Source organism: Pseudogemmobacter sonorensis, from assembly GCF_042762395.1.
Classification (GTDB): domain Bacteria; phylum Pseudomonadota; class Alphaproteobacteria; order Rhodobacterales; family Rhodobacteraceae; genus Pseudogemmobacter; species Pseudogemmobacter sonorensis.
The window spans coordinates 1-55,405 of record NZ_JBEFZE010000013.1; the positions used below are offsets into that span (position 1 = coordinate 1).

Here is a 55,405-nt window from a genome sequence, read left to right on the forward strand (position 1 = left end):
GCGTGAGGCTGGGCAGGACCGGCGTCCTGCCGGTCGCGGGCGCCGCGACCACCGGGGCGGCGGCGAGGGGATCGGGCCCGGGGGAGCCGACCCGGAAACCGGGGGATCCGAGGGGGGCCGCGCCATCGCCGCTATTGCCGGGCGGTGCCTCGGCGGCCAGCGGGCGGGTTGCCTGCGGGCGCGAGGGGGCGTCGTGCCGAACCGTCTCGCGCTGACCGGCCTCCCGCCGGGCGGTGGCGAGCGCGGCGAGCACCGCGCTGGAGGGTTCGGGCGGGAGGTCATCGTCGTCGGCGGCAAGGACCGGCGGCAGCGGCCGCCCGGAAATCTCGCGGATCGGGGCAGAGAGCGGGGTGTCGCCGGGAAGGTCATCGGGGATATGGGCGAAGGGGGCCTCTTCGACCTCATCCTCGGCGGCGGTGCCGTGCCAGGGCGCGGTTCCGGGCCGGTCGGACGGGGCTGCGGCCATCGTTTCGGGCGCGCGGACGGCGGCCTCGCGTGCGTGCGGGATGTCCATGGGGCGCGCTTGGGCGGGGGCCGGCGGCTCGGCCGCCGGAAGCGGGCCGGTTGCCGGAAGCGGGCCGGGCGGCACGAATTCCGCCGCCGCGTCCGGGCGGGGTGCGGAGAAGGTCGGGGTGGGCGATGGCGCCGCCCCGGGAGACCCACCCGGAGACCCGCTGGAGGTCCCGGCGTCGGCGGAGAGGATCGGCGCGCGGTCGGCGCCGACTCGTGCTTCGACCGGCACCCGGACCGCCTCGATCCCGGAAACCGCAAGGGCGGGGCCGGATCCATGCGGCGCGGAGGGCGGGACGACCTGCGCTGTCCGGTCCGAGGCGCCCTTGTCGGTGCCGCTTGCTCGCGGGCCAAGCGGATCGGGTTCGGCGAAGCGCAATTCGCTTTGCCGAGGGGGCGGAACCGGAGCGGAGACAGTGGCCGGGGGATCGGTCCGGGGAGCGGGCGCCGGGTCGGGTTCCGCCTCGGCCGCAGGCGGGGCATCAGGCGCGGGCGGGGCGGCCGCGCCGGACGCCATGCCATCGGCCGCGATGCCTTCGGGTTCCGCATCATCAGCCGCCGTATCTTCCGGCGGCGGGGCGACAGCGACTGAGACTGCAACCGTATCGGCGGGCGCGGCTTCGGGGGACTGCGAAACGGCGGAATCTCTCGCCTCGCCAGGCGCGGCATCCGCGTGCGCGTCCTGCAAGGCATCAGGGCCGACGGTCGCTTCTTCCGGCCCCGGCGGGGGGGCTGCGGCCGATGGGGCGGCCGGATGCGACGGATCGGCCGGGGCGGGCGCGCGCTGGGAGGAAGCCGCAGCGGGCGCGGGGGCCTTTGCCTTGCGGTTGCCGCGCGGCTTCGTGCCCCTGCCGCCCTCGCCAAGGATCGAGATCGGCTTGGCGTCGCGCTCGATCCCGGTGCCCTCGGCCTCAAGCGCCGCCCCGGCGCTCGTGGTGCCGAACCAGGGCTCGGCGGCGAAGCCTTCTTCGCCCGCGGGCGGGATGGCGACGAAGCCGATCGGGTTGAAACGATGCGCGGTCGCGAATCCCTCGGCCTCGTCCAGCGTCTCGCGCGCGACGGCGGCGACCGAAACCGCGATGCCGTCGCCATGCCAGTCGAAGGCGATTTCATTGGCGGAATAGGGGGTTGCCCCCTCAAGCGCCACGGCCAGCGCCGCGCGCCGTGCCGCTTCGGGGCCGGTGGGCACCTCAAGCGTGGTGTAAAGCACCTGTTCGTTCGGGATCACCAGCTTGGTGGCGAAGCCGCCCGGCTCAAGCTCCAGCGCGGTCTTGCGCAGGTAATCCAGTGCGCCGTCGAAATCGGGCGCGTCGAACGGCGTTTCGCCGACCTTGAGCCAGCCTTTCGCCGTCCGGTGCAGAAGCGCGACGCTGGTGTCGGTGAAGTTCAGGGCGAAGTTCGGTTTCATACCACGGATCTAGCATAGGAAACTGTGGCGCGGAAACGCGCCTGGAAGGGTCAAGCCTTTCCTATAGCGGCTTTTTGCCGAAGAAAAGAAAAACACCCGTGAACGGGCCAAGGATTGTTTGTCCATCGGCGTCATAATGACGGCAGAAAGAGGAAACCGCCGCGCCGGGCATCTTCCGGCGGTCGGGATCCCGACCCTGTGCAAAGCGTTTTCGAAGGGGCAGGGTGCCGCCCTGTCCGCATCTTCAAGGAGTGAAGTCCATGTCCCCCTCCATCCCGACCCCCTCCATCCCGACCCCCGCCATTCCGACCCGGGTCTCCAGGCCCTCCGCCCGCAAGGGGCTGTCCTTCGCGGCGCTGGTCGCGGCGGCCATCGCGCTTTCGGCGCCGCTCGCGGCCCCGGCGCGCGCCCAGGCCGCGCCCGACGCGGTTTCGGCCCCGGCCGCGGCCCCGGCGGTGATCTCGGTCACCGGCCAGGCGAGCGTGGCCCGCGCGCCCGACATGGCCACGGTCTCGATCGGCGTGACCACCCAGGCGCGCAGCGCCGCCGAGGCGCTTTCGGACAATTCCGCCGCCATGGCGGGGGTGATCGCCCGGCTGCGCGCGGCCGGGGTGGCGGATGCCGAGATCCAGACCTCGGGCCTTTCGGTCTCGCCCAACTGGACGGGCTATGACAGCTCTTCCTCGGGGCCGAGCATCTCGGGCTATACCGCCTCGAACATGGTGACGGTGCGCATTACCGCGCTGGACGGGCTGGGGTCGGTGCTCGACGCGGCCGTCGCGGACGGCGCCAACACCCTGGGCGGCGTCAACTTCGGCCTGGTCGATCCCGCCCCCGCGCTGGACGAGGCGCGCAAGCTGGCCGTGGCCGATGCCCGCGCCAAGGCCGAGCTTTTCGCCCAGGCCGCCGGTGTCGCGCTTGGCCCCATCGTCTCGATCACCGAGGGCGGCGGCGGCCATGGCGGCCCGGTCCCGGTGTTCAAGGCCCAGGACAGCGCCATGGCCGTGCCGGTCGAGGGCGGCGAGGTCGGCTTCGACGCCTCGGTCACCATCGTCTGGCAGCTCGTTCCGTAAGGCTTTCGCAAAAGCATCGCGCTTCCGGCCCGATTTGGCCGCAATCCGGCGTCAGACCCTTCGGGAAGAATGCTCTCGGAGGGTCTTTCGCCATGGTGCGTGGTCCGGTCAGCATGGTGATCGTCGGGATCGTCACGCTGTTCATGTTCGGTCTGGTGGCGCTTGGCCCCCGGGCGTTTTCGGCGATCCTGCCCGAATCGGTGCTGGTCTATATCGAGACCATGGGCGATGCGCAGATGATGGCCGACCGCGGCTATGTGCCGGGCGGCGGCGAGGGCCGCGACCCGATGGAATTCCTGCGCGACACCAACGAGGGCTGGCTGGTGCGCGGCCCCATCGCGGCGCTGGAGGGCGGCGGCGCCGCCTTCGTCACCCAGGTTCTGGCGGGCCATTCCTCGTCGGTGCGGGGGCAGGCGCCGGGGGCGATCGAACTGCTGACCCCGGTCGCGGGCTGCGATTTCACCCCGCCCTCGGAGGGCGCGCATGTCGCGCATCTGGGCATCCGCAGCGCGCGCAACCGCGATCTGGCGATCTCGACCTATGACGATGCGGCGCTGGCGCGGGCGGTGGCGCAATATGCCAAGGCTTACCGCGAGCGCGGCAAGGCGTTCAACCGGCCCTCGGCCTCGGGTGCCGCCTATCAGGCCTTCGACGTCGCCGTGACCGAGACCGCCCGCCCGGTCTATCTGGTGATCGACGCCTTCTACCACGATTCATGGCTGGTGAACGTCCATCTCGCCCCCGGCGCCCGGGTGGAGCGGGTCATCCTGCTGGGCGGCGCGCAGATGGGGGTGGCGAACCTGCCCGCCGAAGTGCCGGTCGAGGTGATGCTCAGGGCCGGGCTTGAGGCCTGCGGCGTGAAGCCCTTCTATCCGCTGAACCCCGGCCATGCCTATTATGCCGCCATCGTGGCCAACCGGCTGGATGCCGAGCGGATCGCCCAGACCGAGGCCGGATTCCTGGCCGATGCCGCCGTCTGGGAGGGCGCGTTCCGCCGCTGGTTCGGCATCGCAGCGGCCGAGAGCCTTGCGGGAAGCTGGCGCGACCTGGCCGTGGCGGTGGCGGGCCCGGTTCCCGCCACGCCCGAGGGCCGCGCGGTCTGGCGGCCGGTCGCGGGCGCGCCCGCGCGGTTGACCTCGGGCCAGTATCTTGAGACGCCCGAACTCGCGGCCGAGGGGCGCGGCTTCGCCGCCCGGGTCGAGGCGGTGACGCGGGCCTTCGCCTGGGGCGATCTGGAAAATCTGAACTACCAGAGGGGGTTCTGAGATGCTCGGGCTCCGTATCGTGCTGGTTCTCGGCCTTGCGCTGATCACCTTCGCCCTAGGGGCGGCGGGCTGGCATTACTGGCAGGAGACGCGTGGCCCCGCCCCGGCCGAGGCGGCGCAGGGCGCCCATCCGACCGGCCCGCTGGCCGGTATGGTCTTCGGCCCGCCCCCCGCTTCGGACCCCGATCTTGGCACCGCCCCGGCGCAGGACTGGCTGATCTCGCCCGGGGGCGGGCTGGCACCGCGCGATCTGGTCGCGGCGGTGCTGGACCAGGACCGTTTCGTGACGCCCCGGACGGTCTCGATCACCACACGCCAGCCGCTGGCGCGGATGCTTTCGGCGGGCGAGGCGTTGCCGGGCGCGGCCTATCTGGACGCTTTCGCCGCGATCCGCGCGCCGGTGCTGGCGCTGGATCTGTGCGGCCCGCTGCTGGAGGGGCCCGCCTCGGGCTGCCGCCTGACCGGGGCGGAGGCCCTGGCCGAAAGCCTGGATGCCGCCGATGGCAGCGCCGCCTTCCGTTTCCGGGCCGAATTCACCGAAGAGGTCGCCGGGCGACCGCTGCCGGCGCTGGACGCCCATGTCGTCGAGATCGAAACCTTCGTGGCCGAGGTCGAGGCCGTGGGCGGCTCGCAGCCCTGGGCGCCGCCGGACGTCACCGCGAGATCGCTGGCGCGCACGGCGGCGATGCTGTGCCGCGAGGAAGAGAAGAAGGGCCATGGCTGCCGTCTCGTCAGCCTCGCGATGGACTGGCAGGCGCCGAAACAGGGGCGGATGACCATCCGCTATGCCCGGCTGGTGCCGCTGCCCCCCGGCATGTATCCCGCCCCGCCGCTGGACTAGACGGGGGGGACCGGGGGGTCAGGCCCGCTCGTCCTTCGGGCTGCCCATGACCACATGGGTCACCACGGTATGCACCTGCGGCAGCACGCCCAGGATATCGGTGTGCCAATGCTTGTAGCTCGCCAGATCCGCTGTCTCGACCCGCAGCAGATATTCCACGTTGCCGGTGATGTTGTGGCATTCGCGGACCTGCGGCGCATGGGCCATGGCGCGCTCGAACGCCTCTTGCGCGGCTTTGGTATGGCTGTTCAGCCCGACGGTGACATAGGCGGTGAAGCCGATTCCCAGCCGGGCGGGATCGAGAACCGCGCGATAGCCGCGGATCAGGCCGGACCGCTCCATCTCCTGCACCCGGCGCAGGCAGGCCGAGGGCGAAAGCCCCACCTTCTCGGCCAGAGCGAGATTGGTCAGTCGGCCATCCCTGGCCAGCTCTCGCAATATCCGGTGGTTTGTGGCGTCGATATCGGTCATTTGTTGTGACAATTGCCATGATTTGGCGAAAATCGCAATCCTTTCGCGCAGATGTCGCAGGATAGTTGCGTCCTTTCCGATGTGGAGGCCGCCATGAGTCCCGACCTGTTCCTCGCCCTCTGGGGCTTTGCCTTCGTGACCTCGATCACGCCGGGGCCGAACAACATGATGCTGCTGGCCTCGGGGGTGAATTTCGGCGCCCGCCGCACGCTGCCGCATATGCTGGGGATTTCGATCGGCCATGGGCTGATGGTGTTTCTGGTCGGGCTGGGGGTCGCGGGGCTGTTCCGGGCCTGGCCGCCCGCGCTGACGGTGCTGAAGCTGGTTTCGGTGGCCTATATGCTGTGGCTGGCCTGGAAGATCGCGGGCGCCGCCGCGCCTGCGGGCAAGGCAGGGCCTGGGGAAGGTGCGGGGCCTGGGGAGGGGACGAGCACCGGCGCGCGGCCCCTGACCTTCCTTCAGGCCGCCGCCTTCCAATGGGTGAACCCCAAGGGCTGGGCCATGGCGCTTGGCGCGGTGGGGGCCTATGTGACCGAACCCTCGCCGCGGGCCTATCTTCTTGTGGCGACGGTGTTTTCGCTTGTGAACCTGCCCTCGGTTCTGGTCTGGGCGCTGATGGGGCAGGGGCTGCGGCGCTGGCTGGACGATCCGCCGCGGCGTCGGCTGTTCAACTGGAGCATGGCGGTGCTTCTGGTGCTGTCGCTGTGGCCGGTGGTGACGATGACGGTTCCCGGGACGGTTCCGGCAGGATGATGCCGGGCCGGATACGGGGGGGCCGGATGCGGAGGGCCAGATCCGGGGGGCATCACGTCGGCTTTCGTTGCAAACCGTCCCGGCTGCGACTATGGGAGGGGGCGCTGCCCTCCTGCCGCATTGATCCGGAACCACCAGACCAGAGCGACCCGAGCCATGCTTTCCGAAGAACCCGCCTACAGCCTGCGCCTCGCCACCACGCCCGGCGACCTTTTCGGCGCGCAGCGCCTGCGCTACCGCGTCTTCGTCGAGGAACTCGGCGCGACCGGCCCCCTGGTCGATCATGACCTCAGGATCGAGCGCGACTCGTTCGACCCGCTCTTCGATCATCTGGTGCTGGTCGACAACCGAATCCCGGCCGAGAGCGGCGACCATGTCGTCGGCGCCTATCGCCTGCTGCCCTCGGACCGGGTGGGGCCGCAGGACCGTTTCTATTCCGAGGACGAATACGACCTCGCCCCCCTGCGCGCCACCGGGCGCAAGCTGCTGGAACTGGGGCGCACCTGCGTCCACCCGGACCATCGCGGCGGGGCTGCGATGTTTCTGCTGTGGAACGGGCTGGCCGATTATGTGCTGGAGCGCGGGATCGAGGTGATGTTCGGCCCGGCCTCGTTCCACGGCACCGATACGGCGGCGCTGGCGATGCCGCTTTCCTGGCTGCATCACCACCACCTCTCGCCCGAGGCGGTGCGCGTCCGCGCCCGTCCGCCCGGGCGGGCCGAGATGGATCTGATCGCGCCCGACCGGCTGGACCGCGCGGCGGCCATGGCGGCGATGCCCGCGCTGATCAAGGCCTATCTGCGCCTTGGCGGCACGGTGGGGGATGGCGCCTTCATCGACCGGCCCTTCAACACCACCGATGTCTGCCTGGTGATGGACACCGGCAGGATGAGCGCGCGCCACCGCGATTTCTACACCCGCAAGAAGGCACCTGCTTGACCGACTGGACCGCTTCGCGCCCCGAACCTTTCCGCCCCGGGCTTCTCGGCTGGCTGCGCGCGGGTCTGCGCGGGCTGGCGCTGGTCGTGCTGGTCTATGGCGCCTTCCTGTGCCTGCTGGCGGTGCGGCTGGTCGAATGGCCGCTGTTTCGCCGCGACCGGCCCTGGAGCCCGAAGATCACCCGCCTGACCTGCCGGGCGGCGCTGGCGGTGATCGGCCTTGGCTATGCGCTGCGGGGGCGGCCAATGGTGGAAAAGGGCGCGCTGGTCGCAAACCATTCGTCCTGGCTGGACATCCTGGCCCTGAATGCCGGGCAGGAGGTCTATTTCGTCTCGAAATCCGAGGTGGCGCGCTGGCCCGGGATCGGGCTTCTGGCGCGGGCGACCGGCACGGTCTTCATCGCTCGCAAGGGGGTCGAGGCGAAGCGCCAGCAAGGCGTGTTCGAGGACCGGCTGCGGGCCGGTCACCGGCTTTGCTTCTTTCCCGAGGGCACCTCGACCGATTCGATACGGGTCCTGCCGTTCAAGTCGACGCTGTTCCAGGCCTTCTTCACCCATGGGCTGGACCGGGTGCTGCACCTTCAGCCGGTGACGGTGGTCTATCACGCCCCCGCGGGCGAGGATCCGCGCTTTTACGGCTGGTGGGCGAACATGACCTTCTTTTCGCATCTTCTGCGGATGCTGGCGGCGCCGCGCCATGGCCGGGTCGAGGTGATCTGCCATCCGCCGGTGCCGGTCGACGCCTTCGAAAGCCGCAAGGCGCTGGCGCATTACTGCGAGCAGGTGGTGCGCACCGCCCATGTGAACGCGGTCATGTGAAGGGCGCGGATCGGGGGGCCGCGCCCGGCCGCAAGCGCGCGTCTAGCCGAGGGGGGCGATCAGCGCCTTGAGCGCGGCGACCGGATCGGCGGCGCCCCAGATCTCTTCGCCGATGGCGAAGAAATCGCTGACCGGGCCGAAGCGTTCGACCAGTTCCGCGCTGAGCCCGCCTTCGGCGACGACCGGGATCTCGATCATCTCGGACCACCATTCGAAGAGTTCACGCTCGGCCAGGCTGCCGTCGCCCAGGCCGGTCGCGCCCACCGGGCCGAAGGCGATGTAATCGGCGCCCGCCTCGCCCGCCGCAAGCCCCTCGTGGCGGGTGATGCCGCAATGGGCGCCGACGATGGCGTCGGGGCCGAGCTCCTTGCGGGCCTTGCGCACCGAGCGCGCGCCATCGGTCAGATGCACGCCGTCGAGCCCGTGCCGCCCGGCCAGCAGCAGGTGGTCGTCGATCACCAGCGCCACGTCGCGGGCATGGGCGATCTCGCGGCACAGATCTGCCGCGCGCCCCAGCGTGTCGACATCCTTCGTGGCCAGGGACAGCCGCAGACAGGCGACCGGCACCGCGTCCAGCACGCGCGCGAGCAGATCCGGGAAGGTCTCGGGCGCGGGCGCGGGGGGGGTGACGAGGTTGATCTGCGGGCGGTCTTCAGCGGCCATGGCGTTCTCCGGGCGGGGGGATTGGGGGCCTTTAACAGGCTTTTGGGGCGAGGGACAGGGTGTGCGGTGGTGGGGAAGGGAGGGGGGTGCAGGAGGGGGCGCTGCCCCCTCGGCCCGTGCCGGGCCTCACCCCCGGGATATTTTTGCAAAGAAGAAAGGGGGGGAGGAACGCGGGAGGGGAGTGTCGCGTCGGTGCTTGCCGGGGGCGGGCGGGCGGCGTATCAGGCCCGGACCCCTCGAACAGCCCGAGCCCTTGCGATGATCCCGCCCGCCTGTCTTCCGCCCGTCTTCATTCTTGTCCGTCCGCAGATGGGCGAGAACATCGGCGGCGCGGCGCGGGCGATGCTGAATTTCGGCCTCGACCGGATGCGGATTGTCGATCCGCGCGACGGCTGGCCCAATCCGAAGGCCAATGCCATGGCCTCGGGGGCGGGGCGGGTGCTGGACCATGCCGGGGTGTTTTCCGATCTGGCGCGGGCGGTTGCGGATTGCGATTTCGTCTTCGCCACCACCGCGCGCCCGCGCGAGATGGTGAAGGAGGTCGTCACCCCCGAGCGCGCCATGGCGATGGCGCGGGCCATGGCCGGGGCGGGCAAGCGCATCGGCATTCTTTTCGGGCCCGAGCGGGCCGGGCTGGAGAATGCCGATCTGGTCCATGCCAATGCCATCGTCACCGTGCCGGTCAACCCGGAGTTCTTCTCGCTCAACCTGGCGCAATGCGTGCTGCTGCTGGCCTATGAATGGGGGCGGCAGGGGGCGGAGGTGCCGCAATCTGTCATGGGGCTGGCGCGGACCGATTTCGCCAGCCGCGAGGAGGTGGAGCGGCTGGGCGATCATTTCGAGGACCGGCTGGAGCGCGCCGGTTTCTTCTTTCCGGCGGGCAAGGCCGAGGGGATGCGGCTCAATCTGCGCAACATGTGGGGGCGGCTGGGGCTGACCCGGGCCGAGGTGCAGACCCTGCACGGGATGTTGCGCCAGATCGCCTGGAAGTTGCGTGGCACGGAGGAGGCTGGCACGGAGGGGGAGAGCGCGGATCGGGAGGGCGGCACCGGCGTTTGATCCTGTGCAGCAGGTCTGGCGGGGAAGTTTCCAGCCGGGGATTCGGGCCTTGAGTCTGGCCTATGCTGCCTGGATCGGAGCCCGGCGGGGCGAGAATGGTCCGGCGGTAAAGCTGACATTGGGCTGGGAGGATGGCGAGGGGGCGTCCGTTTCCTCTTTGGCTTGTTGGGGGCGGGCTTCCGGCGGGTGGCCTGGCCGCCATCGCAAGACCGATCCCGGGATGCCTTGCCCGCCGGGGCACATTTCCGTGTGCGGCCGAAACAGCGCGCGCCGGAGGGGCCGCGGGTGCTTTGCCTTGCCGGGGGCTTGGGCTAGATTGTCCGCGAGGCAGGAACAATGGGCGGGCGAGATGATCTCCAGACGGGCTTTCGGATTGACGGCGGCGGCGGCGCTGGTTTCGGGCTGCGTGGGCGGCGGGCGGGCGGGCGGCGCCATCGGCGCCTCGGGCGAGGCGGCTGCGCCCCGTCCGGTGGCCAATGCGGGCTGGGACAACTGGGTCGCCGCCTATCGGACGCGGGCGGGCGGGCGGGGGATCCAGGCCTCGACCCTGACCATGGCGTTTCGCGACGCGGGCTATCTGCCCGACGTGATCGAGCGCGACCGCAACCAGGCCGAATTCCGCCGCTCGCTGGAGGATTACCTCGGCATCGCCGCCTCGGATGAGCGGATCCGGCTCGGGCGGCAGGAATATGGCGCCCGCCGCGCGCTGCTGGCGCAGATCGAGGACCGCTACGGCGTCGAGGGCCATGTCGTCACCGCCTTCTGGGGGCTGGAAAGCTTCTACGGCACGCGGCGCGGCAATATCCCGGTGATCTCGGCGCTGTCCACGCTGGCCTATGACGGGCGGCGTGGCGCCTTTTTCGAAAGCCAGCTCGACGCCGCGCTGCGCATCCTTCAGGCGGGCGATGTGACGCCCGGGCGCATGGTCGGAAGCTGGGCGGGCGCGATGGGCCACACCCAGTTCATCCCGACCTCGTATCTGGAATATGCGGTGGATTTCACCGGCGACGGGCGGCGCGACATCTGGAGCGAGGACCCCGCCGACGCCCTTGCCTCGACCGCGAACTATATCCGCCGGGCGGGCTGGCAGCGCGGCCTGCCCTGGGGGATGGAGGTGAGCCTGCCGCAGGGGTTCGACGCCGGGCTGCTGGGGCGTGGGCGCGGGCGTTCGGCCGCGGAATGGGGCGGGCTGGGCGTGCGGGCGGCGGGGGGCGGCGGGCTTCAGGCCGGATCGATCATCCGGCCCGGTGCGGCTGGCACCCCGGCCTTCCTGCTGACGCAGAATTTCAACGTCATCCTGCGCTACAACAATGCCGAAAGCTATGCGATCGGCGTGGGGCATCTGTCGGACCGGATCCGGGGCGAGGGCGGCCTGCGCGCCTCCTTCGGGCCGGATGCCACCGGGCTCGACAAGGCCGGGCGGCAGGAATTGCAGCGCCGCCTGACCGCCCGGGGTTTCGACACCGGCGGCGCCGATGGCGTGCTGGGCCCGAAGAGCAAGGCCGCGATCGAGGCGTTCCAGGCCAGCCGGGGCCTTGCGGTGAGCGGAGAGGCCTCGCCCGAACTGCTGGCGCTGCTGCGCTGAGGGGCGGGCGGCCTCAGGTGCGCAGGCGGGGCCGGTCGGTCTGGCGGGCGAAGGCTTCGAGCACCGGGGCCGCGCCATGCTCCTGCGCCAGGCGCAGGAGCGCGAAGCGGATCGCCGCCGTCTCGCGGTAGTAGCGCAGGAAGGCCGCATTCAACGCCGCGCCCGAGGCCGCGCCCAGCACCGGCACCGCCTGGGCGGCCAGCTTCTGGCCAAGTGCGGCCGAAAGCCGGGGCGCCACGGTCGCGATCAGCCGCTGCACCGCCGGGCCGGTCAGGGTCAGCCGGGCCGAGAAGAAGCTGGTGTCGATGCCGTCATCCGCCGCCGCCGGGCTGCCCGCGCTGAAGCAACGCAGGCATTCGGCGCGGATCCAGGGATCGTCGGGGTCGAAACCCGCGGCCTCGGCCTCGCGCCGGATGGCATGCAGCAGGATCGTGACGGTGAAGGGCAGTTCGGCCAGCGCCGTCGCGATCCCGCCCGCGCCGCCCGCCGCCCCCGCCGCCATCGCCGCCGCAAGCGTGCCCTTGCGATCCTGCGCGGGCAGATGCCGGGCCCCCCGGCGCGCGGCGCCATAGGCCGCCGACAGGGCCTGTTCGGTGGCGCTTTCGATCCGTCGGCGCAGGGCGTCGGGCAGGACCGCGATCTGCGCCTCCAGCTTGCCGCCGAAGCGGTTCAGGGTCGAGATCACCGGCCCGTTCACCCGCTTCCACCGCCGCGCCAGCGCGGCGATCTCGGCCTCGGGGAGAGGGATGTCGATTGCGGTTCGGGGCGCAGGGGGCATTCGCGGGCCTCGGGGGTCGGTGTGGGGCGTCGGTGGGGGGGCGTCGGTGGGCATCGTTTTCGATATGGGGACGGCGAGGGGCCGCACAAGATCGGCGGCGAAAGATGCTTTCCGGGGCCGGTCGGGGATCGGGCTTGGCTTGTTGGTGCGCAGGGGCGTCGGGACAGGGGGCGAAAGATCGCCGGGGGCCGGGGGGGCGGGCAGGGAGCCGCGCCCCGGCGCCCGCCGTCTGCAGGATAGTGTTAACACGGCCTAGCTCATATCTTGCAGGACGGTCCCCGCGCTGGTCCCCGCCAAGGGGCGAAAGTTCTAGACTATCCCCTCGTCGGTCGGCCATGATCACGCTTGATAGACTCCCCGATACCGAGGCCGCATGACCACCTCCGCGAACAATAATCGCCCATTTCGCAATGCGCTGCGCTGGTGCTGGCGCGCATTCAGAAGGCTTCCATTGGTCATGCAGCTCTGCTTTGCGGCAGCATCAATGGGTGCAATCATCGTCGGTGTGTTCGTTGGAAATATGGGCTTAGCACTCATGGGCACGGCTTTCGGCATAAGCGGCATGGCGGTTGGGGCTGTGATCGGTGCGCTGTCTGTGCTGCTGCCATGGATGGCGAAGCACACGATTGCGGCCAAACGATCTGGGCGCTGACACTCGTCGTGCTGGTCACGCATCGCGCCCCTCCTTGACCAAGCGCACAGGTTGGCCCTAGCTGTTTGATCCCGCGGTTTGATGGTTTGATCCTTTCCTTGGAATGGAAGGATGCCCTATGGGACAGGTTTGTCATGGCAGCGCCACGACCACGCACGTCGTCAGAGCCGCAATACAGCGATCGCAAGTCGAAGACCTGCCCGCCATTGATGGGGTGGATGGCTCCCGCTCCCTGCATCGCAATGTGCCACATTGGGTGCTGTCAACTGAACCCACGAAGGGAGCCATCCATGCGGGGCGGGGCCTCGCGCCTTCCGGCCTGGCGCTTCGATCTGGGTTTCCGCTTCGGCGGGGCGGCTGACCGAGTCGCTCCGAGAAAGCCGGAAAACGATCTGGAAGCGCCCTGAGATCCGCGGGTTTCGTGCCGGATTGCCCCGATGGGGTTGCGCCGCGATCCAGGCTCAAGGCATTTCACCCCGGGGCTGGTCGACCTGACCCGTCCCGGGCTCGGGTCCCGCTCTGGTCGGCGCGGGTGACCTTGCCCGCAACCCCGGCCCAGGCGCCGGATTTCAGCTCGAATCCCAGCACGCGCTCGGGGTTGGTGGGGGGCGGCATCTCGACGTGATCGAGCTTGCGGAACCCGAAGCGGCGGTAATAGGGCGCGTCGCCGACTAGCAGCACGCGCTCCCAGCCGAGGCGGCGCGCCTCGGTCATGCTTTCGTTGATCAGAAAGCCGCCCAGCCCCTCGCCCTGCCGGGTCGGGTGGACCGCCACCGGGCCCAGCAGCAGGACGGGCCGCCCCGCCACCCGCACCGGCCAGTAGCGGATCGCCCCGGCGAGGATGCCGTCGGCGTCGCGCAGCACAAGGCAGAGGGGCGCGACCGTCGCCACCCCCTCGCGCAGCCGGTAGGAGGAAAGCGCCGTCCGCCCGGGCGCGAAGCACAGGTCGTAAAGCGCCTCGACCTCCCACCAGTCGTTTTCGGTTTCTTCCTCAAGGTGATACACCCGGTCCGCCCCCTCCACGCTCGCGCTTTCTTCGACGGCCGCCTCGCCCCCTGAAAGGGGCGCGGCCGAATCTGCGCAGATCCCCGTCCGGCCGCCTGCGCCCGGTAACATGCGATCATGACAGGGGCAAACAGGCGCGGGCGGGAGAGGCGCGGGAATTTCCTGTGGCGGGAAGGCGCGGGCGGGTGTCGGCCCCGGCATGTCGGGTGGGCGGTCGATGCGCCTGTCTCCTGTGGTCGGTCAGGGAGATCGGCCCGTGAAGGGGCGGGAGGGGACGGGAACCCCCGATATGAGCCTCCGGCCGGTCAGGAGTGGTCGGCCTGTCGGGGCCTGAACATGGGCTGCAATTCTTTCCGGGGGGCTTCCGACTTGATCCCATCGAGGGCCCGATGGTTGCCCGAATATCGGCTGCGCGCGCCCTCTGGCCTGCCAGCGATGTCGGATCGTCAAGAGCCGCATCCGTCACACGCGCCGAATGTGGCGCCTTCGGCCTGTCGGAAATGTCGATCCGTCAATGGCCGCTGGCAATGGCCGATGCCGCTGGCAATGGCAGCCAGTCCACCTTCGGCCTGCCAGAAAGGTTGACCCATCAATGGCCTCATCCTGCCGACGGATTGCCAAGAAAGTGTTTCCAGCCCGCATTGCAGTGGAAATTCTGGCCGCGATTGGTGCGATCCGGCCCGAAACCTGCGGGTTTCCCGCGTTTCGGCGCGAAGCTGCGCCAAGACCTCTTCGGTCGCCTGTGGCGGGCTTCGGCCTGCCGGGCGCCCTTTCCGTGTCTCTGGGCAGGTCCGGGGCCGTTACCCGCGCGCCCGGATCACAGCGCGCGCCAGCCGATGTCCTTGCGGCAGAACCCCTCGGGCCAGTCGATCGCATCGACCATGGCATAGGCGGCATCGCGGGCCTCGCGTAGCGAGGCGCCGCGCGCGGTCACGTTCAGCACCCGCCCGCCGGTCGCGACGATCCGGCCCTCTTGCGCCCCGGTCCCGGCGTGGAAGGTGCAATGGCGGCTGTCGGCGGGCAGGGCCTCAAGCCCGCGGATCTCGCTGCCCTTGTCATAGGCGCCGGGATAGCCCCGGGCCGCCATGACCACGGTCAAGGCGTGATCATCGGCCCAGTTGACCCGCGCGCGGTCCAGCCGCCCGTCGGCGCAGGCCAGCAGCAGGTCGAGCGCCTGCGCCCCCAGCCGCATCATCAGCACCTGGGCCTCGGGGTCGCCGAAGCGGCAGTTGTATTCGACCAGCCGCGCCCGCCCGTCCTCGATCATCAGCCCGGCATAGAGCACGCCGCTATAGGGCGTGCCGCGCCGGGCCATCTCGGCGATGGTCGGCAGGATGATCTCTTGCATGGCCCGGGCCTGAAGCGCATCGGTCAGCACCGGCGCGGGCGAATAGGCGCCCATGCCGCCGGTGTTCGGCCCGGTATCGCCGTCGCCCACCCTTTTGTGGTCCTGGGCGGTGCCGATGGGAAGGGCATGCGCCCCGTCCGACAGCACGAAGAAGCTGGCCTCTTCGCCCGCCATGAATTCCTCGATCACCACCTCGGCCCCGGCGGTGCCGAATTCGCCGCCGAACATGTCGTCGATGGCGGCCAGGGCCTCGGTCTCGGTCATGGCGACGATCACGCCCTTCCCGGCTGCCAGGCCATCGGCCTTGACGACGATGGGCGCGCCCATGCGGCGGATGTAGTCGCGGGCGGGTTCGGCCTCGGTGAAGCGGGCCCAGGCGGCGGTCGGCGCGCCGCAGGCGTCGCAGATCTCCTTGGTGAAGGTCTTCGAGGCCTCAAGCCGCGCCGCTTCGGCCGAGGGGCCGAAGGTCAGGATCCCGGCCGCGCGCGTGGCATCGGCGATCCCGGCGGCCAGCGGCGCCTCGGGCCCGACGATGACGAAATCGACGGCATTCTCCTCGCAAAAGGCGGTGACGGCGCCTGCGTCGAAGATGTCGAGGCTGGCGCATTCGGCGATGGCCGCGATCCCGGCATTGCCGGGGGCGACGATCAGCCGGTCGGTCTTGGGGTTCTGTTTCACGGCCCAGGCCAGGGCATGTTCGCGCCCGCCGCCACCGAGGATAAGGATGTTCATCTGCCGTCTCCGCGCCCTGCCATCTCTGGCGCCTCATACGCGCAAGGCGGTGGAGAGGGCAAGCGCCGCCGCAGGCTAGCGCAGCGAGGGGATCGGCCCCTCGGCCCGGCCATGGATGAACTGGGCGACATAGGAGTCGTCGGTGCGGTCCATCTCGGCCACGCTGCCGATCCAGCGCAGCTTGCCACCATGCAGCATCGCCACCCGGTCGGCGATGGCGCGGACCGAGGACATGTCATGGGTGATCGTCATGGCGGTCGCGCCCATCTCCTGCACGATCTCGCGGATCAGGTCGTTGATCACCCCCGACATGATCGGGTCGAGGCCGGTCGTCGGCTCGTCGAAGAAGATCACCTGCGGGTCGGCGGCGATGGCGCGGGCAAGGCCCACGCGCTTTTGCATGCCGCCCGAAAGCTCGGCCGGGAAGCGGTCTGCCACCTCGGGGCCAAGTCCCACGCGACGCAGCTTCTGGACCGCGATCTCGCGCGCCTCGGCCTTGGGGCGGCGCATCGGGCCGCGCAGCAGGCGGAAGGCGACGTTTTCCCACACCCGCATGCTGTCGAACAGCGCCGCGCCCTGGAACAGCATGCCGAAGTGCGCGAGGAACGCCGCGCGATCCTCTTGCGCCGCATCGCGGCCATCCAGCAGGATGCGCCCGCTGTCGGGCGCCACCAGCCCGAGGATGCATTTCAGCAGCACCGATTTCCCGGTGCCCGAGCCGCCGATGACGACAAGGCTTTCGCCGCGCGCGATCTCAAGATCCACGCCGTTCAGCACCTTGTTGGCCCCGAAGGCCTTGTGGACGGATTCCAGCCTGATCATGCGGAAAAGAACATCCCGGTCAGCAGATAGTTGGCGGCGAAGATCAGCACGCTGGAAGAGACCACGGCGGATTTGGTCGCCGCCCCCACGCCCTGGGCGCCGCGCCCCGAGTTCATGCCGTGGTAGCAGCCCATCAGCGCGACGATGAAGCCGAAGGCCGCGCCCTTCACCAGCCCCGAGCCGATGTCCCAGGGTTCCAGAAAATCGACGGTATTGCCCAGATAGGTCGCCGAGTTGAAGCCAAGCTGGGTCACGCCGACCAGCCAGCCGCCCATGATGCCGATGGAATCCCCGACACCGACCAGAACCGGCACGGTCAGCGTGGCGGCCAACAGGCGCGGCACGGTCAGATATTTCATCGGATCGGTCGAAAGCGTGGTCAGCGCGTCGATCTGCTCGGTGACCTTCATCGTGCCGATCTCTGCCGCGATGGACGAGGCCACCCGCGCCGCCACCATCAGCCCGCCCAGAACCGGCCCCAGCTCGCGCGACATGCCAAGCGCCACGATCTGCGGCACGATGGCCTCGGCCCCGAAACGGTTGCCGCCGGCATAGATCTGAAGCGCCAGCGCGCCGCCGGTGAAGACGGCGGTCAGCCCGACGACGGGCAGCGAGAACCAGCCGATCTGCATCACCGCCTGGCCGAATTCGCGCCAATAGAACGGCGGGCGCAACATGTGCCCAAGGGCCCGGAGCGCGAAAAGCGTCACCCGCCCGACGCTTGCCAGAAAGCCGAGGACCGAGCGGCCGATGGCGCCGGGCAGGCGCAGGGCCCTGCGCCCGGCTGCGGCCGAGCCACTCATCCGCGCCGCTCCTGGTAGCGGCGGGTGTAGCGGCGGCCCAGCGAGGTGAGGATCTCGTATCCGATGGTGCCCGCGGCATCGCCCAGGTCGTCCACCGTCTGGTGCGGCCCCAGAATGTCGAGCGTCTTCGGCACCTCGGCCAGATGGGTCACGTCGACGGTGATCAGGTCCATCGAGACCCGGCCGATCAGCGGACAGGGGATATTGCCGTCCCACAGCACCGCATTGTTGGAAATCGCCCGCGACAGCCCGTCGGCATAGCCCGCAGCCACGGTGGCGACCACGGCGGGGGCCTCGGCCTCCCATCCGCAGGAATAGCCGACCGACTCGCCCGGGGCGACCTCGCGGCTCTGGATCACCGGCAGCGAGAGGGTGACGACCCGCTCGGCCATGTCATGGGGGCGCCCGCCGTAAAGGCCGATCCCGGGGCGGGTCAGGTCGAAATGGTATTTCGGCCCCAGAAGGATGCCGCCGGTGGCGGCGAAACTGCGCGGCAGGCCGGTGCCGTCGGTCATCTCGTGGAAATTGTCGAGCTGGATCTGGTTCATGGCATGGTCGGGCTCGTCCGCGCAGGCCAGATGGCTCATCAACATGGCGGGCCCGGCCTCGATCAGGATGGGCGCGACGGCCTGCCACTCCAGCGGCTCCACCCCCAGCCGGTTCATGCCGGTGTCGAGCTGGACGCCGAAATCATGGCCCGGCAGCGCCTCGAGGTGGCGGGTGATCTGCTCAAGGCTGTTGAGCATGGGCGTCAGTTCCAGATCGTGGATCATCTCGGTGTCCCCGGCCATATGGCCCGAGAGGATGTTGATCTGCGGCCCCGGTCCAAGCGCCTGACGCACCGCCGCACCCTCTTCGGCGACGGCGACGAAGAAGCGCCGCGCCCCGGCCTGGGCCAGCGTGCGCGCCACCCGGCCCGCGCCAAGCCCATAGGCATCGGCCTTGACCACGGCGGCGGTCTGGACATTGGCGGCAGAGAGACGGTCCAGCGCGCGCCAGTTGGCGGCGATGGCGTCAAGGTCGATGGAAAGGGTTGCTGTAGCCATGATGCGCCTTTCTTGGCGCTTGCCGCGCCGGGGTCAAGGGGAAAGGGCCGCGCGCGGCGGCGCCTCCCCAGCCCCGGCGCCTTCGCTGTCGCATCCGGGGAAGCGCTCCGCGCGGGGGATATTTGGGCCAAGATGAAGCTGGATAGGGTTTCCAGAAGGCCCGTTCCCCAAGGTCGTGCTGAGGATCTCCCGGCGGCGATCCCAATTCCGACGCCGGGCCTCGCCAACGAAAACATCCCGCAGCAGACCAGCCGGATCAAACGCCGCCGGCCCCCTGAACCTTCGCCCCATTCTTCTTTGCAGAAATATCCCGGGGGTGAGGCGCGGCACGCGCCGAGGGGGCCGCGCCCCCTCCTTTCCCGCCTCGTTTCAAGCCCGGGCCTCAATGACCGTCGCCGTCCCCCTGCCAGGGCCGGGCCAGATTGCCGAACCGGGTGAACCGGCCCTCGAAGGACAGCGCCACCGTGCCGATCGGCCCGTGACGCTGCTTGCCGATGATCACCTCGGCCACGCCATGGCATTTCTCCATGACCTCCTGCCAGGCGGCCATCTTCTCCAATTCGTGATCGGCGGGCTTTTCGCGTTCCTTGTAGTATTCCTCGCGGAACACGAACATCACCACGTCGGCATCCTGCTCGATCGAGCCGGATTCCCGCAGGTCCGACAGTTGCGGGCGCTTGTCCTCGCGGCTTTCCACCTGGCGCGACAACTGCGACAGCGCGATCACCGGGATGTTCAGCTCCTTGGCGATCGCCTTCAGCCCCTGGGTGATCTCGGAGACCTCCTGCACCCGGTTCGCCTCGGAACTCTTGGACGAGCCCTTCAGAAGCTGCAGGTAGTCGATCATCAGGACATCCAGCCCGTGGGTCCGCTTGAGCCGCCGCGCCCGTGCCGCGACCTGGCTGATCGGCAGGGCGGGGGTGTCGTCGATGTAAAGCGGGCAGCTTTCCAGATCCTTCGCCGCCTCGACGAAGCGGCGGAACTCGCTTTCATGCATGTCGCCGCGCCGGATCTGTTCGGACGGCACCTCCGACGCCTCGGACAGGATCCGCGCCGCCAGTTGCTCGGCCGACATTTCAAGGCTGAAGAACCCGACCACCCCGCCCTCGACCGCGCCCTCCGACCCGTCCGGCCTGCGCCCGCGCCGATAGGCCTTGGCCACGTTGAAGGCGATATTGGTCGCAAGCGAGGTCTTGCCCATCGAGGGCCGCCCGGCAAGGATCAATAGGTCGCTCTCGTGCAACCCCCCCAGCTTCTTGTCGAGATCGACCAGCCCGGTCGAGATCCCCGCCAGCCCGCCGCCGCGCTGATAGGCGGCATTGGCGACATTCACCGCATCGGTGACAGCCTTGAGGAAGGACTGGAAGCCGCGCTCGGCCACGCCCTGTTCGCCCAGCTTGTAAAGCCGCTGCTCGGCCTCGGTGATCTGCTCGCGCGGCTCGGACTGGACGTCGACCTTCTGCGCCCGGTCGGCGATGTCGCGCCCGAGCCCGATCAATTCGCGCCGCACCGCGAGGTCGTAGATCATCTGCGCATAGTCCCGCGCCGCGAAGGACGAGATCGCCGCCCCCGCCAGCCGCACCAGATAGGCCGGGCCGCCAAGCTCGCGCAGCCCCTCGTCCGTCTCCATGAAGGCCTTGAGCGTGACGGGCGATGCGAGGGTGTTCTTCTGGATCCGCGCCGCCGCGATCTCGAAGATGCGGGCATGGACCGGATCGAAGAAATGCTCGGCCCGCACGAGGCTGGCGATGCGGTCGTAGATGTCGTTGTTGACCAGGATCGCGCCCAGAAGCTGCTGCTCGGCCTCGATATTGTGGGGCAGGACCTCGGCCGGGGCATCTGCCGCCGGAAGGTCGGAGCGGATTTTCGCGACTTCGTTCATGCCTGTCTCCCCTGAAGGGGTTGCCTTAGCCTGTCCCGGCGCCCGGGCGCAATCGGGACAGTCCTGTTGGAAAGCCTGTGGAGAACCCGGGCGTCTTTCGCCCGGAAAGGGGCCGCGACGCCGCGCCCATACAAGATATGGTGGCTTTCGGCCCGGATCATAGCCTGTTTCGACGATTCGCGTCAGACTTTTCCCCAGACCCTCCACAGGCCCGCCCCAAGGAAATGACGGCGCGGCCGGGTGGCCGGGACAATGGTGCGGCTTCGCCTGGAACCGATCCCGAGGACACCGCCCGACCGTCGCACAAGCGCCGCCCGCCCGGCCAGGCGCGTGCTGGCGCCGCCGCAGGCGCCGCGCCCCGCCCGGCGCGAGCCTCAGCCGCGCCGCGCCTCCTGCCAGGCGCGGGGATCCTTCAGGAAGTCCTCGACCCCGGCAAGCGTCTCGGCATCGAAACTGCCCTGCGCCCGGGCCTCGGCAAGCATGTCCCACCAGGTGCACAGATAGCTGAGCGCGACGCCATGTTCGGCCAGCCGCGCCTCGGTCTCCCGGAAGATCCCGTAGTAGAAGATGACGGCGGTGCGGTCGCAGCGGGCGCCGGTCTCGCGGATGGCATCGACGAAACTCAGTTTGGACCCGCCGTCGGTGGTCAGATCCTCGACCAGCAGCACCCGGTCGCCCTCCTTCATCGCGCCTTCGATCCGGGCGTTGCGGCCGTAACCCTTGGGCTTCTTGCGCACATAGCTCATCGGCAGCGCCAGCCGCTCGGCGACCAGCGCGGCAAAGGGAATGCCCGCCGTCTCGCCCCCCGCGATATTGTCATATGCCTCGAAACCGCCGTCGCGCAGGATCGTGACCGCCAGGAAATCCATCAGCATCGAGCGGATGCGCGGATAGGAGATCAGCTTGCGGCAGTCGATATAGGTTGGCGAGGGCAGGCCCGAGGCCAGAGTGAAGGGCTCGCGCGCATTGAAATGCACGGCGCCGATCTCAAGAAAGGCGCGGGCGGTCAGGCGGGCGATTTCCTCTTTCGGCGGAAAAGCGGCGGGGATCATTCAGCACTCCATTGCAGCTTCATCTTGGCACAAATATCCCCGCCGGAGGCTTCCCCGGCTGGCCGCGGACGCTCCGCGGGGGATATTTTTGCCAAGATGAAATCAGCTTTCCACATGCCAATGGACGGGAAAGCCGGGGTTGAAGACGGTGACCGGGCCGGCCTCGGTCAGGATCTTTTCGGGAAAGGCATGCGGCGCGGCAGATTTGACCAGGCGCAGCCGGGTTTCGTTGGCGGGCAGGCGGTAGAAGGCGGGGCCGTTGAGGCTGGCGAAGGCTTCGAGCCGGTCGAGCGCGCCCTCCTCCTCGAAGACATGGGCCAGAAGCGGCATGGTGTTGGTCGCGGTGAAGCAGCCCGCGCAGCCGCAGGCATGTTCCTTCAGCGCATCGACATGGGGCGCGCTGTCGGTGCCGAGGAAGAAATGGCCATCGCCCGAAGTGGCGGCGCGGCGCAGGGCGAGGCGATGCGCCTCGCGTTTGGCGACGGGCAGGCAGTAGTAATGCGGCTTGATCCCGCCCACCAGAAGGTGGTTGCGGTTGATGATCAGGTGATGGGTGGTGATGGTTGCGCCAAGGGTATCGCCCCCTTCCAGCGCATAGGCCGCGCCTTCTTCGGTGGTGATATGTTCCATCACCACGCGCAGTTCCGGCAGGCGGGCGCGCAGCGGCGAAAGCACGGTGTCGATGAAGACCGCCTCGCGGTCGAAGATGTCGACCTCGGGATCGGTCACCTCGCCATGGGTGCAGAGCGGCAGGCCGATTGCGGCCATCCGCTCCAGCACCGGCATCACCTTGTCCAGATCGCGGACGCCGCCGTGGGAATTGGTCGTGGCGCCCGCCGGATAGAGCTTGACCGCCTTGACGAGGCCCGAGGCCGCGGCGGCGGCCACGTCGGCGGGATCGGTGCCCTCGGTCAGATAGAGCGTCATCAGCGGCTCGAAGGTCGCGCCTTCGGGCAGGGCCCTGAGGATGCGGTCGCGATAGGCGGCGGCATCGGCGCCGGTGACCACCGGCGGCACCAGGTTGGGCATGACGATCGCCCGGGCGAAATCGCGCGCGCTTTCGGGCAATATGCCTTGCAGCATGGCGCCGTCGCGCAGGTGGAGATGCCAGTCGTCGGGGCGGCGGATCGTGATCTCTTGCATGGGGTCTGGCTAGCGCAAAGCTTCGCTCAAGGCCAGAGCCATTGCGGCCCCTCCGCACCCCGTCCGCCCGGCGGCGTTCAGCCGTTCCCGGGCCCGTCCGTCTCCGTCGGCGTCTCGGGCGCGGTCAGCGCCTGAAGCCTGCGGGCGAAGCGCGGCGCCCGCACCCGCGCCACGACCGAGCGGCAGATGCCGATCTCCAGCCGTTTGCGGCCAAGTGCGGCGACCTCGTTCAGAAGCGCCTTGAGATAGGTCGCATTGTTGCGCCGAACGCGGCGCCAGTGCCGCGCGAAGAGGGCCGGGTCGAGATCATCCTCCACCGCCGCCTTCAGCAGGATGTCGCCCAGCCCGGTCGATGCCAGCAGCCCGTCCAGCCTTTCGCGGGTGCGGCGCATCGGCAGCATGGTCACCCAGGGCCTGCGGAACAGCGCGGCATGGGCGGCGTCCATGTCGCTCATCGGGTCATGGACCAGCCAGAGCTTCGAGGCGCCCTCGGTCATGTCGGGCGCATAGCCGTAGCGCGAGGTGAAATCGAGCCTGCGCGCCTTGAGGTGGCGGCGGTCCCAGCCGGTGATCGCGGGCTCCAGAGTCGCGCGCGGCGAGACCAGCAGCGCCGCCGCCCCCGGCGCGGCCACCATATAGGCCGCCGCCGCATAGCCCGCCGGACCGCTGCCGTGGAACAGCACCCGGTCGAAATCGTCGAAGAAGGCGTCGTCGACCAGCCGGTCGAAGAAGCCCCAGACCTCGGGCGCGCGCCAGAAGGTCTCGCCCTCGGCGATGAGGGTCAGGAGCGACCAGCCGTTCGCCCTGGCGATTTCCCAGGTGGCGGGCATGTTGCCGTCGCGGGCGCGGATCTCCTCGGCGCGCTCGAAGGTGACCAGCAGCACCGGGCCGGTTTCGGCGAAGAAGGCGCGGTGGTCGGCGCCGAGCCTTTCGAGATAGCCGTCCTCTTCGGCGACACCGTCCATGGCCAGAAGCCAGCCGGGGATTCCGACTGGCGTTTCGCCGGACAGATCGGTGCCGATCCGTGACATTCTCTTCCCGCTCCTCTGGCGTGACGCGACAGGCCGCGCCCGAAAGCTGCCCTGCCCGGATTTCGGAATGGTCCGCAACCGGAGGGCACTCCTGGGGAGCTTATCGCCCGGATCGGGGGATTCGGACAAGCGCGGCGCGGTGGAACAGATTGTTTCCGCCGGGCGGGGCAGGGGGGCGGGAGGGGGCTTAGCCCGGGGTCGCCGCGTCGGTCCCCGGGCCCTGCGCGGCCGGAAGGCGGGCGGCGATATGGGCATCGATCGCGGCGATCTCATCGGGCGTCAGGCGCAGCCCCAGCTTCGTGCGCCGCCAGACCGCATCCTCGGCGCAATGGACATATTCCCGCGAAATCAGCCAGTTCAGCTCGGCCTCGGTCAGGGTCGCGCCGAAATCGCGGCCCAGATCCGCCGCCGCGCGGGCCTCGCCCAGGATCAGCGCCGCCTCGGTGCCGTAGCTCCGCACCAGGCGCCTGGCCCAGGCCGTGTCGAGGAAGGGGTGGCGCGCGCGCAGATCCGCGACCAGCGCCGGGACGCCGTCCACCGGGAAATCCCCGCCCGGAAGCGGCACGCCCGCGGTCCAGGCGCCGCGAGTGTCGGGGGGAATGTCGGGAAAGAAGGGCAAAAGCCGTGCCATCGCCGCCTCGGCCAGCCGCCGATAAGTGGTGATCTTGCCGCCGAAGACGTTCAGAAGCGGGGCCTCTTGCCCGCCGCCATCCCTGCCGCCATCCCTGCCGCCGTCCAGGGAGAGCACGTATTCGCGCGTCGCCGCCGTGGCGGAACCGGCGCCGTCGTCGTAAAGCGGGCGGACGCCGGAATAGCTCCAGACCACGTCCTCGGGGGTGACCGGGCGGGCGAAATAGCGGCTGGCGAAGGCGCAGAGATAGTCGCGCTCGGCCGGGCTGCAGCGGGCGGCGGCGGGGTCGCCGCCGTGGTCCTGGTCGGTGGTGCCGATCAGGGTGAAATCCTCTTCATAGGGGATGGCGAAGATGATCCGCCCGTCGCTGCCCTGGAAGAAATAGCAGCGGTCGTGATCGTAAAGCCTGCGCGTCACGATATGGCTGCCGCGCACCAGCCGCACCCCCTCGCGCGAGGGCACATGGATCACCTCGCCGATCACCTCGGCCACCCAGGGGCCCGCCGCATTGACCAGCGCCCGGGCGAAATGGGTCTGCAGGCCCTGCGGGCCTTCGGTCTCGATCCGCCACAGTCCGCCCTCGCGCCGGGCCGAGGTGACCGGGCTGCGCGGCAGCAGCCTTGCGCCGCGCGCCTCGGCATCGCGGGCGTTCAGCACCACGAGCCGCGAATCCTGCACCCAGCAATCGGAATATTCATAGGCCTTGCGGAATTCCGCGCGCAGCGGCGCGCCCGCGGGATCCCGGCCAAGGTCGATCCGGCGGGTGCCCGGCAGGATCCGGCGCCCGCCCAGATGGTCGTAAAGGAACAGCCCCAGCCGGATCAGCCAGTCCGGGCGCCGCCCCTTCAGCCAGGGCATGACCACCCCCAGCAGCCGCGAGGTCGGCGTCGCGCCCTCGAACCGCATCGCGGGCGAAAGCGGCAGCACGAAGCGCATCGGCCAGGCGATATGCGGCATCGCCCGCAGCAGCGTCTCGCGTTCGGCCAGCGCCTCGCGCACCAGGCGGAACTCGAAATATTCCAGATAGCGCAGCCCGCCGTGGAACAGCTTGGTCGAGGCCGAGGAGGTCCCCTGCGCGAAATCGCCCCGTTCGGCCAAAGTGACCGAAAGCCCGCGTCCGGCGGCGTCGCGGGCGATGCCGCAGCCGTTGATGCCGCCGCCGATGATGAAGAGATCGCAGGCGGCGGGTGAGGTGCTTTGCATATGCAGGGCCTTGGGTGGAAGGGACCAAGGGGGAACGGGACCTGAGCGGGCGAATCCCCCGCGCCATTTGATGCATCCGCGCCCGGCGCTGGCAAGGGGCCGGGCGCGCTCTTGCCCCCGCGGGCCTCGCCGCGCTAGCCTCGGTGCCGTGCAAGACGCGAGGTCCCCGCCCGATCCGGGGCCCCGCCCAGGGAGGCCGCCTTGAAACCTGTCGTGATCCTCGGGATCTTCGTCGCCGACACCGGCTTTCGTGCCGCGCGCCTGCCGCGCCCGGGCGAGACCCTCCTGGCAGAGGGCTTCACCCTCGGCCCCGGCGGCAAGGGCTCGAACCAGGCGGTGGCGGCGGCAAGCGCCGCGCGCGGCACCGGCCGGGGGGTGCATTTCATCACTCGCCTCGGCCGCGACCCCTTCGCCGATCTCGCCCATGCCACCTGGGCCGAGGCCGGGGTCACCCCCGAGACCTTCGCCGATCCGCAGGATCGCACCGGCGCGGCCTTCATCTTCGTCGATGCCGCGACCGGCGAGAATGCGATCATCGTCGCCCCCGGCGCCGCCGCGCGGATCGGCACGGCCGAACCCGAGGCGAAGGCGGATCTGATTCGCGGCGCGGCGGTCTTCGTCACCCAACTCGAACAGCCGCTCTGCGCCGCAAGGCGCGGGCTCGAAATCGCCCGGGCGGCGGGCGTGACAACGATCCTCAACCCCGCCCCGGCCTGCGCGCTGGACGAGGGCCTCCTGCGGCTGTGCGATTTCGTGACGCCCAACGAAACCGAGGCCGAGGCGCTGACCGGCCTCGCCGTCACCTCGGTCGAATCGGCGGGCCGTGCGGCGGGCGCGCTGATCGCGCGCGGCGCCGGGGCGGCGGTGGTGACGCTGGGCGCGCAGGGCGCGCTCTACCGCGACGGGACACGCATGATCCATCAGCCCGCCTTCGATGCAGGACGGGTGGTCGAGACCACCGGCGCGGGGGATGCGTTCAACGGCGCCTTCGCCCTCGCGCTGGCCGAAGGACAGGATCCGGCCCAGGCCCTGCGCTTCGCCACCGCTACCGCCGCGATCGCGGTGACCCGCGCGGGCGCTGCCGCCGCCATGCCCGCGCGGGGCGAAACCCTCGCCCTTCTCGAACGTCTCGGCTGACCCCCGAACCGCCCCACCGCCAGGCCCCCCCTTTCTTCTTTGCAAAAATATCCCGGGGGTGAGGCGCCAAAGGCGCCGAGGGGGCAGCGCCCCCTTCACCCGGCCCGCCCGGATCGCATCCCAGCCCCGACCACAGGCTTTTCGCGAATCTGTCACATGCGGGTTACAAAATCGAAGCATAGCAACCGCAGAACAGAGAGGCCCGGATTCGGGCGCTTTCGCAACCCGAACGGACACAGGTCATGACGGTCCTCCTATTGCTGACGCTGCTTCTGGTCCTCGCGGCCGCCGGTTTCGTCCTCGGTCGCCAGCGCGCGCTGGCCATGGCTGGGGGCGACCCGAAGAAACTCCATTCCCTGCCGCGCTTCTACGGCTGGCATGCCGCGCTCATGGCGCTGGTGCCGGGCTTCGTGGCGCTCATCGCGCTTCTCGTGATCCAGCCCGTGCTGATCGAGCGCAACCTCGCCGCGCATCTGCCCCAGGCGCTGCAGGACGATCCCGCCGCGCGCCAGCTCGCGCTGGCCGATGTGCGCCGCGTGGCCGCGGGGCTTGAAACCGCCGTCTCGCGCGGTGCCCTGACCGAGACCGAGGTGGCCGCGCTCGACGCCACCGCCACCGACGTGCGCGCCACGCTCGGCCAGGTGGGCGTCGCGCTCGGCTCGGCGGTCTCGCCCGAGGTGCTCGAGGCCGCGCGCGACCACCGCGCGCTGACCGCCAAGGCATCGGTCTGGCGCGCCGTCCTCGTGATCACCCTCGCGGCGCTCGGCCTCGGCCTGGCGCTGAAACAGACCGCGCCCGACCTCTGGGCCCGCAACAGGGTCGAGCGGGTGGTGCTGGCGGTGCTGATGCTGGCCTCGCTGGTCGCGATCCTGACCACGCTCGGCATCATCTGGTCGATGCTTTCCGAAAGCGTCAACTTCTTCAGCCAGTATCCGATGGCGGATTTCTTCTTCGGCCTGACCTGGAATCCGAAATTCGGCGGCGGGTCCGAACTGGGCTTCATCCCGCTCTTCTGGGGCACGATCTACATCACGGTGATCGCGCTTCTGGTGGCGGTGCCCTTCGGCCTCTTCGCCGCGATCTATCTGGCGGAATATGCCGATGCCAAGGTCCGCGCCTGGGTCAAGCCGATGATCGAGGTCATCGCGGGCATCCCGACCGTGGTCTACGGGCTTTTCGCCCTGATCACCGTCGGCCCCTTCCTGCGCGACGTATTCGCCCAGCCCCTGGGCCTGGGCTCCTCGGGCTCGTCGGTGATGACGGCGGGGATCGTGATCGGGATCCTGAACATCCCCTTCATCTCGTCGCTGTCGGACGACATCATCAACTCGGTCCCGCAATCCCTGCGTGACGGCTCGTTCGGGATCGGCGCCACCCGGTCGGAAACCATCCGCCAGGTCGTGCTGCCCGCGGCGCTTCCCGGGATCACCGGCGCGGTGCTGATGGCGGCCTCGCGTGCCATCGGCGAGACGATGATCGTGGTCATGGGAGCGGGTGCGGCCGCGAAGCTCAGCCTCAACCCCTTCGAGGCGATGACCACGATGACGGTGAAGATCGTCGGGCAATTGACCGGCGACACCGATTTCAACAGCCCCGAGACGCTGGTGGCCTTCGCCCTCGGCATGACGCTTTTCGTCATCACCCTTTGCCTGAACGTGCTCGCGGTCTGGATCGTGCGCAAATACCGGGAGCAATACGAATGACCGATCTTACCGCAACCCCGGGCCTCGGGCCGTCCAAAGGCCCCGGTCGGCGCGAAAGCCTGCTGGTGCCCAATGCCCGGATGCAGAAGCGCAACCGTTTCGAGACGATCTTCCGCAGCCTGGGCATCTTCGCCATCGGCGCCAGCCTGCTGATCCTCGCCCTGATGCTGTTCACGATCTTCCGCGACGGGGTCAGCTCGTTCCGCCAGGCCAAGATCACCTTCCCGGTGGCGCTCGAGGCCTCGGTCCTCGACCCGACCGGCGCGGGCACTCGCGAAGAGATCGCACGGCAGACCACCGTGGCCTATGGCCGCCTGATCGGCGAAAGCTTCGAGCGCGCGCTGACCGACGCCGGGATCCGCATCGACGATATCCCGCAAAAGGACATCGTCGGCATGATCTCCAAGGCCGCGCCCGGCCAGCTTCGCGCCCGGGTCCTGGGGGATACCGCGCTCGTCGGCCAGACCATCGAGTTTCACGCCATGGTCGGCGGGCGGATCGACGGCTACCTGAAGGGCCGCGTCACCCGCCAGACCGCCGAGCGCGACAGCAACGTCACGCTGGCGCAGCTCGACCTGACCGACCGTCTGGTCGAGGCCGGGCTGCTGCGGCTGGAATGGAACCCCGATTTCCTGACCAACCCGGATGCCTCGGACCAGCGCCCCGAGGCGGCGGGCCTTGGCGTCGCCATCCTGGGCTCGGCCTATATGATGATGCTGGTTCTGGTGATGTGTGTGCCGGTCGGCGTCGCCGCCTCGATCTATCTTGAGGAATTCGCGCCGAAAAATCGCATCACCGACGTGATCGAGGTCAATATCGCCAACCTCGCCGCCGTGCCCTCGATCGTCTACGGTATCCTCGGCCTCGCGGTCTTCATCAACTTCATGGCCTTCCCGCAATCCTCGCCGATGGTGGGGGCGCTGGTGCTCAGCCTGATGACCCTGCCGACGATCATCATCGCCACCCGCTCGTCGATCCGGGCGGTGCCGCCCTCGATCCGCGATGCCGCGCTCGGCGTGGGCGCCTCCAAGATGCAGACCGTGTTCCACCACGTCTTGCCGCTTGCGATGCCGGGGATCCTGACCGGCACCATCCTGGGCCTTGCCAGCGCGCTTGGCGAAACCGCGCCGCTGCTACTGATCGGGATGGTCGCCTTCGTGTCGAACTATCCCGCCTCGCCGGTCGATGGCGGCTTCCTCGATCCCGCCTCGGCGCTGCCGGTCCAGGTCTATTCCTGGGCCTCGCGCTCCGACCCGGCCTTTATCGAACGGTCCAACGGGGCGATCATCGTCCTTCTGGTCTTCCTTCTTGTCATGAACCTGACGGCCATCTTCCTGCGCCGCCGGTTCGAGCGTCGCTGGTAAGCGCGGCGCGAGCGGAGATACCAACATGAACGACATGCGTGTAGTGGAGAGAGACGTGGACACGAACTCAGCCAAGATCTCGGCCCGGGACGTTCAGGTCCATTACGGCGAAAGCCATGCCATCAAGGATGTCTCGATCGAGATCCTCGACCGGGCCGTCACCGCCTTCATCGGCCCCTCGGGTTGCGGGAAATCGACCTTCCTGCGCTGCCTGAACCGGATGAACGACACCATTCCGGTCTGCAAGGTGACCGGAAAGATCGAGCTCGACGGCGAGGACATCTACGACCGCCGCGTCGATCCGGTGCAGTTGCGCGCCAAGGTCGGCATGGTGTTCCAAAAGCCGAACCCCTTCCCGAAGACGATCTACGACAACGTGGCCTACGGCCCGCGCATCCACGGCCTGACCCGCAACAAGGCCGAACTCGACGAGGTGGTCGAATCCAGCCTGCGCAAGGCCGCGCTGTGGAACGAGGTCAAGGACCGCCTGCAAGCCCCCGGCACCGGCCTTTCCGGCGGCCAGCAGCAGCGCCTTTGCATCGCCCGCGCCGTCGCGACCTCGCCCGAGGTGCTCCTGATGGACGAGCCCTGCTCGGCGCTCGACCCGATCGCGACCGCCCAGGTCGAGGAACTGATCGACGAATTGCGCACCAACTTCTCGGTGGTGATCGTCACCCACTCGATGCAGCAGGCCGCCCGTGTCAGCCAGAAGACCGCCTTCTTCCACCTCGGCAATCTGGTGGAATACGGCGATACCTCGCAGATCTTCACCAATCCGCAGGATCCGCGCACAGAATCCTATATCACCGGCCGGATCGGCTGAGGGGGACGTCATGAAGGAAGCTCATATCCATTCCGCCTTCGACAACGATCTCGAAGCGGTGCAGGCCCAGGTGATGAAGATGGGCGGGCTGGTCGAGAAGGCGCTTCTCGACGCCGCCGAGGCGCTCGACCGCCGCGACGAGGTGCTGGCCCAGTCGGTGCGCGAAGGCGACCGCGCGGTGGACGGGCTGGACGATCTGATCCAGACCGAATGCGCCCGCATCATCGCCCTGCGCGGCCCGACCGCCAGCGACCTGCGCACCGTCCTGACGGTGATGCGCATCGCCACCTTGCTGGAACGCTCGGGCGATTACGCCAAGAACCTCGCCAAGCGTTCGAACGTGCTGATGCAGATGCCCGCGATCAGCGGTGCCTCGGGCGCGGTCCAGCGCATGGCGAAACTGGTGGTGCAGCAGCTTTCCGACGCGCTGGACGCCTATATCGCCCGCGACGCCGCCAAGGCCTGGGAGGTGCGCGCCCGCGACCAGGAAGTGGACCAGATGTATTCGGGCATGTTCCGTCAGTTCCTGACCTACATGCTGGAAGATCCCCGCACCATCACCGCCTGCATGCACCTGCATTTCATCGCCAAGAACATCGAGCGGGTGGGCGACCATGCCACCGGCATCGCCGAGCAGGTGATCTATCTGGTCGAGGGCCAGCTTCCCGCCGAGGATCGGCCCAAGCACGACGCCGTCTCGGCTTCGGTCGAATAAACAGGGGGATCGGACGAATGGCACAGGACGGAAGACCCTGCGTGCTTCTGGTCGAGGACGAGCCCGCGCAGCGCGAGGTGCTCTCCTACAATCTCGACGCCGAGGGCTTCCGCGTCGTCGCCGCCGACAACGGCGAGGATGCGATGGTCCTCGTCGACGAGGAGGCGCCCGATATCATCATCCTTGACTGGATGATGCCCAGGCTCTCGGGGATCGAGGTCTGCCGCCGCCTCAAGATGCGGGCCGAGACGCGAAGCATCCCGATCATCATGCTCTCGGCCCGGGCCGAAGAGGTGGACCGGATCCGCGGCCTTGAAACCGGGGCCGACGATTATGTCATCAAACCCTATTCCGTGCTGGAGCTGATGGCGCGGGCGAGGGCGCAGTTGCGCCGCGTCCGGCCCTCGACCGCGGGGGTGGTGCTGGAATTCGACGACATCCGGCTCGATCCCGAAACCCATCGCGTCTTCCGCGCCGACAAGGTGCTGAAACTCGGGCCGACCGAATTCCGGCTGCTGACCACGCTGATGGAAAAACCCGGCCGGGTCTGGTCGCGCGAGCAGTTGCTCGACCGGGTCTGGGGGCGCGACATCTATGTCGACACCCGCACGGTGGACGTCCATGTCGGACGGCTGCGCAAATCGCTGATGAGCCACGGCGGCGGCGATCCGGTGCGCACGGTGCGCGGCGCGGGCTACGCGCTCGGCTAAGGCCGCCGCGCCCGCGCCCGTCGCTCCGCCCCCGGCCCTCGCGGCCCCGCAAGGGCAACCGGAACCCAAGCCCCGAAGGCGCGGCGGCCCACACCCGCCCCAACACGCGAGGCCGAGCCGATCGCCGCGATTCCGCCAGCCTCCCCCGGAACGGCCGCCCCCCGGACACCCCCGCTCCACCAGACCGGCCCCTTCATCTTGGCAAAAATATCCCGGGGGAGTCCGCGTCAGCGGACGGGGGCAGCGCCCCCTTCTTCGCCCCCGCCCCCGCCCCCGTCCTCGCCAAGCAGGACCCGCTCCAGCACCTCGCAGAACCGCGCGACATGCGCGGGCCCGAAAGGCAGCGGCGGGCGGATCTTCAGCGCGTCCCCGCCGTCCCGGTCGACGAGATCAGCACGCCCTCCTCGCGCAGCCGGTTCACCACCCAGGCGGTCTTCGCGGCCGAGGGGCGGCCCTCCTCCAGGATGTCGGTCGCAAGGAACAGCCCCGCCGCCCGGGTCTCGCCCAAAGCGGGATGCGTCCTGGCCAGGCTTCGCAATTCCTCGGCGAACAGCGCCCCGGTCCTGCGGGCATTCTCCATCAGCGCCTCTTCCTCGATCACCGATAGCACCGCCCCCGCGACCCGCGCCGCAACCGCATTGCCGCCGAACGTATTGAAATAACGCGCCTTCGCGCCGAACTCCGCGATCACCTCGGGCCGCATCACCAGCCCCGCCACCGGATAGCCATTGCCCATCGGCTTGCCCAGGGACACCATGTCCGGGATCACGCCATGGCGGGCAAAGCCCCATATCGCCGTGTCGGTGCGGCCGAAACCGGGCTGGACCTCGTCGGCCAGGAACAGCCCGCCCTCGGCGCGGATGGCGCGGATGGCGCGGATGGCGCGGATGGTGCGGGCGGCGGCGGCGAGAAAGCCCTCGCCCCCGCCCTCGCCCGGGGCCGCCGCCCCCCGGATCGGCGGTCACCCCGTCCGAGGAAAAGATCGTATCGACGATCAGCAGTGCCGGACGGATCCCGTCCCCGCGCATCATGCCGCAGGCCGCGCGGATCGCCGCGGCGAAGCCCTCGGCCACGCCCTCGGGGTAATGCGCCGCGGTGGGGGCGGGGACGGGATAGACCGCGGGCCCGGGGCGACCGCGGGCCCGAGCGACATCGACATCGAGGCGGTAGCCAGCGTCACGCCGTGATAGGCGTTTTCGGTGACGATCACCCCTGTCCCCCCGGTCGCGGCGCAGGCGATGCGATAGCCAAGGTCGTTGGCCTCGGACCCGGTGCAGGTGAACATCACATGGCCGAGCGCGGGCGGGAAATGGCCCAGCAGATGCTCGGCGTAATCCAGCACCGCCTCATGCAGATAGCGGGTATGGGTGGCAAGCCGCCCGGCCTGATCGGCCATGGCCGCCACCACGCGCGGATGGCAATGCCCGACCGAGGCCACGTTGTTGTAGGTGTCCAGATAGGCCCGGCCCTGCGCGTCGTAAAGCCAGACGCCCTCGCCGCGCACCGGATGGACCGGGGTTTCGTAGAACAGCCGGTAGGCCGGTCCCAGAAGCCGGGCGCGGCGGGCGACCGGGGCCTCGTCCCCGGGCGTCAGGGCGCCTTGGCCCGGGCGATAGGTGTTGAGCGTGGTATCGGCGGAAGTGGGTTCGGCGGTCATTCCTGAGGTTCCTTCCCGGGGGCGGTCATTCCGGGGCGGGCAGCGCGCGGCGAAAGATCGAACCGGCGGCTTCGCGGCCCAGATCCCGCATTGCCCGCAGCCCCGCCCGCGCCGAGGGCGCGTTGCGCAGGATATAGGCGGCGTTCCCGGGATGGCGCCGCGCCCGCCATCCGGCGATCGCCAGCGTCGTCACCATCCGCGCCCGGATCAGGTCGAAAAGCACCCCGATCTCGTCGGGGCCAAGCGCGACATGACGGGCATAGCCCCGGGCAAAGGCCGCAAGGCTTTCCTCCGGCGCCCGCGCGTCGACTTGATAGGCCGCCGCCACCGCCAGATCGCAGGCCCGCGCGGTGCGGACCATATCGCCGAAATCGAGGATGCCCGAGATCCGCTCCGGCGCCCCGGGATCCGCCAGCAGGTTGTGCGGGTTGAAATCGGCGTGGCAGATCTGGCTCGGCAGGTCGGGGAGCAGGGGCGCGACGCGGGCGTTGAAATCCGCCAGAACCGCCTCGGCCTCCTGGCGCAGGCCCTTGTCCTCCAGCGCGGCGATCAGCGGCGCAATGCGCGCGAAATGTTTGATATCCCACAGAAGAACGTGATCCGCCGCCGGATGGTCGAACCCTTCGAGCGCACGCGTCAGCCGCCCGAGCGCCGCGCCCGTGCCTTGGGAAAGGGCGGGGTCCGGGGCGATCTGGTGAAGCGGGCTGCCCTCAAGCCAGCCGAAGACCCGAAGCCGACCCTGCGGCAGCGAAAGCCAGTTGTCGCCCCCGCGCGTGGGCGCGAGGCGCGAGGTGGGAAGCTCTGGATCGCGCGCCGCGACATGCAGGAAGGCCCGGGTCTGGAAGTCGGTCATCGTCTCGGGCTCTGCCGGATTGGTGAGCTTCACCAGCCAGCGCCGCCCGTCGCCGCCGTCGAGCCGGTGGTTCAGGTCGCGTTCGGAGGTCAGGACCGAAAGCCTGCCCGAGATCCCCCAGCACCGCTCCAAAGTCTCGGACAGCGCCGGGGCCGACAGTTCCGGCGGCGGCACGGCGAGCAGCTTGCCCAGCAATGCCTCCGCCTCCTCGGCCTCCGTGTGTCCGGGGGCGGGGGCCTGGCCGGGGGAGCCGCGGCCCGCAAGGGGCGGGTCGGTCGGAGCAGGGTGGCCCGGAGCCGTTTCGGCCAGAGCCGTTTCGGTCGAGGCAGGGGGGGCCGGAGGCGGGCTGTTGGGAGGCGGGCTGGCGGTCATGCCCCGATGTGAGCACAGCTTTTCCCGTCTTGCCAGCGCCATGATGCGGCCAGATCTCGCTTCCTACGCGGTCCAGCCGCCCCCGGGGGGGGCGGTCGGGAAGGCCGATGGGCGGTTGGTGGCTTGGGTCGGCCAGGTTTCAGCAATGCGGGGGGGCATGGCACGTAGATGGCAGGGGCTCGCCCCGACTCACGGGGCTCCGCGCTGCGAGGGTGGCCGACGCCCGCGAAGCAGGGGTGGTGCGGCCCGGGCCCACCTCGCGAGCTTTCGGCGTTGCGTCGGCGTGTGGCCCATGACGCGGCGGATGGCAGGGCTTGCCCCGACCCACGAGGTCCGGCGCTGCGAGCGGGCGACACCCGTGAAGGGCCGATGGCGCCGCCCGCGTCAAGCCGCGAGGTTTCAGCACTCCGAGGGTCGGCGGGTGCCATGACGCGCAGACGGGAGGCTTGGGCCCGCGAGGCTGCCGTGGCGCGAGGGTGGGCGGTGTGGCCGATGCTGAAGCGGGCGGCACTCGGCGGGTCCATCCCGCCCCGGCGGCGCATCGGAAGGTCCGGTCGGGACCGCGGGCTCTGGCGTCCGGCCCCGGGCTCTGGCAGGGTCGCGCCGCGCTGCCTCTGCCGGATTGCGGTCGGGCCCGTGATCACGGGGGGCATCGCGCCGGGCACCGAAGCCTGCCCATCCGCCTTCGGGCAGGGGCTTCGGTCCGGCTGACGGTGCGGGCCGGACCGATGGGCGAGGTGGCCGGGGCGCAAAGGCGACATGACGGCGATCCGGCCGGGCATGGATCTGTGGAAAGGAACGACGGCAATGGCGGTGCAGGTCTTCGACGGTCACAACGACCTTCTCCTGCGGCTCTGGCGCGCGGGCGCGCGGCGCGAGGAGATCTTTCTGGACATCGAGGGCGGGGCCGCGGCGCCGGTCGGGCATCTCGACCTGCCAAGGATGCGGGCGGGGGGCTTCGCAGGCGGGCTTTTCGCGATCTATGTGCCCTCGGATTTCGAGGGCGATCCCGCGGATTTCCTCAAGGCGATGGACAATCCGCCCTATGACATGCCGCTGCCCGATCCGGTGCCGCAGGACCGCGCCGCGGCGGTGGCGCTGGCCCAGGCCGGGATCTTCGGCTGGATGGAGCGGGTCTCGGCCGGGACTTTCCGCACCTGCCGCGACGTGGCGCAGATCCGCGCCGCCATGGGCGCGGGCGCCATCGCGGGCGTCCTGCATATCGAGGGCGCCGAGGCGATCGGCCCCGATCTGGACGCGCTGCATCTGTTCCACGCGGCGGGGCTGCGCTCGCTCGGCCCGGTGTGGAGCCGCCCGACCGTCTTCGGCCATGGCGTGCCCTTCCGCTTTCCCGCCGACCCCGACACCGGCGAGGGGTTGACGCAGGCGGGCCGCGCGCTGATCCGCGAATGCGCCGCGCTGCGCATCCTGGTCGATGTCAGCCACCTGAACGCGCAGGGGTTCCGCGACCTGATGGCGGTCTCGGACCGGCCCATCGTCGCCACCCATTCCAACGCCTGGGCGGTGACGCCCTCGGCCCGCAACCTGACCGACTGGCAGCTTGACGCCATCGCGGAAAGCGACGGCATGGTGGGGCTGAACTTCGCCACCGTCTTCCTGCGCCCCGACGGCCGCGACAGCCCCGAGATGGGATGGGAGCCGGTGATGCGCCACCTCGACCACCTGATCCTCAGGCTGGGCGAGGGACGGGTCGGGCTCGGCTCGGATTTCGACGGCGCGACCGTGCCCAGGGGGATCGGCGATGCGGCGGGCCTGCCGCGCCTGTTCGAGGCGATGCGCGCCCATGGCTACGACGAGGCGCTGATCGCGCGGCTGGCGCATGGCAACTGGCTGGCGGCGCTGGAGCGCGTCTGGGGCGACTGAGGCCGGGCGCGGCCCGATTCCCTTTCGGAGCGGTGGAAGCGGCTGCGGCGGGCAGGGGGGGCATGCCGGGGCCGACCCTCTTGCCCGGCCGGGTCGGCGGCGGGATTGTCCTGCGGCTATCCATTGGTAAAGTATGGATTTTTCGATCCCGGGAGCGCCCTTTTCCGGGCGCGACGGGCCAGCCTGTGCAATTCGGAAAAGTTGAATATTGACATAGCCAAGAATTTCAGTCAGGAATTATTCAAGCGCAGCCAAGCCCCGTCGCGGGCCAGCCAGCAAGATTTCCGAAACGCGATGGAGTGACCCTCATGCCCCGACCCGAGACGGGTGACCGGCTCCCTTTGGCCGAACTTCTGCGCCAGGCGGCGATGGGGAGCACCCCCAGTTCCGTGCTGGAGGCCCTGATCGACCGCATGGCGGAGGTTCGGGCATGAACGCGCATCCCGAACCGATGCTGACGCCCTGGCTGACCGCCGATGCCACCCCGGTCCATGAGGCGCGGGTGCTGACCGAAGGCGGCTCGCTGGCCAAGATCGTGCTGGACGGGCAGGTCTATACCCTGCGCATCACCCGGCAGGGCAAGCTGATCCTGACGAAATAGGCGCGCAGCCTTTGCGTGATAACCCGGCCCCCAGAGGTCCGGGGACCGCATGTGCCTCCGGTGTTCCCTCACACCTGCGGCGCATGCGGAAATTTTTTGTCGGATGGGGGCCTTGGATGGGGGGCCTTTCGGGGGGCTGGCGCCGGACCCGGTCCGGGGCGCGGAAGCCCCGGCCAGGCTGTTGCGAAAGCATCCTGAGCCTGCGCTGAGGCGAACATCCTGCCCGCCGGGTTCCGGTCGGCCCCCGTTTCCGGTCTCTGGCAGAGCGATTTCCTGGCTTTCATCGCAGGCTTTGGCGGGGCCGTGACGTTTCCGGCTGGCCGTCGCCATAGGGCATCCGCCTTCGTCCAAAATCCACGGATCGGTGCCGCCCGAACGGCATCCGGCGCGAATCGCGGCGCGCGGGCGCGATCAGCCTCCGGTATGGCTCATGTGGCGGGGCATCTGGCCGCGGATCACCCGGCGCGAATAGTCGAAATCATGGCCCTTGGGCTTTCTGAGGATCGCGTCGCGGATCGCGCGCTCCAGCAGGCCCTCGGCCTCTTCGGGCGTTTCGAGCTGTGCGCCCGCCCGCAGGGGCGCGCGCAGGTCGGCCATGTCCTCTTGCCCCAGGCACATGTAAAGCTCGCCCGTGCAGGTCAGCCGCACCCGGTTGCAGCTTTCGCAGAAATTATGGCTCAGCGGCGTGATCAGCCCGATCTTCTGGCCGGTCTCCTCCAACCGTAGATAGCGCGCGGGCCCGCCGGTCCGCTCGATCAGATCGGTGACGGTGTGGCGCTCTTCCAGCCGGGCGCGCAGGTCGCGCAGGCTCCAGAACCGGTCGAGCCGGGCATCCTCGCCCATCTCGCCCATCGGCATGACCTCGATGAAGGTCAGGTCGTGGCCTTCGCGCGCGCACCATTCGGTGAGGGCGAAAAGTTCGTCCTCGTTGAAACCCTTGAGCGCGACGGTGTTGATCTTGATCCGAAGCCCGGCCTCTTGCGCCGCCCGGATGCCGTCGAGCACCTGCGCGAGCCGCCCCCAGCGGGTGATCTGGGCGAATTTCTGCGGATCGAGCGTGTCGAGCGAGACATTGACCCGCCGCACCCCCAGATCCGCCAGCGGCCGGGCGAAACGCGCGAGCTGGCTGCCGTTGGTGGTCAGCGTCAACTCGCTCAGCGCGCCGCTCCGAAGGTGGCGGGCCATGGCCTCGAAGAAAGTCATGATGCCCCGGCGCACCAGCGGCTCGCCTCCGGTGACGCGCAGCTTCTCGACCCCCAGGCGCACGAAACCCGAGCAGAGACGGTCGAGTTCCTCAAGCGTCAGCAGTTCGGCCTTCGGCAGGAAGGTCATATGCTCGGCCATGCAATAGGTGCAGCGGAAATCGCAGCGGTCGGTGACCGAGACCCTGAGGTAGCGGATCGCGCGGGCGAAAGGGTCGATGAGGGGGGCGGGATCCGGCATGGTCGGAAAGTAGGATGCGCGAGGGCCTGCCGCAAGCGGGAAAGCCTGCGGGAAAGCCGATTGCCCAGACCCGCCCGGGGGGCTAATCTGCCGGGCATGATGTACATTGCCCCGTTCCCCGCCCGGTTTTCGCTGATCTTGCCATTGTTGCTGGGCCTTTCGGGCTGCGCCCTGTTCGAGCGTGGCCGCGAGGAGGCGCCCCGGCCGGGCGCCGATTTGGCCACCGAGTTCGCCCCCGCGGTATCGGTGCAGCCCCTGGGCGCGGCGGGTTATGCGCCCGAGGCGCTCGACCAGACCTCGGAGGCGGAAAAGCGCGCGGCGCTTGCCGCCCCGGCCGCAGGCGGCGAGCGCGAGCTGGGCCGCGCGGTCGTCGCGCTCGGCCCCCCGGCGGAGGCGGGGCTCTGGGTGCGGACCAGCCTGGTTTCCGCGCCGGGCCAGGGCCGGGTGGTCGTGCCCGGCGGGCGGTCGCTGGCGGTCGAGCTGCGTCCGACCTCGGGGGGCGCGCTGATGTCGTTCTCGGCCTATCAGACCTTGGGGATCGGGCTGACGGAACTGCCGGAAGTGACGATCTACGGTCGTTGATTCTGGTGGGGCGGGGGAGGGGGCGCTGCCCCCTCGGCGCCTTTGGCGCCTCACCCCCGGGATATTTTTGCAAAGAAGAATGGGGCAGGGCCGGTTCTGGCTGGTGGCTGACGAGGGGCGGCTGGCGTTGTCTTGTGGTGGGAAGCGGGAGTGGGGGCGAAGGGGCCGGGAAATCTGATCGCGTCAAGAGAGGGAAAGGCTTTGCGCGATGTGTGCGGGAAATGCTTTTCTGCGGCCCGTCAGGTGGCGGGCAGGTGGCGGGAGGCCTCATGTCGGGCGAAGGGTTTCATCGCGGCGCCATGGGTTTCGAGGAAGTTGCGCGTGGCATCGGCATCGTGTTTCGACAGGTCGCGCAGCCACCAGGCCACCGCCTTCTGGACCACCGGGTCCGGGTCGGCGGCATAGCCTGCCGCCCAGCCCAGCACCCGGGCGCGGATCGCCCGGTCGGCGGGTTTGAGGTTGTTCATCCGCGCCCAGGGCAGCGTCATCACGAGCGCGGCGCGGCGGCTCCACACATGGGGCGCGGCGGTCCAGCCCTCCACCTCGTCGAGCCGGGCCGGATCGGCGATCAGGCGGCGCGCGCCCGCGTCCGAGGCGTGATCGGCCAGGGCCCAGCCGTCGAATTGCGGCACCCAGGCGGCGATCAGCCGCCAGGCGCCGTCGTCGGGACGGATGCGGGCCTGGGTCAGCAGCTTCGCCGCCGCGATCCGGCTTTCGTGGATATCCGCGCGCCACAACGCATCGGCAAGCGCCACGCGCGCGGGGATGTCCATTCCCTGCCGCCATTCGGTGGCCAGTTCGGTGATGCGCGGCACGCGCAGGCCCAGCACCTCGCGCGTGGTCTTGTGATAGGCGGCGGATTGCGCGGCGAGGGCCGGGTCGGCCTCGGCCCGCAGCCGCGCGATGGCGGTTTCCGGGGTCATGCGGCGGGTCCAGTTCGGGGCTGGACGCTCATTCCACCGTCACCGATTTGGCGAGGTTCCTTGGCTGGTCGACATCGGTGCCCTTGGCGATGGCGGTGTGATAGGCCAGAAGCTGCGCCGGAATCGCATAGAGGATCGGCGCCCAATGCGGATCGACCGCGGGCAGGGTGAGGCTTTGCCAGGTGCCGGGCCCCGCCGCCTCGACCCCCTTGGCATCCGAGAGCAGCAGCACCTTGCCGCCGCGCGCCATCACCTCTTGCATGTTCGAGACGGTCTTGTCGAACAGCCCGTCCATCGGCGCCATCACGATCACCGGCACCTGCGGGTCGATCAGTGCGATCGGTCCGTGCTTCAGCTCGCCCGAGGCATAGCCCTCGGCATGGATATAGCTGATTTCCTTGAGCTTCAGCGCGCCTTCCAGCGCCATCGGATACATCGCGCCGCGGCCCAGGAAGAGGATGTCGCGCGCCTTGGCCAGGTCGCCCGCGATCCGCGCCACCGGATCCGAGAGCGAGAGCGCCGCATTCGCCAGCCCCGGCAGCGCCGAGAGCGCGTCCAGCCTTGCCGCCAGTTCCGTCTCGGTGATCCGGCCCCGGTCGAGGCCCGCCTTCAGCGCCATCAGCGCCAGCACGACCAACTGGCAGGTGAAGGCCTTGGTCGAGGCCACGCCGACCTCGACCCCGGCCATGATCGGCAGGGCGAGGTCGGATTCGCGCGCGATCGAGGAGGTCGGCACATTCACCACCGAGACCACCCGCGCGACCTTGTCCCGCGCGTGGCGCAGGGCGGCGAGCGTGTCGGCCGTCTCGCCGGACTGGCTGACGAAGATCGCGGTCGAGGCGGGGGAGAGCACCGGATCGCGGTAGCGGAACTCCGAGGCGATGTCGATTTCGGCCGGAAGCCCTGCGATCTGCTCGAACCAGTATTTCGCGACATGGCAGGCGTAGCTCGCGGTGCCGCAGGCCACCAGCACCACCCGGTCGGTGGCGGCGAAGTCGAGCCCTTCGGGCAGGGTCAGGCGATGCGTTCCGCCGCCGGTGTAATGGCGCAGGGCATCGGCCATCACCACCGGCTGCTCGGCGATCTCCTTGGCCATGAAATGCCTGTGCCCGCCCTTTTCGATCCGCGCGCTGTCGAGCCGCACCCGCGTCTCGGCCCGGTTGGCGCGGCGGCCCCCGGCGTCGAAGATCTGCGCGCCCGCGCGGGTCACCACGGCGCGGTCGCCTTCCTCCAGATAGGTGATGCGGTCGGTGAGCGGCGCCAGCGCGATGGCGTCGGAGCCGATGAACATCTCGTCCTCGCCCCGGCCGATGGCGAGCGGGCTGCCCTTGCGGGCGGCGACGATCAGATCCTCTTCGCCGTCGAACAGGAAGCACAAAGCGAAGGCGCCCTCCAGCCGGTCGAGCGTGCGGTTCGCCGCCTCGACCGGCGTGGCGCCGCGATCCAGTTCGCGCTGCGCCAGAAGCGCCACGGCTTCGGTGTCGGTGTCGGATTCCTGATGGTAGCCGTCCGCCGCCAGATCGGCGCGCAATTCGCGGAAGTTCTCGATGATGCCGTTGTGGACCACGGCCACGCCGCCCGCGCGATGGGGATGGGCGTTGCGGATCTCGGGCCCGCCATGGGTGGCCCAGCGGGTGTGCCCGATCCCGGCCTTGCCCGCGAGCGGCTGGTGCACCAGCAGGTCCGAGAGATTGACCAGCTTGCCCACCGCCCTGCGGCGGTCGAGCCGTCCGTCCTGCACGGTGGCGATCCCCGCGCTGTCATAGCCGCGATATTCGAGCCGCCGCAGCGCCTCGACCATCAGGGGGGCGGCCTCGTGGCTGCCCAGAACGCCGATGATGCCGCACATGGGCTTATCCTTTCGTCTTCGCCGCCTTCAGCGCGCGCAGTTTTTCGAACAGGGCCGTGGCGAGGCCGGGTTTCACCACCTGGACCGCCCGGGCGATGGCCACCGCCTCGGCGGGCACGTCGCGGGTGATCACCGAGCCCGAGCCGGTCAGCGCCCCGTCCCCCACCGAGACCGGCGCCACCAGCATCGTGTCCGATCCGATGAAGGCGCGCTTGCCGATCCTGGTGCGGTGTTTCATCACCCCGTCGTAGTTGCAGGTGACGGTGCCCGCGCCGATATTGGTGCCTTCGCCTACATCGGCATCGCCGATATAGGTCAGGTGGCCGACCTTCACCCCTTCGTCGAGGATCGAGTTCTTGATCTCGACGAAATTGCCGACATGGACGTCTTCGGCCAGCTCCGCCCCCGGGCGCAGCCGCGCGAAGGGCCCCACATCGGCGCCGCGCGAGACATGGCAGCCCTCAAGATGGCAGAAACCCTTGATCTCGGCGCCGGATTCGATGGTGACGCCGGGACCGAAGATCACATTGGGCCCGATCACCGCATCGCGGCCGATATGGGTGTCGAGCGCGAGGAACACCGTCTCGGGCGCGGTCAGGGTGACGCCGTTCTCCAGCGCCTCGGCGCGGGCGCGGGCCTGGAAGGCGGCCTCGGCCTGGGCCAGTTGCGCGCGGGTGTTGACGCCCAGGGTCTCGGCCTCGGGGCAGATCACCACGCCCGCGCCCAGCCCGCGCGCATCGGCGATGCCGACGATGTCGGTCAGGTAGTATTCGCCCGCGGCATTGTCGTCGCCGATGGCCGAGATCAGGTCGAAGAGCGTGGCCGCATCGCCGCAGACCACGCCGGAATTGCACAGCGGGATCGCGCGTTCGGCCTCGGTCGCGTCCTTCCATTCGACGATGCGGACCAGCCGGTCCGCCTCGATCACCAGGCGGCCGTAGCGGCCCGGGTCGGCGGGCGCGAAGCCCAGGACGACGACGGGGCGGTCGCGGCGGGCCTCGATCATCTCGCGCAGGGTCTCGGGGCGGATGAAGGGGGTATCTGCGTAAAGCACCACCAGATCCCCCGCGAAACCGGCCAGCGCGGCGCGGGCCTGGTCCACGGCATGGCCGGTGCCCTTCTGCTCGGCCTGGATCACCACCTCGGCCTCGGGATCGAAGCCGAGGGCCGAGGCGCGGACCTGATCTGCGCCATGGCCCGCGACCACGACGATTTTTTCAGGCGCGAGCGAGGCGGCGGCGGTCATCGCGTGATGCAGCAGCGGCGCGCCCGCCACCCGGTGCAGCGCCTTGGGCAGGTCGGAATTCATGCGCGAGCCCTGTCCGGCTGCAAGGATGACGACGGCGATGCTCATTCGGGCCTCATGGTCTTTCGGGGGCGGACCTTCGGTCCTTGTGGGTGTGCTGTCGGACCTGCGGTCCTTAGTGGATCTGGCGTCGGACCTTCGGTCCCGGGGTGGCTTTTCGCGGCGGGGCAGGGCCTTGCGGTCGCCGCAGGGCTTCCCTTTCCTTCGGCTCCGTTCTACGCGCAAGCGCAGGGGGCCGCCAAGGGGCCTCGGCTTCACCAAGGGTTTCGGGATGTTGCAGGGTGGTTCCACGGTGGTCTTCGACCTCGACGGCACGCTGGCCGATACTTCGGCGGATCTCTTGGCCTCGGCCAATGCCTGTTTCCGCGCCATGGGGGCAGGGGATCTGCTGGACAATGGCGACCGGCTGACCGCCTTCCACGGCGGGCGGGCGATGCTGCGGCTGGGGTTCGCGCGCATGGGCCGGGCCGGGGATGCGGCCGAGGTCGACGGGTGGTATCCGCGCCTGCTTGAGGCCTATGCCGGGGCGATCGCCGTGCATACGCGGCTTTATCCCGGCGCGGTCGAGGCGGTCGAGGCGCTGCGCCGCGGGGGCCATGCGGTGGCGATCTGCACCAACAAGCCCGAGGGGCTGGCCGAGGCGCTGATGCGTGCCCTTGGCGCGCGCGAGCTGTTCGCCGCGCTGGTGGGTGCCGATACGCTGCCGGTCAGAAAGCCCGATCCCGCGCCCTATGTTCTGGCGGTGGAACGGGCGGGGGGCGTGGTCGCGCGCTCGATGATTCTGGGCGATACCGAGACCGATCTTCTGACCGCCCGCGCCGTCGGCGTGCCGGGGGTGCTGGTCGCCTTCGGGCCCGAGGGGGCGGGGATCGCGCGGCTGAAGCCCGATGCGCTTCTGGACCGATACGAGGATCTGCCGGATCTGGCCGCGCGCCTTCTGGGCTGAGGGCGCCTTCGGACCCTGGCCGGGAAAAAAACGGCCCCCGGGGATGGGGGCCGCAGTCGACGGGAGGAAAGGGTCGGCGGGAAGGGTTCAGAGAAACGTCTTCCGGCACCAGGGCGCGGTCTTGTCGAATTCGTCGAAAAGCTGCGGCAGGCTGCGCGAGCGCATCAGCTTCTCGAACCGCTGGCGCATCGCCTGGGCCTTCTGGTCGTTGGTGCCGGGCACATAGGCCAGCATCCTGACCGCCGCCTGCTGCGCCGCATTGTAGTCGGAGCGGCCCAGATAGCCCGCGTGGTAAAGCTCGTCCGCGACCATGTAGAGCAGGGCCGAGCAATGCAAAGCCTGTGCCGCGCGCCCGTCGATCACCAGATCGGCCCGGGCGGGCTGGCCGAGGCCAAGCGCAAGGGCAAGCGCAAGGGCGGTTGCGGCGGGGGCGGGAAGCGAGAGGCGCATGGCGGGTTCCTTTCAGGGGCCGCAGGGCTGCGGACGGGGATGAGGGGCGGCGCGCCGCTCCCGGGTGGAGAAGGATCGGTCCGGGCCTTGCCAGCCCGCGGTCCGCCAGAGAGCGGCCGACCGCGGGAACTGGCTGGCCCAAGATGGCTTCGGAGATGGCTTTCGGGGCAGGGCCGACCTTCGCCGGATGTTTCGGTTTCGCTGCATCTTTCATGCCATCGCGCAGGGTTTGCTTCCAGTGACAAAGCCCGTCATCAAACCCTCCATGCGCCGAAACTCCCCTGATCCGAAGCGCGCAATGCGGGCCGCTTCACCCGCGCGGCGGCGAACGCAGACCGGCGCCGGTCGGAGAGAGGCTCGGCCTGGGCCGACGCGCGCCCGGGAGCCGGGCAGGGGCCGCCCGCGCGGCACCCGGAGAGCGGCGCCTGCGCTGTGGCGGCGGCGGGCGGAATCCGGGGGTGATTTCGCAAGATGGCCACGAGGAGGGGCGGGCGGGCTGGCGCCGCCGGGCGCCTTGCACCCTTTCCCTGCCCCGCCCGGGGCGCCGGATCGTCATCCTCTCGTCATTTGACAGCCTCCGGGCGCGGGATTAGGGTCCGCGCCTTCGCGCCGGGCATCGGATTTCCGGTCCATCGGGTCCATGGCCTCGCGCGGTCTCATGTCGCGGCGCTTCGCCGCAAGCGATCGACTGCCTGTCGGCCGGTCCCGGCCAGGGCCGGTCAAATCCCGAGTGCGGTCAAACCCCAGGTGCGCGATGTCCCGAGTTTCGGATGCCGGTCCAGACTTCCCCGCCGAGCCCGGCGCCGCAGCGAGCGCCGCGGCGGGCTCTCGGGGACCCTCAGACCCGCAGGGGGGCGCCACGACGAAAGCCTCGCGCCATGGGGTGGTCTTCGTCCTGGTCACGGTCTTTCTGGACATGGTGGGTTATGGGCTGATCATCCCGGTCCTGCCCGCGCTGATCCGCGAGGTGGGGGGGCTTGACATCGGTCGGGCCGCGGCCATGGCGGGCTGGATGTTCGCGGCCTTTTCCGTGGCGCATTTCCTGTGCGCGCCGCTGGCGGGGAACCTGTCCGACCGTTTCGGACGGAGGCCCCTGCTGCTGCTCGCCATCTTCGGGCTGGGGGTGGATTTCCTGATCTCTGCCTGGGCGCCGACGCTGTTCTGGCTGTTCGTCGGGCGGATCCTGACCGGCGTCTGCGGCGCGAGCTGGGTCATCGCCAATGCCTATATCGCCGATGTGACGGCGCCTGAAGAGCGCGCCCGCGCCTTCGGGCTGATGGGGGCGGCCTTCGGGCTGGGCTTCGTCATCGGGCCGGGGATCGGCGGGCTTCTGGGCGAGTTTGGCCCCCGCGTGCCCTTCCTGGCCGCCGCCGCGATCTCGCTTCTGAACTTCGGCTATGGCTGGTTCGTGCTGCGCGAATCCCTCGCACCCGAAAAGCGCCGCCCGTTCGAATGGCGCCGCGCCAATCCCTTCGGCGCCTTCCGGGTGTTCCGCAGCTATCCCGGCGTCTTGCCGATGTGCCTGGTGCTGGGGCTGTTCTTCTTTTCGTCCTCGGTCTACCAGGCGGTCTGGACCTTCTGGGGCATCGCGAAATTCGGCTGGTCCGAGGGGATGGTGGGCCTGACCCTGACCGTCTTCGGCCTGGTCATGGCGGGGTTCCAGGGCGGGCTGACCGGCCTCTTCACGCGCCGCCTGGGCGAGCATCGCACCATCCTGGTCGGCCTGGTCTGCGCCATCGTGGCGGCCTTCGGCTATGGATTCGCGGGGGGCGTGGTCATGGTCTTCGCGCTGATGGTCGTTCACGGCCCCGAGGGTTTCGTCCATCCGCTGCTGAGCGCGGCGATGACCCGCCGCGTGCCCGAGGATGCGCAGGGCGAGCTTCAGGGCGGCATCTCCGCGATCATGAGCGTGGCCATGCTGGCCGGGACGCTGGCCTTCAGCCAGACCTTCGACTTTTTCTGGAACACGGCGCGGGGCCAGCCTTCGCCGGACGTGGCCTATTGGCTGGCGGGCGCCTGCCTGAGCGCGACGCTGCTGCTTTACCTGCGCCTGGCGCGCCGGGACGGGGGATCGGGGAAATGATGGAACATCCTGACATTGCGGGCACCGAAGGGGGCGCCCGTCGCGCAAGGGAACGGTTCGCGGGCAGTTTCACCCAGCAAGAGCCCTTGCCCGAGGCCTCGGTCGCGGCGGCGCTTGCTGTGATGGGCCACGGGCGGTTGCACCGCTACAACACGATCCCGGGCGAGACCGCCGAGGCCGCGCTGCTTGAGGAGGAATTCGCCGCCTTCACCGGCGCGCGCTACTGCCTCGCCGTGGCCTCGGGCGGCTATGCGCTCGGCTGCGCGCTGCGCGCCTGCGGCGTCGCTGCGGCAGAGCCGGTGCTGACCAACGCCTTCACCCTGGCCCCGGTGCCGGGGGCCATCGCGGCGGCGGGCGGGCGGGCGGTCTTCGTCGAGATCACCGGGGATCTGACCCTGGATTTCCAGGACCTTGAGGCGAAGGCGCGCGAAACCGGGGCGCGGCTTCTGCTGCTGTCGCATATGCGCGGCCATGTCTGCGACATGGGGCGGCTGATGGATCTGTGCCGCGCGCTTGGCCTGACGGTGATCGAGGATTGCGCCCATACCATGGGGGCGGATTGGGACGGGGTGCCCTCGGGGCGGCATGGCGCGATCGGCTGCTATTCGACCCAGACCTACAAGCACATGAATTCGGGCGAGGGCGGGCTGATCGTCACCGACGATGCCGGTCTCGCGGCGCGGATGGTGCTGCTTTCGGGCAGCTACATGCTTTACGGCGCCCATCCCGCCGCGCCCGGGCCCGAGGTGTTCGAGGGCCTGCGGCTGGACATTCCCAATGTCTCGGGCCGGATGGACAATCTGCGCGCGGCGGTGCTGCGCCCGCAGATCCCGCTTCTGCCCGGGCGCCGCCTGCGCTGGCGGGCGCTGCACGACCGGCTGGAGGCGGGGCTGCGCCATGTGCCCGGGCTGCGGCTGGTCGCGCGGCCCGGGGCCGAGGGCTTCGTGCCGTCCTCGTTCCAGTTCCTGCTGCCGGAGTGGGAGCCTGTCCGCGTGACCGCGTTTCTGGCCGCCTGCGCCGCGCGGGGGGTGGAGCTGAAATGGTTCGGGGCCGAGGCGCCGGTGGCCTTCACCTCGCGCTACCAGCACTGGCGCTATGCGGGCGGGCAGTCCTGCCCCCGTACCGACCGCATTCTGGCCGGGCTGGTCGACATGCGGCTGCCGCTGAGCTTTTCCGAAGCCGATGCCGATCTGATCGCGCGGATCATCCGCGACGAGGCGCTGCGGATCGGCCAGGCCGAACATGTCGCGCCGGTCCAGGCGCCCCGGGTGCAGTGACTTGCGCCTCGACCCGACGCTGATCGCGCTTTGCGCGGCGACATTGCTTGGCCTGGTCGGGCTGGCGGGGCGGCTGGCGCCTGTGCCTGTGCCTGTGCCTGTGCCGACGGAGGCGGGCGAGGCGGCGGGGGGCTGTCGGCCCGGCTATGTCCATGATGGCGACACGATGGAACTGGTCTGCGCGGCGTCGGAAGGGGCAGGGCGGGGGCGGGCGGAGCGCCGCGCCCGGCTGATCGGCATCGACACGCCCGAGATGGCGGGCGAATGCGCCGAGGAGATCCGTGCCGCCCATGCCGCCCGCAGCGCCCTGATCGGGCTGATCGCGGCGGCGGCCGAGATCCGTGTCGAGGCCCGGGGCCGCGACCGCTACGGGCGGGTGCTGGTGCGGCTCTGGCTCGACGGTCGGGACGCATCGGAAAGCCTGATCGCGCTTGGCCACGGGCGGCCTTACGACGGCGGCGCGCGGATGGGCTGGTGCGGCTGAAGGCGGGCCGCGCGGGCCCCTTCGGGCCGGGGCCGCCGCCGCCCGGACGCGCCTTCCCCGGCGTCAGGCACGCGGCCCGGTTTGCCCTCCCGTCCCCCCCCTGCGACACCGCGCTGCGGCGACGATGCCGAGGGCGTTTCGTCCCCCTCGCACATCCTTGCAATCGCCGCGCCGCGGCGTCATTATTCCCGAGTGTTTCTATCGGCTTCTGGCTGATTCTTCTTCGCCGGGCCGCCTTCGGAGAATCGATTCAGCGTCGCGCCGGGCCTGCCCGGTGAAAACCTGCATACCGTTGTATGCAAAAGCAGGTTGCGCCCGCTTCGCGATGCTCTTTTCCGCCCCCGCTCGGTTGACCCCGCCGGGGGGCGGGGGTAAAGCAGGGCATGAGTGTGCGCGGGCCGAAAACGGGCCCGCAGGCTCGCTGTCGCCAGCTTAAGGAGCATCTCGTGGACGCGCTTCTCCGGGATTATCTGCCCGTTCTCATTCTGCTTGCGCTTGCGGTCGGTCTGGGGATCGTCCTCATGGCCTCGGCGGCGATCCTCGCCGTGCGCAACCCGGACCCCGAAAAGGTCTCGGCCTATGAATGCGGGTTCAACGCCTTCGACGACGCGCGGATGAAATTCGACGTGCGCTTCTACCTGGTGTCGATCCTGTTCATCATCTTCGACCTTGAAGTGGCGTTCCTTTTCCCCTGGGCGGTGGCCTTCGGCGAAATCTCGATGACCGCCTTCTGGTCGATGATGGTTTTCCTTGCGGTGCTGACCATCGGTTTCTGCTATGAATGGAAGAAGGGGGCGCTGGAATGGGAGTGATGCCGGGTCTGAACACCGCGGGCGCGGACAAGGACGCCGATGTCGCGGCCTTTTCGCGTGACCTTCAGGACAAGGGCTTCCTGCTGACCTCGACCGAGGATGTGATCAACTGGGCCCGCATCGGGTCCCTGCACTGGATGACCTTCGGCCTGGCCTGCTGCGCGGTCGAGATGATCCAGATGTCGATGCCGCATTACGATGTGGAACGCTTCGGCATGGCGCCGCGCGCCTCGCCGCGCCAGTCCGACCTGATGATCGTCGCGGGCACGCTCACGAACAAGATGGCCCCGGCGCTGCGCAAGGTCTACGACCAGATGCCCGAGCCGCGCTATGTCGTCTCGATGGGTTCCTGCGCCAATGGCGGCGGCTATTACCATTACAGCTATTCGGTGGTGCGGGGCTGCGACCGGGTGGTGCCGGTGGATGTCTACGTGCCGGGCTGCCCGCCCACGGCCGAGGCGCTGCTCTACGGCCTTTTGCAGTTGCAGCGGAAAATCCGCCGCACCGGAACCTTGGTGAGGTGAGCCCCATGTCCGACGCCCCCTCCGGCCCTGCCCCCGAACCCGACGCGGTCCCCGAGGTCGATCCCCTGCGCGCGCTGGCCGATCAGGTCTCGGAGGCGCTGCCCGGGGCGGTGGCCTCGGTCAGGATCGCTTATGGCGAGCTGACGATCGAGACCGAGGCAGCGCATCTTCTGCCGCTTCTGGCCCATCTGCGCGGCGACCCGGCCCTGCGCTTTTCGACGCTGATCGACGTGACGGCGGTCGACCACCCCGAGCGGGTGGCGCGGTTCGACGTGGTCTGGCATCTGCTCTCGATGTTCACCAACCGCCGCATCCGGGTCAAGCTGGCGGTGGCCGAGGATGAGATGGTGCCCTCGGCCACCGGGCTTTTCCCCGGCGCCGACTGGTATGAGCGCGAGACCTTCGACATGTTCGGGATCATCTTCTCGGGCCACAAGGACCTGCGCCGCATCCTGACGGATTACGGTTTCCGCGGCCATCCCCTGCGCAAGGACTTCCCCACCACGGGCTATGTCGAGGTCCGCTACGACGAGGAACAGAAGCGCGTGGTCTACGAGCCGGTGAAGCTGGTGCAGGAATACCGCCAGTTCGATTTCATGAGCCCCTGGGAAGGTGCCGAATACATCCTGCCGGGCGACCAGAAAGCGGAGGCCAAGTGATGGACGGTTCCAACGCAGGCGGCGTTCCGGCGGGTGACATGCGCCGCAACTTCTATGACGACGGCTCGATGGATATCGAGACCTCGGAACAGCGCATCCGCAACTTCAACATCAACTTCGGCCCGCAGCACCCGGCCGCGCATGGCGTGCTGCGTCTCGTGCTCGAACTCGACGGCGAGATCGTCGAGCGCGCCGACCCCCATATCGGCCTTCTGCATCGCGGCACCGAAAAGCTGATGGAAAGCCGGACCTTCCTTCAGAACCTGCCCTATTTCGACCGGCTGGATTACGTCGCGCCGATGAACCAGGAACATGCCTGGTGCCTGGCCATCGAAAAGCTGACCGGCACGGTCGTTCCGCGCCGCGCCAGCCTGATCCGGGTGCTTTATTCGGAAATCGGCCGCATCCTGAACCACCTGATGAACGTCACCACCGGGGCGATGGACGTCGGTGCGCTGACGCCGCCGCTGTGGGGCTTCATCGCGCGCGAAGAGCTGATGCTGTTCTACGAGCGCGCCTGTGGGGCGCGGCTCCATTCCGCCTATTTCCGTCCCGGCGGCGTGCACCAGGACCTTCCGCCCAAGCTGATCGACGATATCGAGGCCTGGTGCGACAGCTTCATCCCCCGCATCGACGATCTGGACACGCTGATCACCGAAAACCGCATCTTCAAGCAGCGGACGGTCGATATCGGCGTGATCACGCCGCAGGATGCGCTGGACTGGGGCTTTTCCGGGCCGATGGTGCGCGGATCGGGCATGGCCTGGGATCTGCGGCGCGCGCAACCCTATGAATGCTACGACGAATTCGATTTCGACGTGGCGGTCGGCAAGAACGGCGATTGCTACGACCGTTACCTGATCCGCATGGCCGAGATGCGGGAATCGGTCAAGATCATCCGCCAGGCCGTGGCGAAGCTGCGCGAGCCCGCCGCCCAGACCGACGTTCTGGCGCGCGGCAAGCTGACGCCGCCCAAGCGGGCGGAGATGAAGACCTCGATGGAGGCCTTGATCCATCACTTCAAGCTCTACACCGAAGGCTTCCACGTTCCTGCGGGCGAGGTCTATGCCTGCGTCGAGGCGCCCAAGGGCGAATTCGGCGTCTATCTGGTCTCCGACGGCACCAACAAGCCCTACCGCGCCAAGATCCGCGCCCCGGGCTTCGCCCATCTGCAGGCGATGGATTTCATGGCCAAGGGTCATCAGCTCGCCGATGTGACGGCGCTGATCGCCACCATGGACATCGTGTTCGGCGAGGTGGACCGATGAGCGCCTGCGTCCGCCCTCCCGGCTTCCGGGTTCTTTCTTCCTCAGCCACGGGGCTTTGAATGCTTCGCCGCCTATACAAAGACCAGCCCGAGAGTTTCGCCTTCACCGCCGCCAATCTGGAATGGGCGAAGGGGCAGATCTCGAAATACCCCGAGGGGCGCCAGGCCTCGGCGGTGATCCCGCTGTTGTGGCGCGCCCAGGAACAGGAGGGCTGGCTGAGCCGTCCCGCGATCGAATATGTCGCGGGCCTGTTGGGCATGGCCTATATCCGGGTGCTTGAGGTTGCGACCTTCTACTTCATGTTCCAGCTTCAACCCGTTGGTTCGGTGGCGAATATCCAGATCTGCGGCACCACGTCCTGCATGATCTGCGGCGCCGAGGACCTGATCGCGGTCTGCAAGGAGCTGATCGCGCCCACGCCGCATACCGTCTCGGCGGACGGCAAGTTCTCTTGGGAAGAGGTCGAATGCATGGGCGCCTGCGCCAATGCGCCGATGGCCCAGATCGGCAAGGATTACTATGAGGATCTGACGCCCGAGGTGCTGCGCGGGCTGATCGCGCGCTTCTCGGCGGGCGAGGTTCCGGTGCCCGGGCCGCAGAACGGGCGCTATTCCTCGGAACCCCTGGGCAATCTGACCTCGCTGGCCGATTACAGGGGCACCGGCGCGACCTATAACGGCTCGGTCCAGCGCGCGGTCGACATCGGCGAGACGGTGAAGCGCATCGACGGCACCGAGGTTCCGCTGGAGACGCCCTGGCTCGGGGACGGCGGCAAGGCGGTCTCGCAACTGCCCGGCGCGCCCGGCGCGGTCAGCGCACCGCAGGAGGCGCCGCCCGCCGTGGCCGCCGTGGCCGCCAAGGGCCTGCCCGAGGCGGCCGGCGGCGCGCTGGCCAAGGGCAAGCCCGAGTTCGAGCCCGCGCCCGAGGTGCTTGGCGTGAAGCCGCAATCGCTTGAGGCCGCGCGCGAGGGCGGGCCGGACGACCTCAAGCTGATCCTGGGCATCGGGCCGAAGCTGGAAGAGCTTTGCCACCAGCTCGGCTTCTACCATTTCGACCAGATCGCCGAATGGACCGAGGCCGAGGTGGCCTGGGTCGACGACAATCTGGAAGGCTTCAAGGGCCGGGTGACGCGCGACCGCTGGGTGGCGCAGGCGAAGGTTCTGGCGGCGGGCGGCTCGGTCGAGGAGGCCGAAAAGGTCGGCCGCGGCGAGGATGCGAAGTGAGACCCTCTCCCGGAATGCCCTCTCGCGGAATGCGGGGCGCTTCCGGGGCGCGGGGACGGGCGAAAAAGGGCCAAGGCACGGGGCACAGGGGCTGATGCGCGAAGGTGACCGCAACGGCGGGGCTGGCGACGGAACGGGCGCGAAGGCGCGCCTGGTGGCGCTGGTGATCGCCGGGACCATGGTCCTGTGGATGGTCGCGCAATGGCTGGGGGGACGGATCGGGCTGGATGTCCGTTATGTCTTCCTCTTCGACCTTGCGGCGCTGGCGGCGTTCATCTGGGCGCTGGCGGTGACATGGCAGATCTGGCGCGCGCGCCGGGGGTAAGGAGTGACAGGGATGTTGCAGGACAAGGACCGCATCTTCACCAACATCTACGGGATGCACGACCGCTCCTTGAAGGGCGCGATGGCGCGTGGCCATTGGGACGGCACGGCGCAGATCATGTTCAAGGGCCGTGACTGGATCATCGACGAAATGAAGAAATCCGGCCTGCGCGGCCGGGGCGGGGCGGGCTTTCCCACGGGCATGAAATGGTCCTTCATGCCCAAGGCCTCGGACGGGCGCCCGGCCTATCTGGTGATCAACGCCGACGAATCCGAACCCGCGACCTGCAAGGACCGCGAGATCATGCGCCACGACCCGCATACGCTGGTCGAGGGCGCGCTGCTGGCCGGTTTCGCGATGAACGCGGTCGCCGCCTATATCTACATCCGGGGCGAATACATCCGCGAGAAAGAGGCGCTTCAGGCCGCCATCAACGAGGCTTACGAGGCCGGGCTGATCGGCCGCAACGCCTGCAAGACCGGCTATGATTTCGACGTCTTCCTGCATCACGGCGCGGGCGCCTATATCTGCGGCGAGGAAACCGCGCTGCTGGAAAGCCTTGAGGGCAAGAAGGGCATGCCGCGGATGAAGCCGCCTTTCCCGGCGGGCTCGGGCCTTTACGGCTGCCCGACCACGGTGAACAACGTCGAGAGCATCGCGGTCGCCCCCTCGATCCTGCGGCGCGGCGCGGAATGGTATTCGTCCTTCGGGCGGCCCAACAACACCGGCGTCAAGCTGTTCGCCATGTCGGGCCATGTGAACACGCCCTGCGTGATCGAGGAAAGCATGTCGATCAGCATGAAGGAGCTGATCGAGCGCCATGGCGGTGGGGTGCGCGGGGGGTGGAAAAACCTCAAGGCGGTGATCCCCGGCGGCGCCTCCTGCCCGATCCTGACGGCCGAGATGTGCGAGGATGCCATCATGGATTACGACGGCATGCGCGAGAAGAAATCCAGCTTCGGCACCGCCTGCATGATCGTCATGGACCAGTCGACCGATGTGGTGAAGGCGATCTGGCGGTTGTCCAAGTTCTTCAAGCACGAATCCTGCGGCCAGTGCACGCCCTGCCGCGAGGGCACCGGCTGGATGATGCGGGTGATGGAGCGGCTGGTCACCGGCGAGGCCGAGCTTGAAGAGATCGACATGCTGTTCTCGGTCACCAAACAGGTCGAGGGCCATACGATCTGCGCGCTTGGCGACGCGGCGGCCTGGCCGATCCAGGGCCTGATCCGCAATTTCCGCAATGAGATCGAGGACCGGATCAAGGCGCAGAAGACCGGCCGGATCTCGGCCGCGCTGGCGGCGGAGTGATCATGGCCCGCATGCAGCCCATCGGTGAAACGGCCCCCGCCCGCTGCCTTCCGGCAGTGGCTGCGGCTGTTCTGCTGTCGGGCTGCGTGGCGGGCGGGGCTGCGGGGCCCATTGTTTCGCGGGCGGCGCCGGGGGAATATCAGGTCTCGGTCGATGGTGAGGCCTTCCGGGGCACCCTGCGGCCCGGCTCGGCGGGGGCGGAGTTGACCCGCCACGGCGCGCGCCCGGTCGAGGGCTCGGAAATCCGCGTGACCGCCTTGGCCGGTCTTGGCCCCGATCAGGGGCTTTCGGCCAAGCGCGGCGCCCGTGCGACCTGCCTTGAGGCGGGCGGGCGCTTCAACGGGACCGCGATCGGCCATCACGACGGCGGCGGGGTCTGGGTCTTTCCGGGGGGCTGCGCATGAGCCTCACGAGATGTTACAGCCCTGGCGGATCACATGAAATGCACGAAGGCGTGCGTTTTGGGGCTGGGCGCGCTCTGGCAAGGTGCCACGGCCCGGCGGAACGGGGGATGCGCCCCCGCTGCAAGCCTTTCCGCGCGGGCGGAGCAGCCTGTGGAGTATCCGCCATGACCCGTTTCAAGACGCTTTTCCGGGCCCCCGCCCTGT

Annotated in this window: 53 protein-coding genes and 1 pseudogene (1 of these 54 cut by a window edge); 32 read left to right on the forward strand and 22 right to left on the reverse strand. The window is 69.4% G+C overall.

Annotated elements, in window-relative coordinates; all coding sequences use genetic code 11:
- Positions 1–1,918, reverse strand: a pseudogene (locus ABNX41_RS11250) (hypothetical protein); the annotation flags it as partial.
- Positions 1,919–2,178: 260 nt separating this feature from the next.
- Between ABNX41_RS11250 and ABNX41_RS11255 the strand changes: the two are divergent.
- The 3 genes from ABNX41_RS11255 (at position 2,179) to ABNX41_RS11265 (ending at position 5,097) form a co-directional block, all read left to right on the forward strand.
- Positions 2,179–2,991, forward strand: a complete 813-nt coding sequence (locus ABNX41_RS11255) for an SIMPL domain-containing protein (protein WP_438669826.1) — start codon at positions 2,179–2,181, stop codon at positions 2,989–2,991.
- A 92-nt stretch (positions 2,992–3,083) separates the two neighbouring features.
- Positions 3,084–4,256, forward strand: a complete 1,173-nt coding sequence (locus ABNX41_RS11260; protein ID WP_438669827.1) for a hypothetical protein — start codon at positions 3,084–3,086, stop codon at positions 4,254–4,256.
- 1 nt (position 4,257) lies between these two features.
- Entirely contained in the window at positions 4,258–5,097 is an 840-nt protein-coding gene (locus tag ABNX41_RS11265; protein WP_438669828.1) for a hypothetical protein, read from the forward strand.
- Positions 5,098–5,115: 18 nt separating this feature from the next.
- On the opposite strand, the gene ABNX41_RS11270 is transcribed toward ABNX41_RS11265, so the two are convergent.
- Positions 5,116–5,568, reverse strand: a complete 453-nt coding sequence (locus ABNX41_RS11270) for an Lrp/AsnC family transcriptional regulator (RefSeq protein WP_438669829.1) — start codon at positions 5,566–5,568, stop codon at positions 5,116–5,118.
- 93 nt (positions 5,569–5,661) lie between these two features.
- On the opposite strand from ABNX41_RS11270, the gene ABNX41_RS11275 reads away from it, so the two are divergent.
- The 3 genes from ABNX41_RS11275 (at position 5,662) to olsA (ending at position 8,078) form a co-directional block, all read left to right on the forward strand.
- Positions 5,662–6,321 carry a LysE family translocator gene (locus tag ABNX41_RS11275; protein ID WP_438669830.1) on the forward strand — a complete coding sequence of 220 codons (660 nt, stop codon included), beginning with the start codon at positions 5,662–5,664 and terminating at the stop codon, positions 6,319–6,321.
- 156 nt (positions 6,322–6,477) lie between these two features.
- Positions 6,478–7,260 carry an L-ornithine N(alpha)-acyltransferase gene (olsB, locus tag ABNX41_RS11280; RefSeq protein ID WP_438669831.1) on the forward strand — a complete coding sequence of 261 codons (783 nt, stop codon included), beginning with the start codon at positions 6,478–6,480 and terminating at the stop codon, positions 7,258–7,260.
- Positions 7,257–8,078 (forward strand): lyso-ornithine lipid O-acyltransferase, encoded by an 822-nt coding sequence (olsA, locus tag ABNX41_RS11285; RefSeq protein ID WP_438669832.1) that lies wholly within the window; start codon positions 7,257–7,259, stop codon positions 8,076–8,078. The genes olsB and olsA overlap by 4 nt, the downstream gene beginning before the upstream one ends.
- A 42-nt stretch (positions 8,079–8,120) precedes the next feature.
- Here the strand turns inward: olsA and ABNX41_RS11290 are convergent, their stop codons facing one another.
- On the reverse strand, positions 8,121–8,741 hold the full coding sequence (locus tag ABNX41_RS11290; RefSeq protein ID WP_438669833.1) for a thiamine phosphate synthase: 621 nt from the start codon (positions 8,739–8,741) through the stop codon (positions 8,121–8,123).
- Between the two features lie 258 nt (positions 8,742–8,999).
- On the opposite strand from ABNX41_RS11290, the gene ABNX41_RS11295 reads away from it, so the two are divergent.
- Both ABNX41_RS11295 and ABNX41_RS11300 read left to right on the forward strand, forming a co-directional pair.
- Positions 9,000–9,800 (forward strand): RNA methyltransferase, encoded by an 801-nt coding sequence (locus ABNX41_RS11295; protein ID WP_438669834.1) that lies wholly within the window; start codon positions 9,000–9,002, stop codon positions 9,798–9,800.
- Between the two features lie 349 nt (positions 9,801–10,149).
- Positions 10,150–11,385, forward strand: a complete 1,236-nt coding sequence (locus tag ABNX41_RS11300; protein WP_438669835.1) for a lytic murein transglycosylase — start codon at positions 10,150–10,152, stop codon at positions 11,383–11,385.
- Positions 11,386–11,398: 13 nt separating this feature from the next.
- Here ABNX41_RS11300 and ABNX41_RS11305 read toward each other — a convergent pair whose 3' ends face one another.
- Complete coding sequence (locus ABNX41_RS11305) at positions 11,399–12,163, reverse strand: EcsC family protein (RefSeq protein WP_438669836.1); 765 nt, start codon at positions 12,161–12,163, stop codon at positions 11,399–11,401.
- A 373-nt stretch (positions 12,164–12,536) separates the two neighbouring features.
- Here ABNX41_RS11305 and ABNX41_RS11310 point away from each other — a divergent pair, with 373 nt between their 5' ends.
- A complete protein-coding gene (locus ABNX41_RS11310) occupies positions 12,537–12,815 on the forward strand; it encodes a hypothetical protein (protein WP_438669837.1) in 279 nt (92 codons plus the stop codon).
- A gap of 471 nt (positions 12,816–13,286) precedes the next feature.
- On the opposite strand, the gene ABNX41_RS11315 is transcribed toward ABNX41_RS11310, so the two are convergent.
- The 10 genes from ABNX41_RS11315 to glpD form a co-directional block, all read right to left on the reverse strand.
- Entirely contained in the window at positions 13,287–13,820 is a 534-nt protein-coding gene (locus ABNX41_RS11315) for a GNAT family N-acetyltransferase (protein WP_438669838.1), read from the reverse strand.
- Positions 13,821–14,637: 817 nt separating this feature from the next.
- A complete protein-coding gene (gene purD, locus ABNX41_RS11320) occupies positions 14,638–15,900 on the reverse strand; it encodes a phosphoribosylamine--glycine ligase (RefSeq protein WP_438669839.1) in 1,263 nt (420 codons plus the stop codon).
- A 75-nt stretch (positions 15,901–15,975) separates the two neighbouring features.
- The gene (locus ABNX41_RS11325) at positions 15,976–16,722 is read right to left on the reverse strand and encodes an ABC transporter ATP-binding protein (RefSeq protein ID WP_438669840.1); all 747 of its coding nucleotides are present in this window, start codon (positions 16,720–16,722) and stop codon (positions 15,976–15,978) included.
- Entirely contained in the window at positions 16,719–17,525 is an 807-nt protein-coding gene (locus ABNX41_RS11330) for an MlaE family ABC transporter permease (protein ID WP_438669841.1), read from the reverse strand. Before ABNX41_RS11330 ends, ABNX41_RS11325 begins: the two co-directional genes overlap by 4 nt.
- A complete protein-coding gene (alr, locus tag ABNX41_RS11335) occupies positions 17,522–18,571 on the reverse strand; it encodes an alanine racemase (RefSeq protein ID WP_438669842.1) in 1,050 nt (349 codons plus the stop codon). The genes ABNX41_RS11330 and alr overlap by 4 nt, the downstream gene beginning before the upstream one ends.
- 382 nt (positions 18,572–18,953) lie before the next feature.
- Positions 18,954–20,453 carry a replicative DNA helicase gene (locus tag ABNX41_RS11340; RefSeq protein ID WP_438669843.1) on the reverse strand — a complete coding sequence of 500 codons (1,500 nt, stop codon included), beginning with the start codon at positions 20,451–20,453 and terminating at the stop codon, positions 18,954–18,956.
- Between the two features lie 374 nt (positions 20,454–20,827).
- Complete coding sequence (locus tag ABNX41_RS11345) at positions 20,828–21,505, reverse strand: orotate phosphoribosyltransferase (RefSeq protein ID WP_438669844.1); 678 nt, start codon at positions 21,503–21,505, stop codon at positions 20,828–20,830.
- A gap of 102 nt (positions 21,506–21,607) precedes the next feature.
- Complete coding sequence (pyrC, locus tag ABNX41_RS11350; protein ID WP_438669845.1) at positions 21,608–22,648, reverse strand: dihydroorotase; 1,041 nt, start codon at positions 22,646–22,648, stop codon at positions 21,608–21,610.
- A 77-nt stretch (positions 22,649–22,725) separates the two neighbouring features.
- Positions 22,726–23,679 carry a hypothetical protein gene (locus ABNX41_RS11355; protein ID WP_438669846.1) on the reverse strand — a complete coding sequence of 318 codons (954 nt, stop codon included), beginning with the start codon at positions 23,677–23,679 and terminating at the stop codon, positions 22,726–22,728.
- A 187-nt stretch (positions 23,680–23,866) separates the two neighbouring features.
- Positions 23,867–25,513 (reverse strand): glycerol-3-phosphate dehydrogenase, encoded by a 1,647-nt coding sequence (gene glpD / locus ABNX41_RS11360; protein ID WP_438669847.1) that lies wholly within the window; start codon positions 25,511–25,513, stop codon positions 23,867–23,869.
- A gap of 201 nt (positions 25,514–25,714) precedes the next feature.
- Between glpD and ABNX41_RS11365 the strand changes: the two genes are divergently transcribed.
- From ABNX41_RS11365 to phoB, 6 genes are all read left to right on the forward strand, one after another.
- A complete protein-coding gene (locus tag ABNX41_RS11365) occupies positions 25,715–26,650 on the forward strand; it encodes a ribokinase (RefSeq protein ID WP_438669848.1) in 936 nt (311 codons plus the stop codon).
- A 242-nt stretch (positions 26,651–26,892) separates the two neighbouring features.
- Positions 26,893–28,353: a phosphate ABC transporter permease subunit PstC gene (gene pstC / locus ABNX41_RS11370; protein ID WP_438669849.1), complete on the forward strand. Its 1,461-nt coding sequence runs from the start codon at positions 26,893–26,895 to the stop codon at positions 28,351–28,353.
- Positions 28,350–29,717, forward strand: a complete 1,368-nt coding sequence (gene pstA, locus ABNX41_RS11375) for a phosphate ABC transporter permease PstA (protein WP_438669850.1) — start codon at positions 28,350–28,352, stop codon at positions 29,715–29,717. Before pstC ends, pstA begins: the two co-directional genes overlap by 4 nt.
- 25 nt (positions 29,718–29,742) lie before the next feature.
- On the forward strand, positions 29,743–30,540 hold the full coding sequence (gene pstB / locus ABNX41_RS11380) for a phosphate ABC transporter ATP-binding protein PstB (RefSeq protein WP_438669851.1): 798 nt from the start codon (positions 29,743–29,745) through the stop codon (positions 30,538–30,540).
- A 10-nt stretch (positions 30,541–30,550) separates the two neighbouring features.
- On the forward strand, positions 30,551–31,255 hold the full coding sequence (gene phoU, locus ABNX41_RS11385) for a phosphate signaling complex protein PhoU (protein WP_438669852.1): 705 nt from the start codon (positions 30,551–30,553) through the stop codon (positions 31,253–31,255).
- Between the two features lie 17 nt (positions 31,256–31,272).
- Positions 31,273–31,965, forward strand: a complete 693-nt coding sequence (phoB, locus tag ABNX41_RS11390; RefSeq protein ID WP_438669853.1) for a phosphate regulon transcriptional regulator PhoB — start codon at positions 31,273–31,275, stop codon at positions 31,963–31,965.
- A 358-nt stretch (positions 31,966–32,323) separates the two neighbouring features.
- On the opposite strand, the gene ABNX41_RS11395 is transcribed toward phoB, so the two are convergent.
- The 3 genes from ABNX41_RS11395 to ABNX41_RS11405 all read right to left on the reverse strand — a co-directional run bounded on the left by ABNX41_RS11395 (position 32,324) and on the right by ABNX41_RS11405 (position 34,670).
- Positions 32,324–32,920, reverse strand: coding sequence for an aminotransferase class III-fold pyridoxal phosphate-dependent enzyme (locus ABNX41_RS11395; RefSeq protein ID WP_438669904.1), 597 nt, complete (start codon positions 32,918–32,920; stop codon positions 32,324–32,326).
- Between the two features lie 72 nt (positions 32,921–32,992).
- Entirely contained in the window at positions 32,993–33,622 is a 630-nt protein-coding gene (locus ABNX41_RS11400; protein ID WP_438669854.1) for an aminotransferase class III-fold pyridoxal phosphate-dependent enzyme, read from the reverse strand.
- 25 nt (positions 33,623–33,647) lie between these two features.
- Complete coding sequence (locus tag ABNX41_RS11405; protein ID WP_438669855.1) at positions 33,648–34,670, reverse strand: phosphotransferase; 1,023 nt, start codon at positions 34,668–34,670, stop codon at positions 33,648–33,650.
- A 984-nt stretch (positions 34,671–35,654) separates the two neighbouring features.
- Here ABNX41_RS11405 and ABNX41_RS11410 point away from each other — a divergent pair.
- The 3 genes from ABNX41_RS11410 to ABNX41_RS11420 all read left to right on the forward strand — a co-directional run bounded on the left by ABNX41_RS11410 (position 35,655) and on the right by ABNX41_RS11420 (position 37,332).
- Positions 35,655–36,731 (forward strand): dipeptidase, encoded by a 1,077-nt coding sequence (locus ABNX41_RS11410; protein ID WP_438669856.1) that lies wholly within the window; start codon positions 35,655–35,657, stop codon positions 36,729–36,731.
- A 308-nt stretch (positions 36,732–37,039) separates the two neighbouring features.
- Entirely contained in the window at positions 37,040–37,165 is a 126-nt protein-coding gene (locus ABNX41_RS11415; RefSeq protein WP_438669857.1) for a hypothetical protein, read from the forward strand.
- A complete protein-coding gene (locus ABNX41_RS11420; RefSeq protein WP_438669858.1) occupies positions 37,162–37,332 on the forward strand; it encodes a hemin uptake protein HemP in 171 nt (56 codons plus the stop codon). Before ABNX41_RS11415 ends, ABNX41_RS11420 begins: the two co-directional genes overlap by 4 nt.
- A gap of 411 nt (positions 37,333–37,743) precedes the next feature.
- Here ABNX41_RS11420 and moaA read toward each other — a convergent pair whose 3' ends face one another.
- Positions 37,744–38,775 carry a GTP 3',8-cyclase MoaA gene (gene moaA / locus ABNX41_RS11425; protein WP_438669859.1) on the reverse strand — a complete coding sequence of 344 codons (1,032 nt, stop codon included), beginning with the start codon at positions 38,773–38,775 and terminating at the stop codon, positions 37,744–37,746.
- Between the two features lie 96 nt (positions 38,776–38,871).
- On the opposite strand from moaA, the gene ABNX41_RS11430 reads away from it, so the two are divergent.
- The gene (locus ABNX41_RS11430) at positions 38,872–39,357 is read left to right on the forward strand and encodes a hypothetical protein (RefSeq protein WP_438669860.1); all 486 of its coding nucleotides are present in this window, start codon (positions 38,872–38,874) and stop codon (positions 39,355–39,357) included.
- Positions 39,358–39,596: 239 nt separating this feature from the next.
- On the opposite strand, the gene ABNX41_RS11435 is transcribed toward ABNX41_RS11430, so the two are convergent.
- Genes ABNX41_RS11435 through glmU form a run of 3 tightly spaced genes read right to left on the reverse strand, consistent with a single transcriptional unit; the run spans position 39,597 to position 43,483 of the window.
- Positions 39,597–40,280: a DNA alkylation repair protein gene (locus tag ABNX41_RS11435; protein WP_438669861.1), complete on the reverse strand. Its 684-nt coding sequence runs from the start codon at positions 40,278–40,280 to the stop codon at positions 39,597–39,599.
- 28 nt (positions 40,281–40,308) lie between these two features.
- The gene (gene glmS, locus ABNX41_RS11440) at positions 40,309–42,129 is read right to left on the reverse strand and encodes a glutamine--fructose-6-phosphate transaminase (isomerizing) (RefSeq protein WP_438669862.1); all 1,821 of its coding nucleotides are present in this window, start codon (positions 42,127–42,129) and stop codon (positions 40,309–40,311) included.
- Between the two features lie 4 nt (positions 42,130–42,133).
- Complete coding sequence (gene glmU, locus ABNX41_RS11445) at positions 42,134–43,483, reverse strand: bifunctional UDP-N-acetylglucosamine diphosphorylase/glucosamine-1-phosphate N-acetyltransferase GlmU (RefSeq protein WP_438669863.1); 1,350 nt, start codon at positions 43,481–43,483, stop codon at positions 42,134–42,136.
- Between the two features lie 226 nt (positions 43,484–43,709).
- On the opposite strand from glmU, the gene ABNX41_RS11450 reads away from it, so the two are divergent.
- Positions 43,710–44,381: an HAD-IA family hydrolase gene (locus ABNX41_RS11450; protein ID WP_438669905.1), complete on the forward strand. Its 672-nt coding sequence runs from the start codon at positions 43,710–43,712 to the stop codon at positions 44,379–44,381.
- A gap of 87 nt (positions 44,382–44,468) precedes the next feature.
- Here ABNX41_RS11450 and ABNX41_RS11455 read toward each other — a convergent pair whose 3' ends face one another.
- Positions 44,469–44,831: a hypothetical protein gene (locus ABNX41_RS11455; protein ID WP_438669864.1), complete on the reverse strand. Its 363-nt coding sequence runs from the start codon at positions 44,829–44,831 to the stop codon at positions 44,469–44,471.
- A gap of 754 nt (positions 44,832–45,585) precedes the next feature.
- Here ABNX41_RS11455 and ABNX41_RS11460 point away from each other — a divergent pair.
- The 12 genes from ABNX41_RS11460 to ABNX41_RS11515 all read left to right on the forward strand — a co-directional run.
- A complete protein-coding gene (locus ABNX41_RS11460; RefSeq protein WP_438669865.1) occupies positions 45,586–46,914 on the forward strand; it encodes a TCR/Tet family MFS transporter in 1,329 nt (442 codons plus the stop codon).
- Positions 46,911–48,191, forward strand: coding sequence for a DegT/DnrJ/EryC1/StrS family aminotransferase (locus tag ABNX41_RS11465; RefSeq protein ID WP_438669866.1), 1,281 nt, complete (start codon positions 46,911–46,913; stop codon positions 48,189–48,191). The genes ABNX41_RS11460 and ABNX41_RS11465 overlap by 4 nt, the downstream gene beginning before the upstream one ends.
- A gap of 1 nt (position 48,192) precedes the next feature.
- The gene (locus ABNX41_RS11470) at positions 48,193–48,675 is read left to right on the forward strand and encodes a thermonuclease family protein (protein WP_438669867.1); all 483 of its coding nucleotides are present in this window, start codon (positions 48,193–48,195) and stop codon (positions 48,673–48,675) included.
- Positions 48,676–49,121: 446 nt separating this feature from the next.
- Positions 49,122–49,487 (forward strand): NADH-quinone oxidoreductase subunit A, encoded by a 366-nt coding sequence (locus tag ABNX41_RS11475; protein ID WP_438669868.1) that lies wholly within the window; start codon positions 49,122–49,124, stop codon positions 49,485–49,487.
- Entirely contained in the window at positions 49,478–50,011 is a 534-nt protein-coding gene (locus ABNX41_RS11480; protein ID WP_438669869.1) for a NuoB/complex I 20 kDa subunit family protein, read from the forward strand. Before ABNX41_RS11475 ends, ABNX41_RS11480 begins: the two co-directional genes overlap by 10 nt.
- Before the next feature lie 5 nt (positions 50,012–50,016).
- A complete protein-coding gene (locus ABNX41_RS11485; RefSeq protein ID WP_438669870.1) occupies positions 50,017–50,670 on the forward strand; it encodes an NADH-quinone oxidoreductase subunit C in 654 nt (217 codons plus the stop codon).
- Entirely contained in the window at positions 50,670–51,938 is a 1,269-nt protein-coding gene (locus ABNX41_RS11490) for an NADH-quinone oxidoreductase subunit D (protein ID WP_438669871.1), read from the forward strand. Before ABNX41_RS11485 ends, ABNX41_RS11490 begins: the two co-directional genes overlap by 1 nt.
- Positions 51,939–51,997: 59 nt before the next feature.
- The gene (locus ABNX41_RS11495) at positions 51,998–53,161 is read left to right on the forward strand and encodes an NADH-quinone oxidoreductase subunit E (RefSeq protein WP_438669872.1); all 1,164 of its coding nucleotides are present in this window, start codon (positions 51,998–52,000) and stop codon (positions 53,159–53,161) included.
- Positions 53,162–53,255: 94 nt separating this feature from the next.
- On the forward strand, positions 53,256–53,486 hold the full coding sequence (locus tag ABNX41_RS11500; protein WP_438669873.1) for a DUF5337 domain-containing protein: 231 nt from the start codon (positions 53,256–53,258) through the stop codon (positions 53,484–53,486).
- Between the two features lie 12 nt (positions 53,487–53,498).
- On the forward strand, positions 53,499–54,797 hold the full coding sequence (gene nuoF, locus ABNX41_RS11505; protein WP_438669874.1) for an NADH-quinone oxidoreductase subunit NuoF: 1,299 nt from the start codon (positions 53,499–53,501) through the stop codon (positions 54,795–54,797).
- Between the two features lie 2 nt (positions 54,798–54,799).
- Positions 54,800–55,201 (forward strand): hypothetical protein, encoded by a 402-nt coding sequence (locus ABNX41_RS11510; RefSeq protein ID WP_438669875.1) that lies wholly within the window; start codon positions 54,800–54,802, stop codon positions 55,199–55,201.
- Between the two features lie 164 nt (positions 55,202–55,365).
- Positions 55,366–55,405, forward strand: the 5' portion of a protein-coding gene (locus ABNX41_RS11515) for a DUF5333 domain-containing protein (protein WP_438669876.1). The gene runs 392 nt beyond the window's last position; 40 of the gene's 432 nt are visible here — the first part of the coding sequence; its start codon is at positions 55,366–55,368; its stop codon lies beyond the right edge, outside the window.

What these genes read in the sequence shown, in the direction of transcription:
- ABNX41_RS11255 (WP_438669826.1), top strand. Translation starts at nt 2,179, where the DNA reads ATGTCCCCCTCCATCCCGACCCCCTCCATCCCGACCCCCGCCATTCCG.
- ABNX41_RS11260 (WP_438669827.1), top strand. Translation starts at nt 3,084, where the DNA reads ATGGTGCGTGGTCCGGTCAGCATGGTGATCGTCGGGATCGTCACGCTG.
- ABNX41_RS11265 (WP_438669828.1), top strand. Translation starts at nt 4,258, where the DNA reads ATGCTCGGGCTCCGTATCGTGCTGGTTCTCGGCCTTGCGCTGATCACC.
- ABNX41_RS11270 (WP_438669829.1), bottom strand. Translation starts at nt 5,568, where the DNA reads ATGACCGATATCGACGCCACAAACCACCGGATATTGCGAGAGCTGGCC.
- ABNX41_RS11275 (WP_438669830.1), top strand. Translation starts at nt 5,662, where the DNA reads ATGAGTCCCGACCTGTTCCTCGCCCTCTGGGGCTTTGCCTTCGTGACC.
- olsB (WP_438669831.1), top strand. Translation starts at nt 6,478, where the DNA reads ATGCTTTCCGAAGAACCCGCCTACAGCCTGCGCCTCGCCACCACGCCC.
- ABNX41_RS11290 (WP_438669833.1), bottom strand. Translation starts at nt 8,741, where the DNA reads ATGGCCGCTGAAGACCGCCCGCAGATCAACCTCGTCACCCCCCCCGCG.
- ABNX41_RS11295 (WP_438669834.1), top strand. Translation starts at nt 9,000, where the DNA reads ATGATCCCGCCCGCCTGTCTTCCGCCCGTCTTCATTCTTGTCCGTCCG.
- ABNX41_RS11300 (WP_438669835.1), top strand. Translation starts at nt 10,150, where the DNA reads ATGATCTCCAGACGGGCTTTCGGATTGACGGCGGCGGCGGCGCTGGTT.
- ABNX41_RS11305 (WP_438669836.1), bottom strand. Translation starts at nt 12,163, where the DNA reads ATGCCCCCTGCGCCCCGAACCGCAATCGACATCCCTCTCCCCGAGGCC.
- ABNX41_RS11310 (WP_438669837.1), top strand. Translation starts at nt 12,537, where the DNA reads ATGACCACCTCCGCGAACAATAATCGCCCATTTCGCAATGCGCTGCGC.
- purD (WP_438669839.1), bottom strand. Translation starts at nt 15,900, where the DNA reads ATGAACATCCTTATCCTCGGTGGCGGCGGGCGCGAACATGCCCTGGCC.
- ABNX41_RS11325 (WP_438669840.1), bottom strand. Translation starts at nt 16,722, where the DNA reads ATGATCAGGCTGGAATCCGTCCACAAGGCCTTCGGGGCCAACAAGGTG.
- ABNX41_RS11330 (WP_438669841.1), bottom strand. Translation starts at nt 17,525, where the DNA reads ATGAGTGGCTCGGCCGCAGCCGGGCGCAGGGCCCTGCGCCTGCCCGGC.
- alr (WP_438669842.1), bottom strand. Translation starts at nt 18,571, where the DNA reads ATGGCTACAGCAACCCTTTCCATCGACCTTGACGCCATCGCCGCCAAC.
- ABNX41_RS11340 (WP_438669843.1), bottom strand. Translation starts at nt 20,453, where the DNA reads ATGAACGAAGTCGCGAAAATCCGCTCCGACCTTCCGGCGGCAGATGCC.
- ABNX41_RS11345 (WP_438669844.1), bottom strand. Translation starts at nt 21,505, where the DNA reads ATGATCCCCGCCGCTTTTCCGCCGAAAGAGGAAATCGCCCGCCTGACC.
- pyrC (WP_438669845.1), bottom strand. Translation starts at nt 22,648, where the DNA reads ATGCAAGAGATCACGATCCGCCGCCCCGACGACTGGCATCTCCACCTG.
- ABNX41_RS11355 (WP_438669846.1), bottom strand. Translation starts at nt 23,679, where the DNA reads ATGTCACGGATCGGCACCGATCTGTCCGGCGAAACGCCAGTCGGAATC.
- glpD (WP_438669847.1), bottom strand. Translation starts at nt 25,513, where the DNA reads ATGCAAAGCACCTCACCCGCCGCCTGCGATCTCTTCATCATCGGCGGC.
- pstC (WP_438669849.1), top strand. Translation starts at nt 26,893, where the DNA reads ATGACGGTCCTCCTATTGCTGACGCTGCTTCTGGTCCTCGCGGCCGCC.
- pstA (WP_438669850.1), top strand. Translation starts at nt 28,350, where the DNA reads ATGACCGATCTTACCGCAACCCCGGGCCTCGGGCCGTCCAAAGGCCCC.
- pstB (WP_438669851.1), top strand. Translation starts at nt 29,743, where the DNA reads ATGAACGACATGCGTGTAGTGGAGAGAGACGTGGACACGAACTCAGCC.
- phoU (WP_438669852.1), top strand. Translation starts at nt 30,551, where the DNA reads ATGAAGGAAGCTCATATCCATTCCGCCTTCGACAACGATCTCGAAGCG.
- phoB (WP_438669853.1), top strand. Translation starts at nt 31,273, where the DNA reads ATGGCACAGGACGGAAGACCCTGCGTGCTTCTGGTCGAGGACGAGCCC.
- ABNX41_RS11400 (WP_438669854.1), bottom strand. Translation starts at nt 33,622, where the DNA reads ATGACCGCCGAACCCACTTCCGCCGATACCACGCTCAACACCTATCGC.
- ABNX41_RS11410 (WP_438669856.1), top strand. Translation starts at nt 35,655, where the DNA reads ATGGCGGTGCAGGTCTTCGACGGTCACAACGACCTTCTCCTGCGGCTC.
- ABNX41_RS11415 (WP_438669857.1), top strand. Translation starts at nt 37,040, where the DNA reads ATGCCCCGACCCGAGACGGGTGACCGGCTCCCTTTGGCCGAACTTCTG.
- ABNX41_RS11420 (WP_438669858.1), top strand. Translation starts at nt 37,162, where the DNA reads ATGAACGCGCATCCCGAACCGATGCTGACGCCCTGGCTGACCGCCGAT.
- moaA (WP_438669859.1), bottom strand. Translation starts at nt 38,775, where the DNA reads ATGCCGGATCCCGCCCCCCTCATCGACCCTTTCGCCCGCGCGATCCGC.
- ABNX41_RS11430 (WP_438669860.1), top strand. Translation starts at nt 38,872, where the DNA reads ATGATGTACATTGCCCCGTTCCCCGCCCGGTTTTCGCTGATCTTGCCA.
- ABNX41_RS11435 (WP_438669861.1), bottom strand. Translation starts at nt 40,280, where the DNA reads ATGACCCCGGAAACCGCCATCGCGCGGCTGCGGGCCGAGGCCGACCCG.
- glmS (WP_438669862.1), bottom strand. Translation starts at nt 42,129, where the DNA reads ATGTGCGGCATCATCGGCGTTCTGGGCAGCCACGAGGCCGCCCCCCTG.
- glmU (WP_438669863.1), bottom strand. Translation starts at nt 43,483, where the DNA reads ATGAGCATCGCCGTCGTCATCCTTGCAGCCGGACAGGGCTCGCGCATG.
- ABNX41_RS11455 (WP_438669864.1), bottom strand. Translation starts at nt 44,831, where the DNA reads ATGCGCCTCTCGCTTCCCGCCCCCGCCGCAACCGCCCTTGCGCTTGCC.
- ABNX41_RS11460 (WP_438669865.1), top strand. Translation starts at nt 45,586, where the DNA reads ATGTCCCGAGTTTCGGATGCCGGTCCAGACTTCCCCGCCGAGCCCGGC.
- ABNX41_RS11465 (WP_438669866.1), top strand. Translation starts at nt 46,911, where the DNA reads ATGATGGAACATCCTGACATTGCGGGCACCGAAGGGGGCGCCCGTCGC.
- ABNX41_RS11480 (WP_438669869.1), top strand. Translation starts at nt 49,478, where the DNA reads ATGGGAGTGATGCCGGGTCTGAACACCGCGGGCGCGGACAAGGACGCC.
- ABNX41_RS11485 (WP_438669870.1), top strand. Translation starts at nt 50,017, where the DNA reads ATGTCCGACGCCCCCTCCGGCCCTGCCCCCGAACCCGACGCGGTCCCC.
- ABNX41_RS11490 (WP_438669871.1), top strand. Translation starts at nt 50,670, where the DNA reads ATGGACGGTTCCAACGCAGGCGGCGTTCCGGCGGGTGACATGCGCCGC.
- ABNX41_RS11495 (WP_438669872.1), top strand. Translation starts at nt 51,998, where the DNA reads ATGCTTCGCCGCCTATACAAAGACCAGCCCGAGAGTTTCGCCTTCACC.
- ABNX41_RS11500 (WP_438669873.1), top strand. Translation starts at nt 53,256, where the DNA reads ATGCGCGAAGGTGACCGCAACGGCGGGGCTGGCGACGGAACGGGCGCG.
- nuoF (WP_438669874.1), top strand. Translation starts at nt 53,499, where the DNA reads ATGTTGCAGGACAAGGACCGCATCTTCACCAACATCTACGGGATGCAC.
- ABNX41_RS11510 (WP_438669875.1), top strand. Translation starts at nt 54,800, where the DNA reads ATGGCCCGCATGCAGCCCATCGGTGAAACGGCCCCCGCCCGCTGCCTT.